This is a genomic window from Pseudomonas lurida (assembly GCF_013522705.1).
GTDB classification, from domain to species: Bacteria; Pseudomonadota; Gammaproteobacteria; order Pseudomonadales; family Pseudomonadaceae; genus Aquipseudomonas; species Aquipseudomonas quebecensis.
The window spans coordinates 1-57,671 of the sequence record NZ_JAAMRE010000014.1 but is presented as its reverse complement, the minus strand read 5'-3'; the positions used below and the strand labels follow the sequence as shown (position 1 = coordinate 57,671).

The window sequence follows — 57,671 nt, the reverse complement described above, 5'->3', positions numbered from 1 at the left end:
CTTTGTCCAACCCAACGCCTCAACCCGCCTCGCCCCCCCGCGCCCTGCGCTGGGCGGTGGCCGGCTCGGTGGTCGTGATGATCGCCGCCGGCGGCCTGTTTTACTACGCCTCCCAACTGGCCGCCGCCAAGCGCCAGACCCACAGCAATGAAATCGCGGTGACCATTCATGCCCACGCCTGCGAACCCAACGCGCTGACCGTGCCCGCCGGGCCGGCGAGTTTTCGCATCATCAACCGCTCCGACCGTGCGGTGGAGTGGGAAATCCTTGACGGCGTGCTGGTGGTGGAAGAGCGCGAAAACATTGCCCCCGGTCTAAGCCAGGTGATCAATGCCAACCTGCAGCCCGGCGACTATGCGATTACCTGCGGACTGCTGAGCAACCCGCGCGGCACCCTGCATGTGACGCCGACCGCTGAATCCGAGGCCCAGGCCAAAGCCAAGCCGTCGATGGTGGCGTTCATCGGCCCATTGTCGGAGTTCCGGGTGTACCTGAGCAGCCAGGGCAGCGCCCTGATCAAGGCTGTGACCGCACTGCAACAGGCCATCGATGCCGGCGACCTGGCACAGGCCCAGGCGTTGTATGCCCCCGCGCGCGAGGCCTACCAGCGTTTGGCACCGGCGGCGCAGCGTCTGGCGGAGTTGGACAACGCGATCAACGCGCGGGCCGATTACTTCGAAAAACGCGAGCAGGACCCGGCTTTCAGCGGTTTCCACCGCATCGAGTACAGCCTGTTCCAGCAGCACAGCATCGAGGGCCTGGCTCCGGTAGCGCAACGCCTGGTCAGCGACGTCAACACCCTCAAACAGCAACTGCTGGCTCAATCGCTGCCGCCCGAGCAACTGGTCAGCATCGTGGTGCGCAACCTCAACAGCCTGGCCGACGTACGCGCCCTCAGCGGTGAGGAGGAGCGCTACAGCCACCTCGACCTGAACGGGTTTGCCGCCAACCTGGCCGCCGCCCACAAAGTGGTCGAACTGATACGCCCGCTGCTGGAAAAGTCCGCCGCCGAACTGCTGCCCAAGGTCGACAGCGCCCTCGCCGCATTTGGCAGCGAACTCGACGCATTGAAAGTCGACGGCCAGTACCGTCGCTACGACAGCGTCACCGACGGTCAGCGCAAACAGCTCGCTGACAAGGCCAAGGCTCTGGCCGCCGTACTCGATGGAATCGATCCCGCCCTTGGCCTTTCCGGCCTGCAGTGAAGACGACCGCACACATGAGTGATTCAGAACAGTTTGACCTCCAGCGCCGCCGCGTCCTGCTGGGCATGGCCGCCACCGGCGCAGCGATTGCCGGCAGCAGCCTGGCCTGCCCGGCCATGGCAGCCGCCGCGGAACAAGTCACCACCGCGCCGCGCAGCGACAAGACTCAGGACCACCACGACTTCTATGGCCAGCACCAGACCGGCATCGTCACCCCTCGTCCGGCCTGCGGCATGCTGGTGGCCTTCGACGTATTGGCCAGCGACCGCCAGGACCTGGAGCGCCTGTTCCGCACCCTGAACGAACGCATCCATTTCCTGATGACCGGCGGGCCGGTGCCCCAGGTCGATCCGAAGTTGCCGCCCACCGATTCCGGGATTCTGGGCCCGGTGGTCACCCCGGATAACCTGACCATCACGGTGTCAGTGGGCGAGTCGCTGTTCGACGAACGCTTCGGCCTCGCCGCCGCCAAGCCCAAGCGCCTGATGCGTATGGTCGGGTTCCCCAACGATGCGCTGGAGCCGGCGCAGTGCCATGGCGACCTGAGCCTGCAGTTCAGCTCAAACACCCCGGACACCAACATCCACGCGCTGCGCGACATCGTGAAAAACCTGCCCGACCTGCTGCTGGTGCGCTGGAAACAGGAAGGCAGCGTGCCGCCCCAGGCCCCTGCCCGCCCCGGCGAACCGGCACAGAGCGCACGTAACTTCCTGGGGTTCCGCGACGGCTCGGCCAACCCGAACTCCAACGACGACAAAGCAATGAACCAGGTGGTGTGGGTACAACCAGGCGGCGACGAACCCAGCTGGGCGGCTCATGGCAGTTATCAGGCGGTGCGTATCATCCGCAACTTCGTCGAGCGCTGGGACCGCACGCCCCTGCAGGAACAGGAAAGCATCATCGGCCGCGTCAAAACCACCGGCGCGCCTATGGACGGCGAAAAAGAAAGCCAGGTGCCCGACTACAGCAAGGACCCCGAAGGCAAGTTGACCAAGCTCGATGCCCACATCCGCCTGGCCAACCCACGCACCCCGCAGACCCAGGCCAACCTGATCCTGCGTCGGCCGTTCAACTACTCCAACGGCGTCAACAAAAACGGTCAGTTGGACATGGGGCTGTTGTTCATCTGCTACCAGGCTGACCTGGAGAAAGGCTTCATCACCGTGCAGACCCGGCTCAACGGCGAGCCCCTGGAGGAATACCTCAAGCCGGTCGGCGGCGGGTACTTCTTTACCTTGCCGGGAGTCACGGGCCCCCAGGATTTCATCGGGCGCACGCTGCTCGCTGCCACGCACCCTCAAACCACTGCCAACACCTAAAATAAACCCGAGCGGAAACGTCCCATGAAAAAGTCGACTATCGCGTTGTCGTTGTTAATGACCCTTTCACCGCTGGCAGCCTTTGCCGCTACCGCGCCGCTGGACCTGGTAGGCCCGGTGTCGGACTACAAGATCTACGTCACCGAAGAAATCGGTGAGCTGGTGACCCAGACCCAAGCCTTCACGGCGGCAATCAACAAGGGCGACCTGGCCACCGCCAGGAAACTCTACGCGCCGACCCGCGTGCACTACGAGTCCATCGAGCCGATCGCCGAGCTGTTCAGCGACCTCGACGCCTCCATCGACTCGCGCGTCGACGACCACGAAAAAGGCGTGACCGCCGAAGATTTCACCGGTTTCCACCGCATCGAATACGCGCTTTTTTCGCAGAACTCGACCCAAGGCCTGGAGGCACTGACCGCCAAGCTCAACACCGACGTCAACGACCTCAAGACCCGCGTCGACGGCCTGACCTTCCCGCCGGAAAAAGTCGTAGGCGGTGCTGCAGCGCTGCTCGAAGAAGTCGCCGCCACCAAGATTTCCGGCGAAGAAGATCGCTACAGCCACACCGACCTGTATGACTTCCAGGGCAACATTGACGGTGCGAAGAAAATCGTCGACCTGTTCCGCAGCCAGATCGAAAAACAGGACAAGGCGTTCCTGGCCAAGGTCGACAAAAACTTTGCCAGCGTCGATAAGATCCTGGCCAAGTACAAGACCCCCGATGGCGGTTTCCAGACCTACGACAAGGTCAAGGAAAACGACCGAAAAGCGCTGGTGGGGCCGGTCAACACCCTGGCCGAAGACCTGTCCATGCTGCGGGGCAAGCTGGGCTTGAACTGACAGCCTCACTCGGCAGCGTTCGGTCCAGGAACCTGGCTAGGAACAGCGCCAGTGGCCACCAACAGATAGCAGCACATTTTCTGCTCCACTGCTATCAGGTGGGGCATCGCCTTCCCCAAGGCGGTACTGGTTGTAGCCAGCGCGGTCGGCAGTTTCGCCAGCCCTCTGGATGCGGCAGTCAGCAGGCGCGGATAGCCATCCAGCGGATTGAACACCGCGTTGAAAAACCCCGTCGATTGTTTGGAAAAATCAAACGCGGCATCGCTGAATCGCACCTTCGGCTCGGTCCAGGACCAGGCCACCTTCGGCGTCATCGGTGCAACGCGCGCGCCCAGCCTGCCCAGGGTGGGGCGCGCCGTATTTTTCGCCAGCACCCGCGCCGAGCGTATCAGCGCGCGTGCCTGGCCACCGGCGCCAATCGCCACGCCTGCCACGTCCAATGCCAGGCTCTGCATGCCTTTGGCAAAATTACCGTCGCTGAACTCTTGGTACGCGCCCACGAACGGTACCAGGGATACCAGCAGGTTGACGTCCCGCGCGTGGGCCTGGCGATTTTTTTCCAGGCTTAGTTGGCCTTTGGCGCGCGTGAGCATATCGTCGGCGGTTTCATAGAAGTTGTGCTCAGCGATCTCACAGGCAATGAACTCAACCCGCTCGGACTGGTAACTGTCGGGGACGAAGGTGGGCGGCGTCACATCGTCCGGCAGCGCAGCTGCGGGCAGCCGCCTTCCGAGTCGATCAATAATGATGTCGGCGGAGGTGGTCTGCGGGTCCGGCGCGGCGCCACTGGCATACGCGTTGAAATCCAGCGGCACCTCATGCCCGCGACGGATGTAGTTCTGGGCCTGCAATTTATATTGCGCGATATGGCTTTTATCCAGAATCACGCGGTCCAGGGCCAAGGTTACTTGCGGGTCGTCATGCTTGACGATGCTGCCGCTGTACAACACCTCGTAGTACGTCACCGCTGCGTCATGCAGCACACGCATCAGTGCGCCCTGATGTCCAGTGACGGCCGCCCGGTCTTCGCGCTCTTCATTTACCTGCGGTTTTCCGGTTTTCTTGCGCAACGTGAACAGGTCCACTTCGCCCAGCTCCAGCCGCTGGCGGTCGGCCAGCGGCAGCCCGGCGAACATCAGTTTGAGCTTGGTGACAAAGCCACGCTGCTGAAAGTTGTGATAGGTGTCGATGTCTTTTTTCAGCATGTCATCCATTACCGGCAAGCGCCGGATCAGGCTGTCAAGCCTCTCGCGCGCCGCAACGGGAAGCGTAGCCTCGTTCTGGAATTGAAAGGGTGTAGTGGAAGGCTTGCGCGTCTCTTGCGGGGGGATATCGCGCGTCAGGATCCACTTGCCAGGCACCAGGTCACCGGTCATATAGGTCTCGATCAGCGAGCGTGTGCGCGGTTCGGACAGACGCATGTTTCTACGCTCGCCGGCATCGGCAATAAAGACCGTCATCGCCTCCAACTGACTGGTGCTGGTGCCGGGGAAGACCTTCAGCAGTTCCCGCACGGCGAGCGCCCGACGCGTCGGCAACGGTGTGCTGGCGATCCTGAACGAGCGTGCCGCGTGCCGACGTTGCCGACCGAACAGCTCCGACGCCTTTTTAATCTCCTGCTCCGAGTGTTCGCCCTGGGGCCTTTCGGGGATCACCCCATTGAGTACCGCCCAGTCCAGCAGCACGCTGAGGCCCCGCCCCTGCATCAGCGTGCGTTGCTCATCGGACAGGGGTGTGAGCGTTGTCAGCGCGCTGACCTGCTGTTCATCCATCGCCCTGGATGTGCCCGGTGCCACCGCTTCGGCCATGGCGCAACCCAAGCGCAATTCCATCCAGGCAGGTGTGCCGATTCTGATCGCGTCAGGCACCTCACGCACCAGGAATTCGGGGGCGCTACGCGCCAGCCCCACGTGAGCCACCAGCACCGCAACCTTGGGATCAAGATGTTTGATGTCGCGCAGGTACGCTTCCAGATCGCTGCGCACTTCATTCAGGGTGCGCCCGGCGTTGGCGGGCTGGTAGAGCGCGTAACCGGCGACTGTGCCAGCAGGCCCCTGCAGCGCGGCCGCCAGTTGCGCGCCGAACGCCATGGCGTCAGGACTTTTAGCGAGGTTGTCCAGATGGAGCTCGGTGTTGTGACGCAGCGTCTCGGGCGTGTGCGTGGCCAGCGTCGTGAGAGGTTGGCCTGCGAGCTCGCCGGGCGCGCCTGGGATCATGGCCGCGTAGTCTCCCAGGGCCGGCGCCGGCGGCAATGCCGTGCGCAACCATTGAATGGCATGGCGCGTCTGCGCGACTGTGCCTGGAGTGCCGAGCCCCTTGAGTTGCAACAATTGGGCGACGTTGTGTCTCGGATGCTCCCCTATGCCTTGGGCTGACGCCGGCGATACCTGGATCGCCAGCGTTGACCAGTCGCAGCGGCTGTTCTGCGACAAGCCCTGCACCTGTTGCTCCAGCAGGGTTGCCAGGTAGGCGCGTTCATCCAGGTCACTGACCAGCTGTTTGACCGCCAGGACCGCTGCGGGCACGTGCGGCGATAACGTCAGGCCGTCCTTGAGCACGCGTGCCGTGAGCGCCTGCGCATTCTCGGCGGGATTGAGCCCGTAGGCCTGTAAAACCACGTGCAGCGGTACGCGCAGTTCACCGGACGCGAGATGGGGCAGGCCCTGGTCTGCCGGGTCGAGAAGATCACGCATCGCCCGCAGATGGCGGGAGGCCTGCCACCAACCGCTGTCGTCGGTGGTGCTGAACGTTGCCCGCGTGCGTGCGCCCTCATGGGTGGTAAAGCCCTCAACGCTATGCCTGCGCAACGTCAGCGTCTCGGTTGGCAGCCCTTTGTTCAAGAACCATTGCTGAGTCTGCGGCTGGTCGAGCAACCGGCGATAGATCGTCAATAGGCCCGCCACGCTGCTGCTTTCGGGAATGGTCAGGCTGGTCTGGCCGCTGCTTAGGGCCGTCGCCAGCCGCGCCGCCAGGTCGGCATCACCGGCGCGGGTATCGGTGTGTTCGCCTGACGATACCGGCAGGGTCCAGGCAGGCCCGGGAATCGCCGGCGGTTCGGCGGGGGTCGAGCGCCGCGTACGAAAATGTACGGGTGCCGTCGGCACCGGCACAGGTGAAGCGGGAATAAAAGGAATGTCTGTCAGGCGGGAGTGGTTGGATATCGGTAGCACGCAGTCGTCCTCTTTCTGGCTGATTCCATGAAGGGAAAAGCCGTGCCTCCTTGAACGGTCGGGAGGCACTGTAGAGAGACGACAGACAGAGCGACTGTAAGGCGGGTCTTAAACACCCGCTGATTTCGACAGCGAAGCAGCCGGGATTTAGAGAATCCGGTACAGCAACCGCTCGATCCGCACCCGGCTGACTCGGCGCAGAAATTTGCCGACCGCCTCGGGGTAGTCCGGCAGTGTCTGCAACTGCTGGTAACCCTCGATCCGCGTGGTGTGCTCGAAGATCTGCGCCAGCTCGGACGCACGCGGCGCCAGCCACTGGCCTTGAGGATCGTCGATCAGCAACGCGTTCTCCAGGTCGAGGCGGAATGCGCGGGGGTTGAGGTTGTTGCCGGTGAGCAAGGTGTAGCGCTCATCGACCCACATGCCCTTGAGGTGGTAAGTGTTGTCGCCATCGCGCCACAAGTGCAGGTTCAGTTGGCCGCTGTCGATCATCGGCTGATGACGCTTGGCGAAGCGGCGCAGGCTGATTTCGTACAGATAAGGCAACGCAGCGATCACCTTGAACGGCTCGCTGGGCGGGATGTAGAAGTCGTTGGCGGTCTTGTCGCCGACAATGATGTCGATCTTCACGCCACGGGCCAGGGCGCGGTTGATTTCGCGGGTCACCGGCAGCGGCAGATTGAAATAGGGCGTGCAGATGGTCAGTTGCCGTTGGGCGCCGGCGATCAGTTCCAGGATCACCCGGCTCAACGGGTTGTTCTTGCCCACGCCCAGCAGCGGGCTGACCGACAACTGCCCATTGGATAGCTGCCCCGTCGTGGTGTCATAGGCTGCGTGTTTGAGGCGACTGCGCAGGTCGCCGATGTCGTTGCGCAGGCTGCGGGTCGTCGGCGGGTTCGGCAGGTCGAGGCGATGCACCGCCTTGGACGCCACCAGCCCGTGTTCCACCAGGTGCTGCATGGAGTCGGCCAGCGGCTTGCTGTGGATCAGGTGGTAACGGTCAAACCGGTACTTATCGAATTTGTGCAGGTAGACGTTGTTCAGGCTGGCACCGCTGTACAGCACCGTGTCATCGATCACAAAGCCCTTGAGGTGCAGCACGCCGAATAGCTCACGGGTTTGCACCGGCACGCCATATACCGGCACTTCACTGTCGTGGGCCTGCGTCATGGCCTGGTACCAGGCGCTGTTGCCCGGCTGCTTGCCGGCGCCGATCAGCCCGCGCTGGGCGCGCAGCCAATCGACCACCACCACGACCTCCAGCTCCGGCCGTGCGGCTTTGGCGGCATGCAAGGCGTCGTAGATCTCCTGCCCCGCTTCGTCGTGCTGCAAGTACAGCGCAACGACGTAAATACGCCGTGTGGCCTGGGCAATGTTCTCCAGCAGGCATCGGCGAAATTCGGCAGCGCCGGACAGCACGTCAATCGCGTCGGGCGTGAGTGGGAAACCGCGCAGTTTGGGCAACAGGGAGCGTTTGAAGAACGACGGCATAAGGCTCGCAAAGGGTCGAATCCGAAGAGGCCCCGAGCTTACACCATGACGATGCTCAGGTCTCGCTGTCCCAGATGGAAAAAACAATTGACCAAGAAGAACGATCGTTCTACTGTTCGCGGCATGAATGAAATCAATAGCAGTGAAACCCGCGACATTATTCTCGACGTCACCGAAAAGTTGATCTATCGCCACGGCATCGCCGCCACCGGTATGGATTTCCTGGTGAAAACCGCCGGTGTCTCGCGAAAAAGTATCTATCGCTACTTTGCCAACAAGGACGAACTGGTGATGGCCGCGCTGCAACGCCGCGACGCGCGCTGGCTGCAGTGGCTGCGCACGGAAGTGGAACGCCGGCCCGACAGTGGCGAGCGCCTGCTCGCCGTGTTCAGCGCGCTCAAGGCCTGGTTCGGCTCGGCCGACTTTCGCGGCTGCGCCTTTATTAATACCAGCGGCGAAACCGGCGACCCGCAAAACCCGGTCCGCCTGCTGGCCAAGGCCCACAAACAGAAACTGTTCGAGTACTTGCTTGAACTGTGTAAAGCACATGGCACCCCCGACCCCGAGCGGCAGGCCGCGCACCTGCTGATCCTGATCGATGGCGCCATTACCGTTGCCCTGGTGATGGGCGATTCAACAGCGGCCGATAATGCGCAATGCATGGCGCGAACGTTATTGGGACTGTGAACCCGCAGGCTGAGCAACTTTCGTTATAACTAATGTAGAAGGAGTCGCAGCATGTCATCCATTGAACAACCGCGTCCGCCCCTGCCGCCGTTTACCCGCGAGTCGGCGATCGAAAAAGTACGCCTGGCCGAAGACGGCTGGAACTCACGGGATCCGCAGCGCGTATCCCTGGCCTACACCCTCGATACCCAGTGGCGCAACCGCGCCGAATTTGCCCACAACCGCGAAGAAGCCAAGGGCTTTCTGACGCGCAAATGGGCCAAGGAACTGGAGTATCGCCTGATCAAGGAATTGTGGGCGTTTACCGATAATCGCATCGCCGTGCGTTATGCCTATGAATGGCATGACGACTCCGGCAACTGGTTCCGCTCCTACGGCAACGAGAACTGGGAGTTCGACGAACACGGCCTGATGGCCAATCGATTTGCGTGCATCAACGACATGCCGATCAAGGAAAGTGACCGCAAGTTCCACTGGCCGCTGGGCCGTCGGCCGGACGATCATCCGGGCTTGTCGGCGCTGGGCCTGTAAGCCCGCCGCGCGCAAACAGGTGGGAGTGGGCCTGGCCCGCTCCCACGTGTGGGTGGCTCATCCTTGTCAGTCCTGATTCAAACCCACCCGGTACAACACGCCGTCATCCTCATCGGTCAGTACATACAGGTAGCCATCCGGCCCTTGTCGCACATCACGGATTCGCGCCTTCAGGCCGCCGAGCAGGCGCTCCTCGTGTACCACCTTATCGCCCTCGAACTGCAAGCGAATCAACGCCTGGCTCGCCAGGGCGCCGATAAATACGTTGTGTTGCCAAGGCTTGAAGCGATCAGCGTCATAAAACGCCATGCCACTGATACCCGGTGATTGTTCCCACACATGGTGCGGCGCCACCGTGCCCTCCACGGTCTTGCCCTTGGCCTCAGGAATCGGCGTCAGCGAATAGTTGATACCGTGGGTCGCCAGCGGCCAGCCATAGTTCTTGCCGCGCTCGATGATATTGATTTCATCGCCGCCCCGTGGACCATGTTCGTTTTCCCACAGCGTACCGCTCCATGGGTTCAATGCCAGACCTTGCGGGTTGCGCTGACCATAGGACCAGATCTCGGGGCGTACGCCTTCCTGACCCACGAAGGGATTGTCATCCGGCACGCGTCCGTCGGGGTAGATACGCACGATTTTGCCCTGCAGTTTGTCCAGGTCCTGGGCGGTAGGCCTGTCATTATTCTCGCCGAGGGTCACGAACAGGTAACCGTCACGATCGAACGCCAGGCGCGAGCCGAAATGATTTCCGGTGGAAAGCTTGGGCTCCTGGCGCAGGATCACGGTGAAATCGGTCAGGCCACTGAGATCGGCCGCCAGGCGCCCGCGCCCCACTGCGGTGCCCGCCTTGCCGCCCTTGCCGCCGCCCTCGGCGTAAGACAGATACACCAGGCGGTCGTGTTTGAAGTCCGGTGACAACACCACATCCAACAACCCACCCTGCCCTTTGGCCCACACTTGCGGCACGCCGCTCAAGGGCGCCGACAGCTTGCCATCGGCACTGACGACGCGCAGGTGGCCTGGGCGCTCGGTGACCAGAAAGCCTTGGCTGTCGGGCAGGAACGCCACTGCCCACGGATGATCCAGGCCTCTGGCGATCGGCGTGGCGGTGATGCTGCCTTGCTCGCTGGGGAACTGTTGCGGATCGGCGGCCTGCACCGCCGCCAACGGCATCAGGGATGTGGCGCACAACGCGGCCAGCAGGGTTTTGCGTAGCAACATAAGACGAGTCCTTACCGGCGATTGCCGTTGGCATCATAAGTGGGGGCTTTGGGTTCGGTGGCCGGGCGAGTGGGCGCGGCCTGGCGCTGGGGGTAGCGGTTGCCGATGCCGCCGTTTTCCAGGGTCGGTGTGCGTTGCGTCGGCACGGTCTGGATACCGCGGGTAACCGGCGCATTGGGCTGGGTGCCCTGCATGCTGTTGGGGTTGGCACGGTGAATCGGCCCGGTGTTGGCATCGCTGCGGCCAGGCAGGTTTTGGGCGTGGGCCAATGGCATCAGCGCCAGGCCCAAAACCAGCGTTGCAACGTGACGCATGCACCTGTTCATGAGCAAACCTCTTTGAGACGAGTCGTTCGTGCTTTCGATAGCACGCTACGCCCTGGGTTCGTCTTTGGTAATTAAATTGTTTCCGCAGAGGTGTAACACGATCTGTCCGCATATCCGCCCGGCGAAACTTTTCGCGCCGCCATCGAGTCACCCGAACACAGTTTCTTCTCAAGGAATCGCACACATGCCAAGGGCAATCTGGAAAGGCGCCATCAGTTTCGGCCTGGTTCATATCCCCGTCTCACTGGTCTCGGCCACCTCCCACCAAGGCGTCGACTTCGACTGGCTGGACAAGCGCAGCATGGACCCGGTGGGTTACAAGCGCATCAACAAGACCACCGGCAAAGAAGTGACCAAGGAGAACATCGTCAAGGGCGTGGCTTACGAAAAGGGGCGTTACGTGGTGCTCAGCGAGGATGAAATCCGCTCGGCCCACCCCAAGTCGACGCAGACCATCGAGATCATCGCATTTGTCGCCAGTGACCAGATCCCCTTGCAGAACATCGACACACCGTACTTTCTGGCCCCCGACAAACGCGGCGGCAAGGTGTACGCACTGTTGCGCGAAACCCTGAAAAAAACCGGCAAGGTGGCCCTGGCCAATGTGGTGCTGCACACCAAGCAGCACTTGGCGGCGCTGATGCCGCTGGAGTCGGCGCTGGTGCTGGTACTGCTGCGCTGGCCCGCCGAAGTGCGCGGGTTGGATGAGCTGGAGTTGGGCAGCGACGTCACCAAGCCCAGCCTGGCCAAAGGTGAACTGGACATGGCCAAACGCTTGGTGGAAGACATGACAGCCGAGTGGCAACCCGAGGAGTACCGCGACAGCTTCCAGGAAAAAATCATGGCGCTGGTGGAGAAGAAAGCCAAGGCCGGCAAGATCGAAGACGTGGAGTCCCAGGAAGGCGAAGAGGAGCGCAAGTCGGCCGATGTGATCGATCTGACCGAACTGCTCAAGCGCAGCCTGGCCGGCAAGCCGTCGGCGAAGAAACCGGCGGCGAAGAAATCCTCGAAAAAAGCCTCTTGAACCTGCCATCGCCAGGAGATCCATATGGCAAAGCCGTTGAGTGAGTACAACCGCAAACGCGACTTCCAGATCACTGCCGAACCGTCGGGCACCGAGTCAGCCGCCAAGAAACGCAAGGCGTCAGCGCTGTCGTTTGTGATCCAGAAACATGACGCCCGCCACCTCCACTATGATTTTCGCCTGGAGCTGGACGGCGTTCTCAAGAGCTGGGCCGTCCCCAAGGGCCCCAGCCTGGATCCGAGCCAGAAGCGCCTGGCGGTGCACGTCGAAGATCATCCTCTGAGCTATGGCGACTTCGAAGGCAGCATCCCCGCCGGCCAGTACGGCGCCGGGGACGTCATCGTGTGGGACCGCGGTGTCTGGCAACCCCACGACGACCCGCAACAGGCGTACGCGGGCGGCAAGCTCAAATTCACCCTGGTCGGGGAAAAACTCAGCGGCGATTGGACGCTGGTGCGTACTCGCCTCAAGGGCAGCGGCGACAAGGAACAATGGTTGCTGATCAAGGAAAAAGACCCCCAGGCGCGCCCGGCCACGGAGTACGACATTGTGCAGGCCGAACCTGACAGCGTACTCAGCACCGCCTCGATCAAACCGCCGGCGAGCGCGAAACCCAAATCCAAATCGCCCGCCAAACCCAAGGCTGGGGCGAAAAAAACGACCGCCACCCATGCCATCCCCGATCAATTCACACCTCAGTTGGCCACCCTGGTTGAGCGCGCGCCCGAAGGCGATTGGCAGTACGAAATCAAGTTCGATGGCTATCGTATCCTGGCGCGTATCCGCGATGGCGAGGTACGCCTGTTTACACGCAACGGGCATGACTGGACCGAACGGTTACCACGCCAGGCCAAGGCGCTTCAGGCGCTCAAGCTCAAGGACAGCTGGCTCGACGGTGAAGTCGTCAGCCTCAACAGCGACGGGCTGCCGGATTTCCAGGCCCTGCAGAACGCCTTTGATATCGGCCGAAGCCTGGACATCATCTATTACCTGTTCGATGCGCCATTCCTGGACGGCCAGGATCAACGCGAGGCCCCGGTAGAACAAAGGCGCGCCGCGCTCAAGGCTGCGCTGGCCGGTAGCCGAAGCAAATTGCTGCGTTTTTCCGACGCCTTCGCCGCCAACCACCGGGATATTTTCGAAAGCGCCTGCGATCTGTCGCTGGAGGGGGTCATCGGCAAACGCCTGGGCAGCCCCTACGTGTCGCGACGCAGCAACGACTGGGTCAAGCTCAAATGCCGTTTGCGCCAGGAGTTTGTGATTGTCGGTTATACCCGGCCCCAAGGTTCGCGCAGCGGCTTCGGTGCGCTGTTGCTGGCGGTCAATGACGATACCGGGCTGGTGTATGCCGGGCGTGTCGGCACCGGCTTCGACCAGGCCGCGTTGAAAAACATCTACGCGCAGTTAAAAACACTGGAGCGCGACAGTTCACCGCTGCGCAAGCCTTTGACCAGCGCCCAGGCCCGTGGGGTGCACTGGGTGGAACCGAGCCTCGTCGGTGAAGTGCAGTTTGCCGAATGGACCCGTGAGGGTGTGGTACGCCAGGCAGCGTTTGTTGGAATGCGCACCGACAAACCGGCCGCTCAGATCGTGCACGAAGTGCCGCGCAAGGCCCAGTCTTCGACTGCGCCAAGCGCCGACCACGGGGTGAAGATCAGTCACCCCGACCGCGTGATAGACCCACAAAGCGGCACGCAGAAACAGCAACTGGCGCAGTTCTACAGCAGCATCAGCCAGTGGCTGATGCCGTTCCTGCATCAGCGCCCGGTGTCACTGCTGCGCGCCCCGGAAGGTATCGAAGGCGAGCAGTTCTTTCAAAAGCATTCCGAGCGCCTGGCGATTCCACATATCAAACAGCTGGACCCGGCGCTGGACCCCGGTCACGCGCGGCTGATGGAAATCGACACGGTTCAGGCCCTGATCGGTGCCGTACAGATGGGCACCATCGAACTGCATACGTGGGGCGCGACGTGGGACAAAATCGAAACCCCGGACCTGTTCGTGCTTGACCTCGACCCGGACCCGGCGTTGCCATGGAAAGCCATGCTGGAAGCGGCTCAACTGACGTTATCGGTGCTGGATGAGCTGGGGCTCGAGGCCTTCGTCAAGACCAGCGGCGGCAAGGGCCTGCACCTGGTGGTGCCGCTGGCGCGACGCGACGGTTGGGATACGGTCAAGGCGTTCGCCAAGGCCGTGGCGCAGTTCATGACCCAGCAATTGCCCGAGCGATTCACTGCCACTTCCGGGCCGAAGAACCGTGTGGGCAAGATATTTATCGATTATCTGCGCAACGCCCGCGGGGCCAGCACCGTGGCGGCCTACTCCGTGCGTGCGCGGCCAGGGCTGCCGGTGTCGGTGCCCGTCAGTCGCCAGGAGCTGAAAAATCTGCGCGGGGCACAGCAATGGACCGTCGCCAATCTGTTGCAACGCCTGCAGGGATTGAAGGCCGATCCATGGCAAGGCTATGCCAACCGACAGAAGATCACCCGCAAGATGTGGGACAAGCTAGGCGCCCGCCCACCGCAGTGAGGGGCGCCGCCGGGCGGGTCAGATCCATATGAAAATCAGCGCGAGCGCGGCGAAGATGGCCCATTTTTCCAGGTAATAACGCGTGCGGTTGCGCTTCTTCAGTTCTTTGCCGCGCAGTCGAATCTTGTACAGCCGCGCAAAGGCGCGGTTCAACCCGCCGGTCTTGTCGCCCGCGTCATTGGGCGAGCCGGCGGCGGACATGACGGTGCGGCTGAACCAGCGGTTGAACGCGGCCGCCCAGCGATACTTCATCGGCCGCTCGATATCGCAGAACAGGATGATACGGTTGTGCGCCGTGGTGTTTTCGGCGTAGTGGATGTAAGTCTCGTCGAACATGACCGGCTCGCCATCGCGCCAATAGTAGGTTTCGCCGTCCACATTGATGTAGCAACCTGGGTCGTTGGGGGTGTCCAGACCCAGGTGATAGCGGTAGGAACCGGCATACGGATCACGATGACGCACCAGCTTGGCGCCCGGCGGCAGCTCGGCGAACATCGCCGCCTTGATCGAGCCGATACCTTGCACCAGCTCGGTGGTGCGCGGGCACAACTTCATGGCCGAAGGGTGGCTGTCGCCGTACCACTTGAGGTAGAAACGCTTCCAGCCGGACTTGAAGAACGAGTTGAAACCCACGTCATCGTGCTGCTCGGAGCGCTTGATCTCACCGGCGCGCAGCAGGTTCTGGGCCTCCTCGCGGATTTCCCGCCAGTGTTCCTGCAAAGGGCTCAGGTCGGGAAAATCGCCGGGCGCGAGATAAGGCCGACTGGGTAATTTGGAGAACAGATAAAGAAAACAGTTGATTGGCGCCAGGAAGGTCGAGTGATCGCTGAGCTGGCGACCCAGCTTGTGTCGCACACGGCCACGCAGGTGTACATACGCGATGGAGGCAACGTAAAGAGCAACAATGATGAGTTTCAAGGGATTTCGTCACACGTCAGAAGAGAACAGGCTGCTCCTGCGTGCCCACGACGGCCGAGGATTAAATAGCAGCACCTGAAATCACAATTCACATAGTCGGCACGAGCGGATGGCTGAGCAACCGGTTCGTGACCATTGGCCGTTATTTAGCCACATTTTGTAACCAAAGGTTAACTAAGAATTGTGAAAAGCTGTCAACTGGCGGTGTTGCAAGTGCGGGCTTGCCATAGGACAAGCCCTTGCGGGAGGGGCGTTACAGCGGCAGCTCGTCGTCCTTGCGCTCACGGCGGGCGAACCGGCCGTCATCAACTTGCGCATACGGCACGGCTGACCGATGAGACTGCATGAAGTGGCGAATCAGTGCGATCAGCAAGCCCAGTACCAGGCCGCCGACCAAACTCAACGCAATGACCAGGCCCTTCTTAGGCTTGATCGGAGACAGAGGCTCCTGGGCACGGCGGTCGACGGTCACCAGCTTGAGATTGCTCATGTCGATGTTCAGGTTGCGCAAGCGGGCAACCTCGGCGCGCAGCGGTTCGACGTCCTGCAGAAAGATGTCCTCATTCCCACGCTTGCGCAGCACCTCGACCTCACGGTTTGTCTCCAGCATCTGAAGTTCTTTGCCGATCTCGGCGATGCGGGGGTTGGTGAAGTCATCGCTGGTGCGTTGCTGCAAGGCCACACGCTCTGCCTCAAGGGCTTCGGTGCCAAGGAAATACAGCGGAATCTTCTGGTTGTTGACCTCGGTGCGCATGACCTGGCCGGAACCACTTCGACCGGCATCAGCCATGGAAGAAGGCGTGGTCGGCGTCCGGATACCCATGGACTTGGCGATCGCGATCGCTTCCGCCAGTTCGGCCAGGCGGTTGGTGCGCTCCATTTTCATCTGCAGACGCAAGGCGCTGAGTTCATCCTGCAACTGCGCGCGCTTGAGTCGATCGGCCTCCAGCAGCTTGGCGATCTTGGACTCTTTATCGGTTTCGTAATTGGCGCGCGCGGCGTCGATCTTACCCTTGAGCTCATTGAGACGGTTGTTGACGATCACCTTGAGGTCAGCGCCCACCTGCTCGCGCTCGGCGGCGATGGCATAGTCGACGAAACCATTGAGGATCGCCACGCCGTCGATATCCGCCGGGTACTGAAGCTCCAGACGGATATAGGTGCTCAGCGAATCGGACTTTTTCGGGTCCGGCAGGATCAGGTTGACTGAGTTACGGTTGAAGTCTTCGAAACTCTGCTCAAGGCTTTGGCCCGGTTTCTGGAACGCGGCAAACAACTGTTCATGGGATTTGAAAAACCCCAGCCGTGCGTCATAGGAATCCAGCTGAGCGCCAACCTTCGACAGCGCATCGGCCGGGGGCAGCTTGTAGACTTCGGAACGGTTCAGTGCGTCCAGTTCGTTGATCGCCGCCGGGCGCAACACACTGCTGACTTCATAGGTCTTCGGCGCGAGGAACGCATAGCCCGCTCCCAGTACGCCTGCAAGAATCGTACAACCTACTACCAGCTTTTTTTGCCGCCAAATCGAGTGAAACAGTTCAAACAGGTCAATTTCGTCTGACGAGGAAGACGTGTTAAGCGGGGAAGTTCGATTCAAAATGCAAGCCACCTTAAAATTGACACTAAAAAGCCATCTCGAAGACTCGGCCAACTCGCCGAAACACAGGGACAACGCCCTGAATCCCGCCGAACGGGCCCACCAATGGCGATCTGACCACTCAGTCCGAGGAAAAATCCCACGCAGTTTGATTTCATTTCTGTTTCAGTTAAGCGAGCCATCTTTCAGAATAAACAGACGACTGCCTTATTGTTGTCACAAGAATAGTCAAAAGATCGTTAAATAGCTGCTACTGCAAGGAAATTTCTTTCGGCGTGGCTTGCGTCGAGAATCATCCTACAGACTCTCACCACTACACTTGCCAGGCATTTATTAAAAAACCCCTGTTGATGACACTCACTGCACCAAAAAGGACTTGATATGCATCCTGATCCAGACCCGGACTTTCTTGCGCTGCAAGGCGCGTGGGAGCAAACCTCCCTTGAGGACAATGGCGTACTCAACCCTGCGGATGCCCACACTGCGCCCGGTGCGATCACGACCATCAGCGGGGATTGCTTCGAAGTGAAAACCCTCGCCGGCGATGTTTTGCTGGCCGGCCGGTTCAGCCTGAACAGCCTCACCCAGCCCAAGAGCATTACCTGGGTTGACGCCATCGGCGACGACGCCGGTAAGGCGTTACCGGCCAGCTACCGCTTGGAGGGCGATGAATTCGTATTTATAGCCGCCGACGAAAACATGCCCCGCCCGACCGTGTTCAAGACCGGCCCAGGCCAGACCATGCGCACCTTCGTACGGCGACGCTGACGCGGCAGCCACGAAACTAAAGGCAGGGGCCGCGGGTCATTAACGCAATGCGCGCTCAACCGTTGAACGCCTCCTCCCGCAGACCTTGCCGTGGCCAACCCTTCCGACTTGCGCAATACCCTGAGCCTGGACAGCCTGAATTTCTTTCTGGCGGACGTACGCGACGGCCTGGGCCCGTACCTGGCGATCTACCTGCTGGCGGTGCACAAGTGGGACCCGGCCAGCATTGGCGTAGTCATGACCCTCGCCGGGATCGCCGCCCTGCTCACCCAGGGCCCGGCAGGCGCGCTGATCGATCGCACCCGCAGCAAGCGGGCGGTGATCGCGGTGGCAGCGCTGCTGGTGACCGGCAGTTGCCTGATGCTGCCCTTCGTCAGTTCGTTCAGCCTGGTGGCCCTGACCCAGGCCGCCAGCGCAGTCGCGGCCTCGGTGTTTGCGCCGGCGATCTCGGCGATTTCCCTGGGGATCACGGGGCCGCGCGCATTTACCCGGCGCACGGGGCGCAATGAAACCTTCAATCACGCCGGCAATGCCGTGGCCGCGCTGCTGGCCGGTGGCCTGGCCTACCTGTTCGGGCCCGTGGTGGTGTTCTACCTGATGGCGTTCATGGCGGTGGCCAGCATCGTCGCGGTCAGCTGCGTCTCGGCTACCGCCATCGATCACGAAGTCGCCCGTGGCTTTGATCCGGCCCATCACAGTGACCACGAACAGCCGTCCGGCATCAGCGTGTTGCTGGCGAACCGGCCGCTGCTGCTGTTCGCCGTGTGCTGCGCCCTCTTCCATCTGGCCAATGCGGCGATGCTGCCTCTGGTCAGCCAGAAGCTGTCGCAGATCAACCTGCACATGGCTACACCGTTGACGTCGGCATGCATCGTGGCCGCGCAGTTGGTCATGGTGCCGATGGCCTGGCTGGTGGGCAGCAAAGCCGATGTATGGGGGCGTAAACCGTTATTGCTGATGGGTTTCCTGATCCTGCCGCTGCGCGGTGTGTTGTACACGTTGTCCAACGACCCTTATTGGCTGGTGGCGGTGCAGATGCTCGACGGCGTCGGCGCGGGAATCTTCGGCGCGTTGTTCCCGGTGATCGTCAAAGACCTCACCCAGGGGACCGGGCGCTTTAACGTGAGCCTTGGCGCATTGTCCACGGTATTCGGCCTGGGCGCGGCATTGAGCAACAGCCTGGCGGGCTTCGTCGTACAGCAAGCCGGCTACAACGCCGCGTTCCTGACCCTGGCCGGGGTAGCGGCCGCGGCGTTGGCGCTGCTATGGCTGGCAATGCCCGAGACGCTGGAGAAACCATCTGTAGCGCGCCATACAACTGTCGCCTGACATATGCGACAATGCGCGCCAAATTCCAACACACATCCCCCATTTTCTGCTCAGCGACCGGGTTTCGCGCCTTGATGTCGCTGTTGACGCATGCCTGGCGGCACCCGCTGCCACGCGCGCAACCCATTGATAGGTAAAGTAATTGATCTCCACAGCTAACATCACCATGCAGTTCGGCGCCAAGCCGCTTTTCGAGAACGTCTCGGTCAAGTTCGGCGCCGGCAACCGTTATGGTCTGATCGGTGCCAACGGTTGCGGCAAGTCGACCTTCATGAAAATCCTCGGTGGCGATCTCGATCCGTCCGGTGGCCAGGTCATGCTCGAGCCGAACGTGCGCCTGGGTAAATTGCGCCAGGACCAGTTCGCCTACGAAGAATTCACCGTGCTGGACACCGTGATCATGGGCCACGAGGAGCTGTGGAAGGTCAAGGCCGAACGCGACCGCATCTACTCGCTGCCGGAAATGAGCGAAGAAGACGGCATGGCCGTGGCCGAGCTGGAAACCGAATTCGCCGAGATGGACGGCTACACCGCCGAATCCCGCGCCGGTGAACTGCTGCTGGGCCTGGGTATTCCCCTGGAGCAGCACTTCGGCCCGATGAGTGAAGTGTCCCCTGGCTGGAAGCTGCGCGTGCTGCTGGCCCAGGCATTGTTCTCCGATCCTGAAGTGCTGTTGCTCGACGAACCGACCAACCACCTGGATATCAACACCATCCGCTGGCTGGAAAACATCCTGACCCAGCGCTCCAGCCTGATGATCATCATCTCTCACGACCGTCACTTCCTGAACAGCGTGTGCACCCACATGGCTGACCTGGACTACGGCGAGCTGCGCCTGTTCCCGGGCAACTACGACGAATACATGACCGTGGCGACCCAGTCCCGCGAGCAACTGCTGTCGGACAACGCCAAGAAGAAAGCGCAGATCTCCGAACTGCAATCGTTCGTCAGCCGCTTTTCGGCCAACGCCTCGAAAGCCAAGCAGGCCACCTCCCGTGCCAAGGCGATCGACAAGATCCAGCTGGCCGAGGTCAAGCCGTCGAGCCGTGTGAGCCCGTTCATTCGTTTCGAACAGAACAAGAAGCTGCATCGCCAGGCGGTCATCGTCGAGCGCATGGCCAAGGGCTTCGACGGCAAGCCGCTGTTCAAGGACTTCAGCTTCCAGATCGAAGCCGGCGAGCGTGTGGCGATCATCGGCCCGAACGGTATCGGCAAGACGACCCTGCTGCGCACCCTGGTCAATGAACTGACGCCGGACGCGGGCAGCATCAAGTGGACCGACGCCGCAGAGCTGGGCTACTACGCCCAGGACCACGCTCACGACTTCGAAGACGATGTCACGCTGTTCGATTGGATGGGCCAATGGACCCAAGGCGAGCAGATGATCCGTGGCACTCTGGGTCGCATGCTGTTCTCCAACGATGAAATCCAAAAGTCCGTGAAGGTGATCTCCGGTGGCGAGCAAGGCCGCATGCTGTTCGGCAAGCTGATCCTGCAAAAGCCGAACGTGCTGATCATGGACGAACCGACCAACCACTTGGACATGGAATCCATCGAAGCGCTGAACCTGGCGCTGGAGAACTACCCGGGCACGCTGATTTTCGTCAGCCACGACCGTGAGTTCGTATCGTCCCTGGCCACTCGCATCATCGAGTTGAGCGCCAACGGTGTGATCGACTTCAGCGGCACCTATGACGACTACCTGCGCAGCCAGGGTGTGGTGTTTTAAGGGCAGCGATCAGCGGTTAGCGACAAGATAGAGCCCTGTCCACTGTGACGGGGCTTTTTGCATCTGATTGAGCACTATCATTAATCGTTAGGCTGCTTCCTTTTCCCCCAGGCCCTTGCCATGATGCCCTCACCGCCCGCCAGCGAACGAGTGCCCATGCCCAACACCGCCCCCTCCTCCCTGTCGATCACCTTGCAGATCGTCTCCATCGTGTTCTACACCTTTATCGCCTTTATCTGCATCGGCCTGCCGATCGCAGTCATCCCGGGCTATGTGCACGAGCAACTGGGTTTCAGCGCAGTGGTCGCCGGGTTGACCATCGGCTCGCAGTACTTGGCGACCTTGCTCAGCCGTCCCATGGCCGGGCGCATGTCGGACAACGTCGGCACCAAGCGCGCGATTGTGATGGGGCTGTCCGGCATTCTGGTCAGTGGCGTGCTGACATTTTTCGCGACGCTGCTGGAAAGCCTGCCCAGCTGGAGCCTGGGCATTCTGATCATCGCACGGCTGTTGCTGGGCGTGGCCCAGGGGCTGATCGGCGTGGGCACCATCAGTTGGTGCATGGGCCAGGTTGGCGTCGAGCATACGGCGCGTTCGATCTCCTGGAACGGCATCGCCTCATATGGCGCCATCGCCGTTGGCGCACCGCTGGGCGTGGTGATGGTCGCCGAGTACAGCTACAACAGCTTGGGGTTGGCACTCACGGTGCTGGCGGCGTTGGGCCTGGTGCTGATCCGCAACAAGCCATCGGTGCCGGTGGTACGCGGCGAACGTCTGCCGTTCTGGGCGGTGTTCGGGCGTATCGCCCCGTTCGGCACCAGCTTGTGCCTGGCCTCCATCGGCTACGGCACCCTCACCACCTTTATCACCTTGTACTACCTCAATCGCGGCTGGGTCGGCGCGGCGTATTGCCTGACGGTGTTCGGGGTGTGCTTTATTCTCGCGCGGCTGCTGTTTATCTCAGCCATCAGCCGTTTCGGCGGCTTTCGCGCGGCGATTGCGTGCATGAGCATCGAGACCCTCGGGCTGACCCTGCTGTGGTTGGCGCCCAGCACCGGCGTGGCGCTGATCGGCGCCGGGCTGACCGGGCTGGGCTTGTCGCTGGTGTACCCGGCGCTGGGTGTGGAGGCGATCAAACAAGTGCCCAACAGCAGTCGCGGCGCCGGCTTGAGTGCCTATGCGGTGTTCTTCGACCTGGCCCTGGCGATTGCCGGGCCACTGATGGGCTTTGTCGCGCTGAACCTGGGCTACGGCTGGATCTTCTTCTGCGCGGCGCTGCTGTCGGTGGCGGCGCTGGGCCTGAGCGTGCTGCTCAAGCGACGCGCTTACTGATCCGCGGTCTGCAAGCCCGCACGGCTGGGCTCGCTGAGGGTATGACTGAAAAACCGCCCGGCCTCGGAAATCAGGTCGCGATGAATGCCTTCACGGTCAACCCCGTCGGCATCGGTGCACACCGCAGGCATGGCCGCCAACTGATCGCTGTCGCACGGGGCCATGAAGACGAAGTGCCCGGCCCCGGCCAGCAATTTGAAATCCGGCGGTTCCGGCAGCTTGCGTGCCAGCGCCGCGGCATTCTTGTCCACCGCCACCAGTTTGTCGCCGTCGCCACTGTAGAGCAGCACCGGCACATGCACGTCCGCCAGGGTATGACGACCGAACATCAGGCTCAGGGGCGCCATCAGCATTAATGCGTGGATGCGAGGGTCGGCCTGGGGCTGCAGATCGTCGCGGTCCACCACCAGCTCGCCCTTGGTGGTGCAGGCGTCGCGGTCTTCGGGGCGCTCCTGGCAATAGCGGCGCAGGCGGTCGAAATCCGGCTTGGCCCCGGCCAGGATCAATGCGGTCTCGCCGCCGGCCGAGTAACCGATCACACCGACCTGGTCGACATCCACGAACGGTGACAGCATCGGGTCGCTCAATGTGGCGGTGATCGCTTCGGAAATCTGAATCGGACGCCCATACAGGTTGCTCACGGTGCCCAGGCGGCTGTGATCCTTATAGTTGTCGCCGGGGTGCAAAACCGCCACCACCACAAAGCCTTTGCGTGCCAGGGACGTCGCCAGGTCATGCAGCGCCAGCGGCGTACCGGTATTGCCGTGGGACAGCATCAGCATCGGGAAACGTCCGATGGCGATTTTGGAGTCTTCGGTAGCGGCGACATGGTACGCACCGACCTGGGTACTGTGCTCCAGACCGGTGGAGGGGTAGAACGCGATGGCCTTCATCGGCTGCAGGTCGAGCGGGTCGAGAAAACTCATGCGATGAAAACCCACACTCCAATGGGGGTGCGGTGCGGGCGCGGCCTGCACTGAAACCAGGCCGCCGAGCAGGGAAAGAACCATAACAGCACAAAGACGCATCATGGGGATGTCCACCTTTGCTGCGTGAGAACCGACATGTCGAATAAAAGTCCAGGCATTGAACCCACGCTTGCACAAGCCGGGCCACATTTTAATGACAGCGGGCAAACGAAAAAACTCCGTACTCCGGTCGCGTTCAGGCGAGCAGAATACAGAGTTTAGGCGCCCGGTTTCGGATTGAAACCGAGGCGAGGCGAAATTTACACAAGCCTTACGCGGCGGCGAACAATTGTTCGTTGATGAGTACGTTGGCGTCGCTCAGGGCTTTGCTGCGCACTTCGTCACCGTAGGCCAGGCCTTCGGCGCGTACGAACTCGATGTCGGTGATGCCAAGGAAGCCCAGTACCAGCCGCAGGTAGCCTTCATGGGCTGCGCCAGAGGTTTGTCCGGCGTGCAGGCCACCGGCCGTGGAGACGATGATGACTTTCTTGTCGCCGCACAGGCCTTCAGGGCCGGCTTCGGTGTAGCGGAAGGTCTGACCGGCCACCGCGATGCGGTCGATCCAGGCCTTGAGCTGGCTCGGGATGGTGAAGTTGTACATCGGCGCGCCGATCACCAGCGCGTCGGCGGCGAGGAATTCAGCCAGCGACGAAGCGCTCAGCTCGGCCTCGTGCTTTTGCGCGGCGTCGCGCAGTTCCTCGGCGGTGCCCAAGGCACCCAGGGTGGCGCCGGAAAAATGGTTGATGCCCTCGCTGGCCAGGTCGCGGTAAGTCACCTGCACGCCTGGCTCGGCGGCTTGCCACGCACGCACCACGGCGGCGCTGAGCGCACGGGAAGCCGAGTTGTCACCCAGAATGCTGGAATCGATATGCAACAGTTTCATGGCCATGCTCCAAATGAGATCAGGAATGTCGATCAGATGGTGCTAAGGCTACGCATCAAACCAATAGCCGATAAGACGCCTGAAATGCGATAGTTTGTCCCACTGACAGGACAATAGGCCACGCATGCAAGACCTGAACGATCTTTACTACTTCGCCAAAGTCGTCGAAGCCGGCGGCTTTGCCGCAGCCGGGCGGTTGCTGGGCATTCCCAAGTCGCGCCTGTCGCGGCGCATCGCCGAGCTGGAAGAGCGCCTCGGCGCACGCCTGCTGCAACGCACTACGCGGCAACTGACCCTCACCGCCGTCGGCGAACGTTACCTGCGCCACTGCCAGGCGATGCTGCTGGAAGCGGAGGCGGCCGACGAGGCCGTGGCCAGCATGTCCAGCCAGCCTCGGGGGCGCCTGCGCGTCAGTTGCCCGGTGGGGTTGGCGCAGCACATCCTGCCGGACCTGGTGGCGGGCTTTCTCGCCGCTCACCCCCAGGTGCAACTGGAGATGACCCTGGTTAACCGCCGCGTCGACCTGGTCGCCGAAGGCATTGATGTGGCCCTGCGTGTGCGCGAACTGGGCGATGAAGACCCACTGCTGGTGACCAAGCGCCTGCGCGCCGCACAGACAGCGCTGGTGGCCAGCCCGAGCTTCCTGCACGGTCGGTCGATCACCACCCTTGACGACCTCAAGCAACTGCCGATCCTCGGCGCGCTGGAGGCCGACCGCATGGTGCATCAACGCCTGCTTGACCCCCAGGGCAACGCTCACGACCTGGTGATGGAGGCGCGCCTGGGCATTGATGATTTTGTCGTGCGCAAGGCCAGCGCGATTATGGGCGTGGGCTTTACTGTGTTGCCCATGATGTACTGCGAAGAGGAGCTGGCCAGTGGCCGGCTGGTGCAATTGCTGCCGGAGTGGTCACTGCCGGGGGGCTGGCTGCAGGCGGTGTACCCGCACCGACGTGGCGTGCTGCCGGCGATTCGCGCGTGGATCGACTACCTGGAAGAAGGTTTCAAAAGCTGTGGAGATCGCCTGTTATGAGCCTGACTGAAACACAAGTCGCACATTTCTGCCTGGGCCTGCCCGGCGCGCGGGAAGATTACAAATGGGGTGGCGTGCGGGTGTTTTCGATTGCCGGCAACAAGATGTTCGCCCTGCAGAACCTGCGCGGCGACTCGCTGGCATTCAAGGTGGACCAGGACCTGTTTCTCGGCCATGTCGACCGTCCGGGTATTCATCCCGCGCCGTACCTGGCGCGCGCCCACTGGATCATCATGAATACGCCCTACCCGCTGGGCGACGATGAACTGCGCGGCCTGTTGCAACGCTCTCACCAACTGGTGGTCAGCAGGTTGCCCAAGCGCACGCAGATCGGGTTGAAGCTAGAGGATTGAGCCCAGGGTACCGCCCAGGAACAGCTGATCGAGCCAGAACACCTGGTGCAGCAGCACAATCACCCAGAACAGCACCTGGTAAGACACCTTACGCGTCTTGTGCCGGAACACTTGCTGAGCGATTAACGCGCCAGGCCAGCCGCCCGCCAGCTCGACGGCGTGCAGGACGTTTTCGGGGGTGCGCCAGCTGTCGGTGCGGGCTTTGAGTTTATCGCTCCAGTACAAGAAAAACGCCACCACGCTGACCACGCCATACGCCACCAGCGGCAACACGGTCTCGCCGCGATACCACAGCAGGCCCGCGCCCAGCAGCGGCGCCGCGCACAGCAGTACAAAGACCAGCGCCTTGAGGCGGGGATGCTGGATCGTCATGCCTTGGCGGCCGCCCAGTCGATCCAGCCGAACTGCCAGGTCGCCAGGATCAGCAGGCCGAACGCGATCCGGTACCAGGCGAACACCGCGTAGCTATGGCTGGCAATGAACTTGAGCAGGCCCTTGACCGCGATCATCGCGAAAATGAATGAGGTGACGAAGCCGATGGCGAACACCGGCAGGTCAGCCGGCTGGAACAGGTCGCGGTACTTGTAGCCCGAGTACACCGCCGCGCCCACCATGGTCGGCATGGCCAGGAAGAACGAAAACTCGGTGGCGGTCTTGCGCGACAGGCCGAACAACAGGCCGCCGATAATGGTTGCGCCGGAGCGCGAGGTGCCGGGAATCATCGCCAGGCACTGGGCAAACCCCACCTTCAGTGCATCCTTCCAGGTGATGTCATCCACTGTTTCGGCGTGCACTTCATGCTGGCGGCGCTCGGCCCACAGCATGATCAAACCACCCACTACCAACGCGGCGGCGACAGTGATCGGGTTGAACAGGTAATGGTGAATGGCATCGGCGAAAATCACCCCCAGCACCACCGCCGGCAAAAACGCGATCAGCAGGTTGGCGGTGAAACGCCGGGCCTTGGGTTGGGTTGGAAGGCCGGTAACCACATCGAAAATCTTGCCGCGAAACTCCCACACCACCGCGAGAATGGCGCCCAGCTGGATGATGATATTGAAAGCGTTGAAACGGTCGCCGGTGAAATCCAGCAAATCGGCCACGATGATCTGGTGGCCGGTGCTGGAGATCGGCAGGAACTCGGTGAGCCCCTCGACGACGCCCAGAATAAGTGCCTGTATGGCGGTCCAAAAATCCATGCTTCCCCCAAAGGTCATGCTTGGCGCATGCCCGGTTAGTCTTTTAATGGTTCACTGACGACGAGCGCGCTGAAGGCCCGGCGTTGACCATGGTCAATGCCGGTCTGCAAAAATTCTGTGAAAAATCAGGCAGTACTCAGGTTTTTCGATTTCAGGCCGAAAGCCTATCAGACAAGGCGTAAAAGTCGATGAAACGCCACAATTATAAAAAAGCCGGAGTGACAGGACGATGAACAGTTTGCGCAATATGTCGATCAGCCGGCGGCTTTGGCTGATCCTGATAGTCGCCGTGCTGATGCTGTTGGCTTTGGGTTTGCTGATGCTCAAGCAGATTCATGACGACCTTTACCAGGCCAAGCGCCTGCAGACCCAGCACGTGGTACAGACCGCCAGTGGGATCCTGGCGTTTTATCACGGCCTGGAAACCACCGGCGCGATGACCCGCGAAGCCGCGCAGAAACAGGCCCTCAGCGCCGTGCGGGGGCTGCGCTACGACCACGACGACTATTTCTGGATCAACGACCTCACGCCCGTGATGGTGATGCACCCGGCCAACCCCAAGCTCGACGGCCAGAACCTCTCGGCCATCCGCGACCCCGACGGTTTTGCCGTGTTCAACGAATTCGTGGCCCTGGCCAAGGCCAAGGGCGCCGGTATCGTCAACTATCGTTGGCCCAAGCCTGGGGCCGAAGCGCCGGTGGCCAAGACTTCGTATATCCAATTGTTCGAACCCTGGGGCTGGATTATCGGCTCCGGTGTGTATGTGGACGACGTGCAGGCCGAGTTCAACGGGCAGGTGTGGAAAGCCTCGATGATCGGCCTGGTGATCGCGCTGGTCATGGCCCTGCTGGTGACACTGATCGCCCGCAGCATCGTGCAGCCGTTGCAGGCTGCGGTGAACGCCATGGGCAATATCGCCAGCGGCGAAAGCGACCTGACCCGCAGCCTCGACACCCACGGGCGCGACGAAGTCACTCAACTGTCCCAGCACTTCAACAGCTTTACCGCCAAGCTGCGCCAGGTGGTCAGCCAGTTGCAGGCGTGCGCCAATGCCTTGGGCCAGTCGTCCCAGGAGTTGGGCAATAACGCCAGCCAGGCCCATGACCGCAGCCAGCAGCAGTCCCAGCAGATGGAACTGGTGGCCACCGCCATCAATGAAGTCACCTATGGCGTGCAGGACGTGGCCAAGAATGCCGAACACGCCGCCAGCGAAATGCGCGACGCCCAGGCCCAGGCGCAGCAGGGCCAGGTCAATATCGATGGCAGCCTGCAACGCATCGATCAGCTCTCCACCACCATCAGCCAGGCCGTGGACGTGATCCGCACCTTGTCCAGTGAAAGCACGCAGATCGGCGGCGTATTGGAAGTGATCCGCTCCATTGCCGACCAGACTAACCTGCTGGCGCTCAACGCCGCGATTGAAGCCGCGCGCGCCGGCGAGCAAGGCCGTGGCTTCGCCGTGGTGGCCGATGAAGTGCGCCTGCTGGCCCAGCGCACACAAAAATCCACCGCCGAGATCCAGGTGATGATCGAACGCCTGCAAGGTCATTCCGAAGCGGCGGTGAAGGTCATCAGCGACAGCCACAGCGCCTCGCAACTGACCATCGAACAGGCCGGTCTGGCGGGTGAAAGCCTGAACGCGATCGGCCAGGCGCTGCGCAACCTCAATGGTCTTAATGCATCTATCGCCAGTGCGACCTTGCAACAATCCCATGTCGTGGAGGACATCAACCAGAACGTCACCCAGGCAGCCAGTCTGTCCCATAGCACCGCCCTGGCGGCGGAACAGTCGAGTGTGGCCAGTGCGCAATTGCGCGGTCTGAGTGAACAACTCGACGGGCTGCTGCGTCAGTTCAAGGTCTAGCGCTACCCGCTGCGGGAGGGACGCGCGCCCTCCCCGGCGGCCTCTGAGTGTTTTGTAGATTCCCTCCCTCTGGTTACAATCCCCGCCTCTTTTACTCTCCCAAGGAACCGCCATGTCCGGGCTTGAACTATTCGCCTTTGCGCTGGGGGTGATCGCCGTCTGGCTGACGGTCAAGCAGAACCCCTGGTGCTGGCCCATCGGGCTGGTGATGGTGCTGCTCTCCACCTGGCTGTTCTACGAGGTGAAGCTGTATTCCGACATGCTGCTGCAGGTGGTCTACGCCGCGCTGCAAGTGTATGGCTGGTGGCAATGGACCCGCGCCGGCGAAGTCAAGCAAGGCCGCCTGGTGACTCGCCTGGGCGTGCCGGCCGTCCTGGCCAGCCTGGCGCTGGGCGCAGTCGGCAGCCTGTTGCTCGGCGCGGCAATGGCGCACTGGACCGACGCCGCGCAACCCTGGCTCGACGCCGCGCTCACCGGTTTCAGCCTGGTGGCGCAGGTATGGATGGCGCAGAAACGCGTGCAATGCTGGCCGTTGTGGATTTGCGTGGATGTGATCTTTGTCGGGCTGTTCCTCTACAAAGGCATGCACCTCATTGCCGCGCTGTATGCGCTGTTCACCGTGATCGCCGTGCAAGGCTGGCGCGAGTGGCGCGCCGACCCGGCGTTGCGCACATGAAAGTGGTGGTATTGGCCGGCCCGGAATCCAGCGGCAAAAGCTGGCTGGCGGCCCAATTGCAGGCGCAGTTCGGCGGGTTGATGGTCGGCGAGTACGTGCGGTATTTCATTGACCATCACCAACGCGATACCTGCCTGGCAGACATCCCGGCCATTGCCCGCGGCCAATTGGCCTGGGAAGACGCCGCCCGCGCCGAGCGCCCGGACCTGCTGATCCTCGACACCCACCTGCTGACCAACCGGCTATGGAGCCAGACCTTGTTCGGCGACTGTCCCGCCTGGCTTGAAGATGAGCTGCTGGCCCGTCACTACGACCTGCATCTGTTGCTGTCGCCCGACGATGTGGAATGGACCGCCGACGGCCAGCGCTGCCAGCCTTGCCTGGCGGACCGCCAGGCGTTTTTCCAGGCGGGCCTGGACTGGCTGCACCAGCATCAACAGCCCACCGTGGTGATCGGCGGCGATTGGGAGGAACGCCGGCAAGCGGCGTTCGCGGCGGTGGGAAAACTGCTCAACCAGCCTCTGTAACAGCGAACACGCCGACAGAGGCTGGGCGTGGATCAGTAGCCCAAGGACAAACCGGTATTACGACGCGGGTCATTGGCCCCATAGAACCGGTTGTTGCCCACCGGCTTGCCGCCCAGCGAAGGCGCGCCCACCAGGATCGCCGCCAAGTGGTTGGCGTCCTGCGGACCTGCGAACTTATGGCCCCAGCTCTCGAGGATTTTCTGGGTATCCGGGCTCACCGCAAACGTCTCCAGGTTGGTCGTCTCGGGCATCCACTGTTGGTGGAAGCGCGGCGCGTCCACCGCTTCCTGGATATTCATTTTGTAGTCGATCACGTTGAGGATCGTCAGCAACGTCGCGGTGATGATGCGGCTGCCGCCCGGCGTGCCCACCACCATCACGGCCTTGCCATCCTTGGTCACGATGGTCGGGCTCATGGATGACAGCGGCGCCTTGCCCGGTGCGATCGCATTGGCTTCGCCCTGCACCAGACCGTACATGTTCGGCACGCCGACCTTGACGGTGAAATCGTCCATTTCGTCATTGAGAATGACACCGGTCTTGCTTGCCATCACGCCGGCACCGAACCAGTCGTTAAGGGTGTAAGTGACCGAAACCGCATTGCCCCACTTGTCGACGATGGAATAGTGGGTGGTGTTATTGCCTTCATGGGGCGCCACACCGGGCTTGATCGCCTGGGAGTCGCCAGCCTTTTGCGGCTCGATGGCGGCGCGCAGCTTGGCGGCGTAGTCCTTGTCCAGCAGATGGTCGATGGGGTTTTGTACAAAATCCGGATCGCCCAGGTAGCTGTTGCGGTCCACGTAGGCGTGACGCATCGCTTCGATCTGGTAGTGCAGGCCCTGGGCCGAGTGGTAGCCCAGGTCGGCCATCGGGTAGCCTTCGAGGATGTTCATGATCTGGCAGATCACCACCCCACCGGAGCTGGGTGGCGGCGCCGAGACCACGTGGTAGCCGCGATAGTCGCATTCGATGGGCGCCAGTTCGCGGGTCTTGTACTTGTCCAGGTCGGCCTGGGTAATGATGCCCTTGCCGGCCTGGCTGGAATCCACCAATGCCTTGGCGACCCAGCCTTTATAGAAACCGTCGTTGCCTTTGGCGGAGATTTCCTTGAGGGTCCTGGCCAGGTCTTTCTGCACCAGTTTCTGGCCGACCTGCAGCGGCTGGCCGTTATGCAGGAAGATCCCGCGCAGGTCTTTGTCTTTTGCGAACTCTCCGGTGGCGGTGTGCAGCAGGTCGATATCGCCTTGCTCCAGGGCGAAGCCGTTTTCCGCCAGTTTGATCGCCGGGGCAATGACCTGGGCACGCTTGAGGGTGCCATATTTGCTCAAGGCCAACTCCATGCCGGAGACCGTACCAGGCACGCCGACCGCCAAATGGCCTTTGGCGCTCAGGCCCTCCACGACATTGCCGTCCTTGTCCAGGTACATATCGGCGGTGGCCGCCAGCGGCGCTTTCTCGCGGAAATCGAGGAAGGTCTTGCGGCCGTCGGCCAGTTGCACGGTCATGAAACCGCCGCCGCCCAGGTTGCCGGCGGCCGGGTACACCACCGCCAGCGCATAGCCCACGGCCACCGCCGCATCCACTGCGTTACCGCCGGCTTTAAGCACATCCACGCCCACGTGGGTGGCCAGATGCTGGGCCGTGACCACCATGCCGTTTTCACCGGCCACCGGGGCCTGGGACGCGGCGTGCACGCCGCTGACCGTCAACACCAGTGCAGTGGCAATCAATGTGCGGCTGAAGGGTTGGTATTTCATCCATGGCTACTCGGGTGATTGAGATGCACCAAAATAGCCCGACTCAGATCCCAGCCCCAGCGCAATGGCGTTTTTATTACAGAACTTGTCGGTCACGGGACGAAGCCATCAATATGCCTGCATCTTGCAAAGCGCGGCCCCGCTGCTGGCATCTGGCGGTTATCCCGTTAGAATCAGCTCCCCTGCCCTTTGAGACGAGCCGCCCATGAGCTTTGATTTCGACACGATCCACTCCCGCCTCGGCACCGGCAGCACCAAGTGGAGCCGTTACCCGGAAGACGTGTTGCCGATGTGGATCGCCGACATGGACATCGCCGCGCCGCCGGCGGTGCTGCAAGCCCTGCGCGAGCGTCTCGACCAGCAGATCCTCGGCTACAGCGTGGCCGGCCCGCAGGTGCGCCAGGCCATCGTCGACGACTTGTGGGCCAAGTACGCCTGGCGCGTGCTGCCCGAAGAACTGCTGTTCCTGCCCGGCGTCGAACCTGGCTTCAATATGGCGCTGCACGCCTTTGTGCAGCCCGGCCAACCGGTGGTGTTGCAAACCCCCAACTACCGGCCGATTCGTCTGGCGCCGGGCCACTGGAACCTGCCACGCATCGAAGTGCCGTTTGCATTCGAAAACGGTGAATACCTGACCCCGTTGCCCGCGATGCGTCAGGCACTGAATGGCGCGGGAGCGCTGCTGCTGAGCAACCCGCACAACCCCATCGGCAAAGTATTCCCACGCGAAGAACTGCTGGCCGTGGCGAACGCCTGCCTGGACAACGGTGCATTGATCATCAGCGACGAAATCCACGCCGAACTGTGCTTCGATGGCCGCCGCCACATCCCTACCGCCAGCTTGAGCCCGGCCATCGCACAGCGCACGATTACGCTGATGTCGGCGAGCAAGGCCTATAACGTCGCGGGCCTGAAAACCTGCTTTGCGGTGATCCAGAACGCCGAGATCCGCGAGCGTTTCAACAACGCGCGCTGCGGCATGGTCGACAGCGTCAGCCCCTTGGGCCTGGAAGCGACCCGCGCCGCTTACAGCCAATGCGGCGAGTGGCTCGACGCGCTGCTCGCGTACCTGCAGGCCAACCGCGACTATCTGATGACGGCGGTGCGCAGCCGCTTACCCGGCGTGGTGATGCATGCGCCGCAAGGTACCTTCCTGGCCTGGCTGGATTGCAGCGCTCTGGGCCTGGAAGATCCGCAGCAATTCTTCCTGGAACAGGCCAAGGTCGGTTTGAGCGCAGGCATTGAGTTTGGTGATGACAGCCAACAATTCGTGCGCCTGAATTTCGGCTGCCCACGGGCGATGCTGGAAGAAGGCCTGCAACGCATGGAGCGGGCGCTGCGCGAACGCTGAGAAACGAACCGTGGGGAGCGCCGCTCCCACGGTCGGGCCGTCTAGAGTTTGGCGATGGACACTTCGGTGGACTTCACAAAGGCAATCACTTCACTGCCCACTTTCAATTCCAGGTCGCGCACCGAGCGGGTGGTGATGACCGAGGTGACAATACCGGACGCGGTCTGCACGTCGATTTCCGACACCACCTCCCCTAGCAGGATTTCCTTGATCACACCCTTGAACTGGTTGCGCACGTTGATCGCTTTGATGGTCATGTCGGCTTTCCTGATGGCTGTTGGGTAATCCGCACGAATGCGCAGGGCCCCAACATGCGCCACGCCTTGATATATTAAAAGGAATAAATAACTATTTATTTATTCCTTTAGGAAATATACGCCTTCCAGGTATCAAGGCTTACGCGTTTGCCCCGGCAGCTGTCAGCGTTACCCAATAGCGCGTGCGCGCGTGGACCTCAAAACCCAAGGTCGAGGCCAGCAAACCCAGGACGCTGTCAGTGTCGTCCAACCGAAAACTCCCGGTAACGCGCAGCGTTTCAAGGCTGGGGTCCCAGCGCAGCACGCCGGGACGGTAGCGTTCAAGTTCGCGTAAAAAATCTCCCAGGGCTTGGTTCTGCGCGGTCAGCACGCCGTCGCGCCAGCCCAGTTGCAATACGTCGAACGGCAGCGATGCGCCCAGACCGGTGGCATTCAATGGCGCTTGCTGGCCACCCCGCAGCGTGGACACCTGCCCGTTCGCATCACGCACCTGCACCGCGCCTTTGAGCACCGAGACGCGGCAGCCGGCGGCCAGTTGCCGCACGCAGACGTCGGCCTGGCTGACCCGCAGTTGCCCGTAACGGGTGTAAACCGTCATTGCAGCCGCACCAGGCACGTTCAGCGCCAGCTCGCCGTCAACCAGGGTGACGTGTCGCTGTGCCAGGTCTACATCCACTGCCGTGGCGGTATTGAGTTGCAGGCTGGCGCCATCAGCCAATGGCAGGCGTTGGCGTTCGCCGGTGGCGGTGCGCACATCGGCGCGCCAGGCTTCGAGAGGCAACTGACGGCTGATCAGCCACGCCGTGGGCACCAGGGCGGCCACTCCCAACGCACGCTTGAGCACCGCGCGCCGCCCTGGCTGCGGGCGGTCAAGGCTGGCCATCGCCAGGGCCGGGGGCAAGTTACTGAAGCGCTGGCGCAAGGTCTGGGCTTTTTGCCAGGTCTGCTCGTGCTGGGGATGGCTGTCGCGCCAATGTTGCAGCGCGGCATGATCGCGCTCGGTGGCCGCGCCGGACTCCAGCAACGCCAGCCACTGCGCCGCCGCGCGCGCTACGTCTCGGCTCACAGCGCCACCAGCAGACAATGTTCGTAGGCCTGGGCCATGTAGCGTTTGACGGTGCGCTCGGACACATCAAGGCGTTCGGCGATCTCGCGATAACCCAGGCCTTCCAATTGACTCCACAGAAAGGCACGGCGCACGAGCACCGGCAAACCGTCGAGCAGTTCATCCAGCGCCTGCAGGGTTTCCAGCAGCAGCCAGCGCTGTTCGGGCGACGGCACGCTGGCTTCGGGCAAGGTGGACAGGGCATTCAGGTAGGCCTGTTCGAGGCTGCGCCGCTGATGGAAATTGACCAGCAAACGCTTGCCTACCGTTACCAGGTACGCGCGTGGTTCGTGCACCTGCGCAATCGGCTGGGCACTGGCCAACACCCGCAGAAATGTATCCTGGCTCAGGTCCGCCGCATCCCAGGCGTTGCCCAGCCGCCGGCGCAGCCAGTTTTCCAGCCAACTGCGGTGGTCACGGTACAAGCTCGACAGCGTCGGTTCGGGGGCGTGCGTAGGGACAACGGCATCATTCATGGCAAGCAACCTGCGCGGCGCGAGTGAGTCTCAAATGAGATTCATTCTATTTAATATCGCGCCGCTATACCACGAACTTTTCCTACATGCTTCTGTAAAAGCTTGCCACGGGTTTTACGTGCGAGATAACCGGTCCGGTTTTGCGCATTCAGGCAACTCGCTGCGGTTTCATTAGAAGCCGCGCTTGCGCAACCACTGCAAAAAGCCTTTTTTTACCGGCACCACCGGCGCTTCCTGGGTCAGGGCCTGGGCGGCGTGTACGCGGAAATCCAGCAGGGTTTTCATCGCGTCGCCGATATCGTGTCGGGCATCCAGACATGGGGTCAGGTATTCCTTCTCGATGCGGTACAGGGTGCAGAAGGTTTTGGCGGTGAAATCCGCCAGGGTTGCCTCGTCGGACAGGATGCCCGCCTCGCCGATCACCTCGCCCGGACCCATGCGCCCGGCCTCGAACTTGTGCCCGCCCTTGGTGAGCATCACCGACACCACGCCGGACTCGACAATAAACAAATGGTCGCTGACCTCGCCCGCCGGCAGGATCATCTCGCCGGCGCGGTAGGTGCTCAGGGTCATGTTCTGGCTGAAGGTTTCCTTTTCTTCCTGGCGCAGGGTGGAAAAAATCGTCGAGCTGTCCAACAGCGCCCGTGCGCGGGAAGTCACCACCGGGGCCGCGCTTTCGGAGGCCGACAACAGACTCACGCCCGCCGCCTGCAGGTGGCGGAAAGCCAGGTCATACAGCTGATTGCGCACCTCACGTTTGAGCGGCATCGCCGGCACGAACCCGCTGATCTCGTATTCCACCCCGCCACTGGCGGACGTTTTGAACGCCACGCTGGGCGCCGGCTTGGCCAGCAGCGGACGACAGCCCTGCATGGCGCGCTCCAACGCTTCGATCACCGTTTGCGGGCGCGCATGGGGGCTGACCTGCAGGCTGACCGCCAGCCCGAACATATCCGCCGGGCGCGAGAAATTGATGATCTTGGCCTTGGCCGCCAGGGAATTGGGGATCACCGCCATGCTGCCCTGGGAAGTTTGCAGCCGAGTGGCGCGCCAGTCGATATCGGTGACGCGACCTTCGGTGCCGTCGATGGAGATCCAGTCATCCAGCTGGTAGGGCTTGGTGGTGTTGAGCACGATCCCGGAAAACACGTCGCTCAAAGTGCTTTGCAGCGCCAGGCCGACAATGATCGCCACCGCGCCGGACGTGGCGAGCACGCCTTTGACCGGCAGATCGAGCACATAGGCCATGGCGGCGATAATTGCGATGAGGAAAATCACCGCCCCCATCAAATCCTGCAACAACCGCCCGGTATGACCGACCCGCTGCATCATCAACGCGCCCAGCAGCACGGTGAGCGTGCGCGCCGCGAACAGCCACCAGCCGATCTGCAACGCCGTGGCAGCCAGATGCAGCGCCGTGTCATCGGCATAGGGGGCCAACTGCATAGGGTTCATGCCGTCGTTGAACAGCACGGCGCTGAACACCGCAAAAATGACCAAGCGCGCCGCCAACTTCCAGTTGGCCAGGTTGGGAGAAATAAGGCGCCACACGGCGATGTCAATCAGGATCAGCGCCAAAGCGCACAGCATCGGGTGGTCAGCGATAAACGAGGGCATCCAGGCGACTCCAGGGCGAATGACGGGAAGATCGCATGAAATGAGCCTATCGGAAACAAATTGTGTCGTGACGCCCCCTCGGTGTTCTGCGCAAAAAAACCGCATCGGTGGTGAACGAGCTTGCCTCGCACAAGGCCGGTTCATTCACCACAAAAAAGGGGCCGCTCACATCCGCCCGAACTTGCCGGATTGAAAATCCGCAAAGGCCTGATGAATCTCCTGCTCGGTGTTCATCACAAACGGTCCATGCCCCACGATGGGCTCATCGATCGGCTCGCCGCTGAGCAGCAATACCTTGGCGTCGTCATTGGACTCCAAGGTTAATTGGTGCCCATCACGCTCGAACAACGCCAATTGCCCTTGGCGCGCGACTTCCTCGCCATTGATCAACAGTGTTCCGCGCAGGATCACCAGGGCAGTGTTACGCCCGGCATGCAGGTCCAGGGTCACCGGTTTGCCGGGATTGAGCCGCAGATCCCACACATCAATGGCTGTAAACGTGCGTGCAGGCCCCTTGGCACCGGCGAACTCACCGGCGATCAAACGCAGTTGCCCGGCGTCGTTGGCCAGAGGCAGCACCGGGATATCGGCGTCGACGATGGTTTGGTAACCCGCCTCGGCCATTTTGTCCTTGGCCGGCAGGTTGACCCACAGCTGCACCATCTCCAGCGCACCGCCGCGGCGAGCAAACGCTGGGGAATGAAACTCCTCATGCAGGATGCCCTTGGCCGCCGTCATCCATTGCACATCACCTGGGCCGATAGTGCCGCCGGCTCCGGTGGAATCGCGGTGCTCGACTTCACCGTCGTAAACAATGGTCACGGTTTCAAAGCCGCGATGGGGGTGCTGGCCGACACCGCGACGCTGTTCGGTCGGGGTGAATTGCGCCGGGCCGGCGTGGTCCAGCAGCAGGAATGGGCTGATGTGCTTGCCCATCGAGTCGTAGGAAAACAGCGTACGCACCGGAAAGCCATCGCCCACCCAGTGGCCGCGAGGGCTGGTGTAGATGCCGATTAATTTTTTCATGATGTACCTCCAAAGTGGGTACACCATACGGCCGACGGCACATTAGCACTAGACGGCAAACCTGGCCTGGATTGTCCTATGTATAGGACAGTTCCGCCGGCAGACGCGCGCGCAGCAGGTAAAACCCCAACCCCGCCAGGATCGCAGAACCGGCCTGGATCATGATCATCGGCGTCGCGCTGCCGTCGTGCAGGTGGCTCAACAACAGGCCGCTGCAGGTCGCTCCGAACATCTGCGCAAACCCCATCAGCCCTGCTGCCAGGCCGGCGCGGTGAGCATTGGGCATCACCGCGCCGGTGACCGCGCCCGGCAGCACCAGACCGCCGCCGAGGGTGGCGAGGGCTATCGGAATATCCAGTCCCAGCACCGACAAGCCGAACACTTGATAGATCACCAGCGCCGACACCCCACCCAGCGCCACCAGCGTCACGCCCCTGGTCACAATGCGCTGGGGCCCCAGGCGCATGATATTGCGTCGGGTATAGGTGGAGCCGACGATCAACATCGACACGATCAGGCCGAAATTGATGCCGTACGCCAGACTGCTGAAACCCAGCAGATTGATAAACACCGCCGACGAACCGGCGATTACCGCAAACATCGCGCCGTAGGTGCACGCCAGTGCCACCGCGTAGGCCCGGTAGGGTCGGTCTTTGAGCAGATTCAGGTATTGCCCGCCAAGGGTGCGCCAGTGGCCGGCCCTGGGGTCCAGGGCGTGATTGCTCTCGCGGAAAAACAGCAGCGCCAGCAGCCACACGACGCTGCCCATCACCGCCGCGAACAGGATCGGTGCGCGCCAGCCCACATAGTTGATCAGCAGCCCACCGACCATCGGCGCCACCACGATCGCGTAGAGCATGCCGATCATGGTCAGCGCCAGTGTCGGCCCCGCCTCGGCCTTCCACACGTCCCGCACCACCGTGCGCGCCAGCACCAACGCCGCGCAGGCACCCAGGCCTTGCATGACGCGGGCGGCAATGAACTGCTGGATGTCGTTGACCAGCAACATCGACAGGGTCGCCAACCCATACAGCGCCAGGCCGCCAAGCAAAACCGGACGCCGGCCGACACGGTCCGACAACGGCCCGAATATCAACTGCCCCAGGCCAAACGCCGCGACAAACGCCGACAGTGCCATCAACGCCGAGCCCGGCGGCGCCACCAGCGCATGCTCGATCGCGCCCAATCCGGGAATGATCAATTGGGTCGAGACTTCCCCCAACGCCGTGAGGGCCACCAGTAAAAACAGCAGGCTGCGCGATGGGACCGGGGCGTCTGTCATAGGAGGTATCCGGGGCTGGATTAATTTATATTTCGACCATAATATGAGCAAAAAATTATGTCCATAATTTTTTGCCCATTGGTTACTCCGGAGCCCGCCATGCCCCTTCTCCCCATGCGTCTGCTGACACCCCTGGCGCTGCTGACCGTTCTCAGCGGCTGCAACAGCCAGGCCGACACCCCCACCGCCGCGCCTGTGCGCCCGGTGCTCGCCGCCAAGGTCGAAGCCGCCGGCACCCAGCAAAGCGCCTACACCGGCGTGGTCGCCGCTCGCACCGAGAGCGACCTGGGCTTTCGCGTTGGCGGCAAGGTGATCGAGCGCAAGGTCGATCCAGGCCAGCACGTGTCCCGTGGCGATACCTTGCTGGTACTGGATGTGGGCGACTTCGAACTGGCCCTGCGTTCGGCAAAAAACCGTGTCAACGCCGCCCAGGCCCAATTGCGCCAGCGCCGTGACGATGCCAACCGCTACCAGCGCCTGGCCAGCACCGGGGCCGTGTCGCGGCAGATCTTCGATCAGTCGGCGACCAACCTGCGCGTTGCCGAAGCCGAACTGGCAGCGGCGCAATCCGACGCCAGCCAGATCGAAAACCGTCGCGCCTACTCGGTGCTCAAGGCCGACGGCGACGGCATCATCACCGACGTGCGTGCAGACCGCGGCCAGGTCGTCGCCGAAGGCCAGATCGTGGTGCGGCTGGCCCATGACGGCGCGCGTGAAGCCGTTGTCAACCTGCCGGAAAACAACCGCGAGCTGGCCGCGCAGAAAGCCCTGGCCTTCCCGTTCGGCGCACCGGACCAGACCGTGACCGCTACCCTGCGTGAGCTGTCCGCCAGTGCCGATCCCACCACCCGCACCTACCGCGCCCGCTATGTGCTGCAGAGCGCCGTCGAGCGCTTCGCCCTCGGCTCGACCATCACCGTGCGCCTGCAAGGTAACGGTCAGACCCAGCAGACCCGCGTCCCCATCGGCGCGCTGTACGACGCCGGGCATGGCACCGGCGTGTGGGTGATCGGTGCCGACAACCGCCTCAGCTTCGCCCCGGTCACCGTGGCCAGCCTCGGCCAGGAAGACGCTTTGCTCGCCGGCGGCGTCAGTCCGGGCCAGGTGGTCGTTGCGTTAGGCGCGCACTTATTGCACAGCGGCGACACCGTGCGCCTGCTGCCCGCCCAGGCGCTGGCTCTCAACCGTAAACAGGACAACTGAACATGCGCGGCATCAACCTCTCCGAACTGGCGGTCAAGCACCGCGCCGTCACGCTGTTTCTTATCCTGGCGATCCTCGCGGCAGGCGTCTTCTCCTTCGGCAAACTGGGGCGCGCCGAAGACCCGTCATTCACCGTGAAGGTGATGACCATCACCGCCGCCTGGCCCGGCGCCACCGCCCGGGAAATGCAGGAACAAGTCGCTGATCGTCTGGAAAAACGCCTGCAGGAACTGGACTACTACGACCGCGTCGAGACCATCGCTCAGCCGGGTTTCGTGTCGATGCGCATGACATTCCTGGAATCCACACGGCCCGGTGAAATCCAGGATTTGTTTTACCAGACGCGCAAAAAGCTCAGCGACGAAGCCACTCGCCTGCCCAATGGCGTGATCGGGCCGTTCTTCAATGACGAATATTCAGACGTGTACTTTGCGCTGTACGCCCTGGAAGCCGAGCACCTGCCCCACCGCCAGCAGGTACAGATGGCCGAGGACCTGCGCCAGAATCTGCTTACCGTGCCGGGGGTGAAGAAGGTCAATATCCTCGGTGAACAGGCGCAGCGGATCTTTGTGGAGTTTTCCTACGAGCGCTTGGCAACCCTGGGTATCACGCCGGCGCAGATCTTTGCCGCCCTCGCCGCGCAGAACGCGGTGGCGCCGTCGGGTTTTGTCGAGACCGCCGGCGCCCGTGCGTATATCCGCATCGACGGCGCCTTCGACAGCCTTTCGCTGATCGAAAACGTGCCGCTGGTCGCCAATGGCCGCGTGCTGCGCATCGCCGACGTGGCCAGCGTCAGCCGTGGCTACGAAGACCCACCCAGCTACCGCATCCGTCATCAGGGCGACCCGGCGCTGATGCTGGGCGTCATCATGCAGAAAAAATGGAACGGCCTGGAGTTGGATAAAAGCCTGCAGGCCGAGGAAGCGCGGATCCAGGCCGACCTGCCCCAGGGCGTGAATTTTGCCAAGGTGTCCGACCAGGCAAAAAACATCAGCCTGGCGGTGAACGAGTTCATGCTCAAATTCTTCGTCGCGCTGGCGGTGGTGATGGTCATCAGCCTGCTGGCCCTGGGTTTTCGCGTCGGGCTGGTGGTGGCGGCGGCGGTACCGCTGACACTGTCGATTGTTTTCGTGATCATGCTGGTCACCGGGCGCGAATTCGACCGCATTACCCTCGGCGCACTGATTATCTCCCTGGGTTTGCTGGTGGACGACGCAATCATTGCCATCGAGATGATGGTGGTCAAACTTGAAGAAGGCTTTGACCGCATCCACGCCGCCACCTTCGCCTGGAGCTCCACGGCGGCGCCGATGCTGACCGGCACGCTGGTGACCATCATCGGTTTCCTGCCGGTGGGGTTTGCGCGTTCCGGCGCCGGGGAATATGCCGGCAATATCTTCTGGATCGTCGGCTTCGCCCTGATCGCTTCATGGCTGGTGGCAGTGGTGTTCACGCCCTATCTGGGGGTGAAACTGCTGCCGGCGATCAAACCGGTGCCCGGCGGCCATGACGCCATCTACGCCGGCCGCTATTACCAGAGGCTGCGCAGTCTGGTCGAGACCTGCGTGCGCCGGCGCTGGCTGGTCACCGGGCTGGTGGTCGCGGCCTTTGTACTGTGCGTGCTGGGCATGGCCGTGGTGAAAAAACAATTTTTCCCCAACTCCGACCGTTCCGAGTTGATCCTGGAGGTGTACATGCCGCCGGGCAGCGCCTTTAAAAGCACCGAGGCGGTCGCCGCGCAATTGGAAAAAGCGTTGTTGCAGGAGCCGCAGACCCGCATGGTCGACACTTATGTGGGCGGCGGCGCGCCTCGGTTCTTTCTGTCATTGAACCCGGAAATGCCCGACCCGGCGTTCGCCAAACTGATCGTGCAAACCCCCGACTCCCACGCACGCGACGCGTTGAAACTGCGCATGCGCGAGCGTATTGCCGCCGGCGAATTCCCGGCGGCGCGGGTGCGCGTCACCCAATTGCTGTTCGGCCCTCCCGTACCGTTCCCGGTGGTGTTTCGCGTGTCCGGCCCGGATGCGGATGTGCTGCGCGGCGTAGCCGAAGATGTGCGCAACGTCGTCGCCGCCAACCGGCTGACCCACGACGCGTTCCTTGATTGGGGCGAGCGCACCAGCGGTTATCGCCTGGTCCTGGACCAGGATCGCCTGCGCCTGCTGGGCTTTACGCCTGACGAGGTCAAGTCCCAGCTCAACGCGCTGCTCAGCGGTAACCCGATCACCGAAGTGCGCGAGGGCAACCGCACCGTGTCGGTGGTGGCCCGTGCCCAGGGCAGCCAGCGAGAAAACCTCGGCAACCTCAACAATATGACCCTGACCAACAGCGCCGGCACGGCGGTGCCGCTGGCCCAGGTGGGGCACTTGCAGGCAGTGATGGAGGACCCGATCCTCAAGCGCCGCAACCGCGCCAATACCGTGGAAGTGCGCGCCGACATCGTCGACGGCGTCCAACCGCCGGACGTGGAAATGGCCGTGTACAAAGACCTGCAACCGCTGATCGCCCAGTTGCCCACGGGCTATCGCATCGAAATCGGCGGCCCGGTGGAAGAAAGCGCCAAGGCCAACGTAGCCCTGGCCGCGCTCTTCCCGATCATGATCCTGCTGACGCTCACGGTGATCATGTTTCAGGTCCGCTCGTTCGGCGTGATGCTCATGGTTTTCGCCACCGCGCCGCTGGGCTTGATTGGCGCGGTGCCGACTTTGCTGCTGTTCAACCAGCCGTTTGGGTTCAACGCCATCCTCGGGCTGATCGGCATCGGCGGGATACTGATGCGCAACACCCTGATCTTCACCGACCAGATCCGCCAGAACCAGGACCACGGCATGGCCATCCGCGAGGCGATCATCGAAGCCACCGTACGCCGCGCCCGGCCGGTGGTGCTGACCGCGCTTGCAGCGGCGCTGGCGTTTATCCCGCTGACGCTCTCGGTGTTCTGGTCTTCCCTGGCCTACGTGCTGATCGGCGGGGTGCTGGTGGGCACCGTGTTGACGCTGCTGTTTCTGCCGGCGCTGTGCAGCCTGGTGCTGGGGCGGGAGAAGACCAAGGTTGTCGAAACGTCCCACATAACCGCCGGATAAGCTCTACTCCTCTGCACTAAGAACCGCTGCAAAGTCCCTCGCCTGATCACACAGTGCGAGGGATTGCAGATGGTATGTTTCGTGATGGCCCTGGTTGTTGGGGCCGTGTCTTGATTCCGGTCATTGCCAGCGTTGTCCTGGCACCCATGGATGCCAAAGCACCGGACATCGAACGCGTTTTGCGTGATTTTCGCGATTGCCTGAACACCTTTGATAAATGGGCCGACAGCTTCTGGAGCGTTTCGGCGCTTGAGGTCGAGCAGATCTTTAAAGTGGGGGAAGACGTTGCGCTGATCGCACCGGCTTCGTCCAGAAAACCCAACGCGGTTGTTGCCCGGTGTGATGCCCAGGGCTCGTTGACCCTGTTGCACCTGTTTGAAAGCACCCGCTTCGTGCCTATCGGTAACACCCCGGTGATGCTGCAAGCCTTGGCCGCGGATGGCAGCGCGATGGGCACGCCCATTCATCACACCATCGGCCCCAGCGGCATTCTGGAACTCAAGGACTGCACCCGCGACCAGACTTACCAGATCACTTTTTATCCCAACGTTTCCACAGATCATCTCAAGGCGCTGTACGCGTCTTATCAATCGGTGATCTCAGGGCTGGAAACGGACCTGCGCGATGAGTGGGCGAAGACCTTCAAACCCCAATGGGACGATTTTGCCAACGCCACTTCGCTCGAACGCAGCGCCATGCAAGGCGGGGCGTTTTCAAGTGGCTTGGCCAAGGCGCTATACAACCTGTGGGACAACGTTACGCAGCTGTATGACCTGCTATCGGATCTCAAGGCCAACAGCGAAAAGCTGTTGGCGTACATCTCCCAAGCCGAACTCGATGAGCTGCTGGCGCTGGGCAGCGACGCGATTGCCAACGGGTTGCTGCTGCTCAGTGATGAACCGCTGCTGTTTATCTACTTGTCGGCGATGGTCAGTTGGATGCGCCTGCTGCCGCCGCCCGAGATGTACGAACTGGCAGGCGAGATTACCGGTGAGGTGCTGATCAATCTGCTGTTGATCTGGGCGACGGCAGGCACAGGCGTGGTACTGCGCCTGGGGGCTCAGACGCTGAGCACCATCAAGTCCGCACGGGCAAGGGGCTTGTTGGAATTGCTTGCCAGTCACCTTAAGGGGCCGGGGCTGGAACCCCATGTCACAGCGGCCCGGCCATTGCTGCTGGGCAGCGCGGCGACGCCGATCAAGGCGGTGCCGGTTGCGCCGTTGAAGGCTGGGGAACAGGTGGTTACGAACGCGGTGCCGGCCGTTCGCAGCAAGACTCAGCAGACGGTGTTGGTGCGGCAGGAGCCTGTGGACGATGTGCCTGTTTCGGGGAAAAACCCGAACGGGGATGCGGCGGTTTCTTCGGATAAGACCGTTACTAACGGCTGCCCGGTGTCGATGGTTACCGGGGAGGAACTGTTGACGCTGACCGATGGCACGTTGGATGGGATTTTGCCGTTTGAATGGACGCGACTGTATCGCACCAGTGCGGTGGAAGTGGATGTCGGGTTGGGGGTTGGGTGGAGTCATTCGCTGGCGCAGCGGCTGGTGGTCGACGGCGACTCAGTGGTGTGGACGGATCATGAGAACCGGTCGATCACTCTGCCCTTGCCCACCTCTGTGCGACCGGCGATCACTAATAGCTTGGCCGAAGCGGCGATCTATCTGGGGGCTTCGCCGGATGAGCTGGTGCTGGCGCAGGCCTCGCGGTTCTACCACTTTCGCGATGGCGCATTGGTCTCGATCAGCGATGCGTATGACAACCGCCTGCGTATTGCTCGGGATTTTTCCGGGCGTATCGAGCGAGTGGATAACGGTGTCGGGCGTTCGCTGTTCCTGCGCTATGCATTTGGCCGCATCGTCGCGGTGGACTATCAGGTCCAGCGCGCCAAGGGGCATGAACCCTTCGAGTGGGTGACCGAGCAGACCGTTGTTTCCTACGCCTATGACGACCTGGGCCGACTGGTCTCGGCGACCAATGCCGTCGGTGAAAGCGAGGTATACCGCTACGACGATCAGCACGTCATTGTTGAGCGCGGCCTGGCTGGTGGGGCGAGTTTCTTCTGGGCGTGGGAACGGGCCGGCAAGGCGGCGAGATGCATCCGGCATTGGGCCAGCTTCTCGCAGATGGACACGCGGTATGTGTGGGGCGATGACGGCCAGGTCACGGTGCATAACGCCGATGGCAGCCAGGAAATGTATGCCCACGATGACCGCGCACGCCTGGTGCAACGTATCGATCCCGATGGCGCGCAGCACTTCAAATCCTACGACGAAAAAGGCCGGCTGACAGTCGAGCAGGACCCGCTGGGGGCGGTGACGGCGTATCAGTACGACGAAGCCGGACGCTTGGTGGCGTTGTTTCCTGGGGATGATGAGCCAACAACCTACGAGCATGACAACGGTTTCGTACGCGTGGTGCGCCGGGGTGAGGCGGTTTGGAAGTACGAGCGCAATGACCAGGGCGATGTCACCCGTAGGATTGATCCCGATGGGCATGTCACGGATTACAGCTACAACAAATACGGACAACTGACCGGGGTTTGGTACCCGGATCACAGCTTCCATCGGCTGGTGTGGAATGAGCGCGGGCAACTGGTTGAAGAGCAGTTGCCGAACGGTGGCAGTAAGCGCTATCGCTATGACGACCTGGGCCGCGAGGTGGCGCGCGAGGATGAATTCGGCGCGCTGACCCAATATCAGTGGGACGGTGTCGGTCGGTTAGTCCGCATCGTTTTGCCGGGCGGTGCCACACGCGAATACAGCTACAACCCCTACGGAAAAATCACCGCCGAACGCAACGAACTCGGCCACGTCACCCGCTACGACTACGCCGACGGCCTGCACCTGATCAGCCGTCGTCTGAATGCCGATGGCACTCAGGTCAACTACCGCTACGACAACGTGCGGTTATTGCTGACCGAAATCGAAAACGAAGTCGGCGAAACCTACCAACTCGACTACCACCCCAACGGCCTGATCCGGCAGGAAACCGGCTTCGACGGCCAACGCACCGCGTACACCTACGACCTCAACGGCCACCTGCAGGAAAAGACCGAACACGGCGACGACGGCAGTCGGCGCATTACCCGTTATGCGCGCGACCACGCCGGTCGCCTCGTACGAAAAACCCTGCCCGATGGCAGCGTCGTTGAATATGCCTACGACCGCCAGGGCAATCTCCTCAGCGTCAACGACGGTCACTGGGCGTTGGCCTACGAGTACGACCGCCAAAACCGCCTCACCGCCGAACACCAGGGCTGGGGCACCCTGCGCTACGGCTACGACGCCTGTGGCCAGCTCAAACATTTGCGCCTGCCGGACAACAACCGCGTGGCGTTCAACCACGACAAGGGCGGCCATCTCGCCACCGTCGAACTCAACGGCAAACCGCTGACCTCACACCTGTTCAAATCCGGTCGGGAGCATCAGCGCCAACAAGGCCAACTGCTCAGCCACTACCACTACGACGACCAGCAGCGCCTGCACGCCCACGCTGTCACCCACCAGACCCACCCGCTCTACCAGCGCCAATACGACTACGACCAAGCCGGCAACCTCACCCGCCTGCTCGACACCCGCAAAGGCGAACACCACTACCGCTACGACCCGCTCCAGCGCCTGACCCGCGCCGATCATTCCCACGACGTACAGGAACGTTTCGCCCACAACCCGGCCGGCAACCTGCTGATGCAAAACCGCCCCGGCCCCGACATCGTCGCCGGCAACCGCCTGATGATCCAGGGCGACCGCTACTACACCTACGACGCCTTCGGGAACCTGATCCAGGAACGGCGTGGCAAGGCCCATCAACTCGTCACCGAATACCGCTACGACTTTCAGCATCGGCTGATCGGTATCACCCAACCCAACGGCCAAACCGCCAGCTACCGCTACGACCCGTTTGGGCGGCGCATCAGCAAAACCGTCGATGGCACCACCACCGAATTTTTCTGGCAAGGCGACACACTGATTGCCGAACACCAGGCCGACCGCCACCGCAGTTACCTCTACGAACCCGACAGCTTTCGGCCGTTGGCACTTTTAGAAGGCTTCGGTCCAAAAGAGACAAAACCCTACCACTTCCAACTCGACCACCTCGGCACACCCCAGGAACTCACCACCCCCGAGGGCGATATCGCCTGGTCCGCCCACTACCGCGCCTACGGCGAAATCGCCCGCCTCGACGTAGGCAAACTCGACAACCCCCTGCGCTTCCAGGGCCAATACTTCGACAAAGAAAGCGGTCTGCATTACAACCGCCATCGCTACTACAATCCGGATATCGGCCGCTACCTGACGCCGGACCCGGTGAAGTTGGCGGGTGGGATTAATGGGTATCGGTATGTGCCTAATCCGACGGGATGGGTGGATCCGCTGGGGTTGAACTCTTGTCCCGGTGCGCAAGGTTGCAATCCAACCTCTGCAGCTCAAAACTCTGCGGAAAGAGTCAATCACAGAGAACCAGACTTACCGAAACTGACACGCCTGGAGCGACAGGCGAGGATTGATGAGCTTGCAGAGTCAAACATGCACCGACATTTATCGAAACTGGAGACTTCAATTCCCGGAGCACACTTCTTAGAAAAACACGGAGCTCAGACATCATTAGAATCCCAGCTTGATCGTGTAGAAACAGCTAGGAACCCCAGCACCGGCGAAATCGAGATCTTCGAAAGAGGTAGAAGAGCGGGACAGCCTAGACTTCCAAGCGCAGCTACGCACTTCCTTAGCCATAGAGATCAATTCAATGCAATAGAACGAGCAATTTTAATATTCAACCTAAATGGCAGAGCGACATCCCCAAGACCGATGGACATGGGAAAAATTGTCGGCGAGGGCTATAAGAGAGAGGGTCTTGAATATGGAGAGCAGTCAAAAGCCATTGTACATTTAAACAGAGAAGGAAAACCAATCACTGCTTATACGGAGTTTGAACAATGAAAAACAAACCAGATCTACAGATACTACAAGGACTGTTATTTACTTACTGCATAGAAAACACAACAAATTTAGAGCGAGAAAAAATCATTGCATCAAAAAACGTAAACGACGAAACGGAACTTTCAGAACTTTTTAATACTTTAACCAAGCCAGAATTCTTATCATACAAAGAAGATGAGCAGCTTTGGTTCATAGAAACTATCAAGCATTATTTATCAACAGATCAAGACTTTGAATCTGTTTTCCACTTGTTCGACACTTACTTCAACGACGACATAATCGACAAGAGGAGCTTCATGAAAACATTACTTAACTGCCTTATTAGTTACCAAAAAGAAGCTGCGCTAAAAGTTTGAAAACGGCGTTGAAGTTGATCTTATAAACCAACACCGCCCTTGCTGATAAGCCGCATTCACCGGTAGCGAGCTTGCTCGCTACGCAGGGCAAGCCTGTTCCACAGCGCCTACGGCGAAATCGTCCGCCTCGACGTAGGCAAACTCGACAACCCCCTGCGCTTCCAGGGCCAATACTTCGACAAAGAAAGCGGTCTGCATTACAACCGCCATCGCTACTACAATCCGGATATTGGTCGCTACCTCACGCCGGACCCGGTGAAGTTGGCGGGTGGGATTAACGCCTACCAATACGTGCCTAACCCTACCGGGTGGGTGGATCCGCTGGGGCTAAGCCCATGCCCTGGTGAAGATAAATGCAAGCCGAACAGCAATGCTGACAACTATTTTATAAAAACTACTGTCGACAAAATAACACCGCTAAGCCAAATCAGCACAAACAATGCGCCTGTAATGGGCTACCACAAGGAAATTTATGCTAACAAACCTATTAAGCCGGAAGAAACCACTCAAAAATGGGAAAAGTTTCTAGGGCCTGGGCCACATTCAAACATCCACCCAAGAACGGGCACCCCTGATAGTGACAGAATAGTTTCTAGCGACGCGGAAAGAAGTATTCGCTACGGCGCTCATGAGATGAACAGTAAGCCGAGCAAACATCACTATCATGAGGAAGCGTGGACGCTAGAGCTTAAAAGCAACACAATGAACGTGGATAACACAGTTGTCAGAGTCCCACTATCGAAGAAGTGAAATGAAAATACATATTACCGAAGCATTTTCTGTGAAAGGCACTTTATATGTGAAATTCCAATCGCCATCTGGAAATGCCACTGCGCTATGGAGCGGAAACGCTCCAGAGAACAATGAAATTCTGGATGTGGAATTCGATCTGGATGATGTTTTTTCCTGGGGGAAGAACATCAAGCTTTCGAACAAGAAAACACCACATATCACCACTCTAAATGGCGTCACCCAAATAACGGCTGAGATGATTAAAAATCAGGGTGAAGAATGTGCAGCATTAAAAATCAACGACTCAATCATCCTTATTGACCTTGAGAAACCGATAGCTGAAAAAACAGGTTGGGTTCAAGTGAGCACAGCAAGAATCCGGCTCTACCCCACGAGTATCTGAACGATACTTGAGTTCACACCACCACTATCTATCTCCAAACATAGGCGACAGCGCTTAAAACCACGTTTAGGGCTGCTACGCAGCCCAACGCAGGGCAAGCCTGCTCACCACAAAAAAGCTCAACCGTAGGTGTCAGCGGGCCTAACGTCCGGTCACCGCTTCGCCAGCTCCATAATCATTCGACTCAACAAATAAACGCGCGGCACCACGCTTTCCACCTCCGCATATTCCTCCGGGGTATGGATATTGCCGCCGACAATACCAAACCCATCCAGCGTCGGCGTTCCCACCCCGGCGGACAGGCTGGCGTCCGCCGCGCCGCCACTGCCTTCAATGGTCAACTTTTTACCCAACTCCCCATAAATCCCCTGGGCTATCGCCACTAATTTGTCCGACTCCGGCGTCTGCGGCATAGGCGGCAGGCCGCGTTTGAGAGTGGTGGTGACTTCGGTTTCCGGGATCAGTTTGTCGGCCGATACTCGCGCGAGGTCTTTTTCAATACGGTCGAATTCCTCCGGCAGCGCCGCGCGTACATCCGCCTTGGCCATGGCGTGATCGGGGATGACGTTGGTGCGGTCGCCGGCCTGGAGCACGGTAAAGTTGATGGTGGTTTTCTTTTCGGCATCCCCAAGTTTGCCCAGTTGCAGGACCTGGTGCGCGGCTTCCATGGCGGCGTTGCGGCCCAATTCCGGGGCGACGCCGGCATGGGCGGCCTTGCCCTTGACGTCGACCAGCGCCGTGGCGCTGCCCTTGCGCCATACCACCAGGCCATCGGCCGGGCGGCCGGGTTCGAGGTTCAAGGTGACGTCGTGGGTCTTGGCGGTGGTGCGGATCAGTTCCGACGCTATGTCCGAGCCGGTCTCTTCGCTGGCGTCGAGCAGGAAAGTGATCTGCGCATAGTCCTTGAAGCCCTGGTTTTTCAGGACTTTGAGCGCATAGATACCGGCGACAATACCGCCCTTATCATCCATCACCCCAGGGCCATAGGCGCGACCGTCCTTGATATGGAACGGGCGCTCGGCCGCCGAGCCCTCCTTGAACACCGTGTCCATGTGCGCCATCAGCAGGATTTTGGCCTTGCCAGTCCCCTTGAGAGTCGCAATCACATGGCTGCTGTTGGCGGCGGCATCCGGCACCCGCTCAATGTTGAAGCCCAGTTGCTTGAGCTCATCGACCGCAATGTCGCTGACGTGGGTCAGGCCCGGACCATAGCCTGAACCGGAATCGATATTGACCAGGCGCTCCAGCAGTCGCAGGGCCTCGGCCTTGTATTGTTCGGCGTCCGCCTGAATCGGCTTATAAAGTTCGGCGCTGTAGGCAGGTACGGCGAAGGACATAGCCAGGGTGGCCGCCAGGAGGGTGCGCGGGAAGTTGAAATGCATGAACCGATCCTTGTTTGTTGTTGAAGGGTGCACGCCACACCCTACCCCACTAGACCGACCGCAACCAACTCCCCTGCGCCGCGCTGACTCGGTTACGCCCGGTGTTCTTGGCCTGGTACAACGCCAGGTCAGCGTCGTTGAGCCAACTGATGGAGTCGGCATGCCCTGGCTGATACGGCGCCAGGCCGATACTCAGGCTCGCGCGCAATGTAGGGTCCTGGGCGTAGGCCAATGCGTTGAAGCGGTCGCGCAAGGCATCCATGACCTCGGTGGCGCGGTTGAGCGGCATGTCCGGCAGGATCACGCAGAACTCGTCGCCGCCATAGCGCCCGGCCTGGTCGGTGATGCGCAGGTTCTGGCGCAGCACTTTGCTGAGCTGGCGCAACACGATATCACCGGTGACGTGGCCGTAGGTGTCATTGATAAGCTTGAAGTGATCGATGTCGATCAGGGCAATCGCCGCCCCTCGCTGCTCGGCACGGCAGCGCTGGAACTCGATCTCCAACTGATCTTTCCACGCCCCGTGGTTGAGCAGCCCGGAGAGGCTGTCGGTGCGGCTCAAGGCCAGCAACTCGCGCTTGTGTCGGGACAGGCTCTGGGCCTGGCGATAGCAGATCCAGCCAAGTACCAGCGGGTACACCATCAGAATCGGCAGGCAGGCATACAACTGCGCCTGGGTGGTAACAGCAATGAACGCCGGCGCAATCAACCACCACGCCGCAGCGACGCCCAAGGCCTGTGCGCACCAGCCGGCAAATACGAAACGCGGCCCGCCGATGGACACGTTATTCATCGACATCATCGACAGCACGGTGACACTGGGCAGCGGATTGAAGTGCATGGCGCCGACCCAGAAACCGCCGCAGAACGAATCGAACAGCAGGTGACGACGCTCACTGCGCAGGGTCTGGCTGGCGCGAAGGGTCAATTGGAAGGACAAATGGGGCCAGACAAATGCATTGATCAGCATCCAGGCCCACACCCACGCAGGCGGGTTAAGGGGGTACATGGCGAACACCACGCACACAACGCCCAAGGCCATTCCGAAGGCGCGAGTCTTGTGAAGGCGAATGGCGAGCGGAAGTCCTTTTCCTCCGATGGCGGGCATGATGAGGACAATCCTGGAGGAATGCCTGGAGTCTATCAGGGCACCGGCAAATTGCCACTACTGCTGACAGGGACGTTGCTCAGTGGGAAAAACCCCGCGCCAACATCAGCGCCACCCCCAGCAGCAGCACGGCCGTGGCACGCTGCAACAGCACGCGGCGCTTGGGGTTTTCCAGCACGTGTTTGATGCGCTGACCAAAGTAGCAATACAAGCAGCCGCTGGCGAACTGCAACAGCAGGAACGTCAGCCCCAGTATGGCGATATCCGCCGCCGAACTGTGCTCCCCTGCCCCGGCGAACTGCGGGAACACCGCGCTGAACATGATGATGGTCTTGGGGTTGGAAAACCCCGTGAGCAACCCTTTGCCGAACAGGCTGCGCGAGCCTTCCACGGCGCCGGCCTTGTCGATGGACACGCCGCTGCTGGTCCACTGTTTATAAGCCAGGTACAGAATGTAGGCCACGCCGACGAACTGGATGGTCTGGGTGATGGCGAGGTTGCCCTTGATCAGTTCCGAGAAGCCCACGGCAAAGATCAGTATCGAAATCAGGTAAGACACGCTGGCGCCGATCTGCGCCGGGATCGAGCTGCGCAGGCCGTCCTTCAAGCCCAGGCTCAACAGCAGCAGGGTCATGGGGCCGGGGCTGAACGTCATGGTGGCGCAAAACAGCAGAAAGTAGAGAAACGAAGAGAGCGTTAACGCGCTTGTCATGGTCCTGGACCTTGGCTAGGGAGAAGCAACAGCAAAGGGGCGGACCGTTCAGCGCCCGCCCCTAGCCTTATCAAGCCACCGCGATTTCGGTGGTCAGGGACTCGCGGTACATCACCGCCAGTTCAGCCAGGGCCGCCTTGGCGCTCTGGTTGCGGGTTTCGAAGGCCACCAGGCCCTTCCAGTTGGTTTCGACGACGGCTTGCATCACGTCGGCGTAATCACAGTTGCCGTCATGAATACCGAAATGCTGGTCTTGCACGCCGTTGTTGTTGCTGAAGGAAATCCCCTTGATCAAGTGGTGATATTTGCGCACCACCTCGGCCGGCAGACCGTTCTCGATGTTGGCGTGGCCGGCATCGAGAAAGAAGAACACGTTGGGATGAGCCTGCAGACGTTCGAACACGAACGCGTATTCCGCTTCATGGGTAAAGATGTAGTGGAATGGCCGGTAGTTGACATAGTTGGACAGGTTTTCCAGGTAGATATCCACGCCCTTGGCCTCGCCATATCGCGCCAACTCCTGCACCGACTGCAGGTAGTGCTCCAGCGCAACCTTTTTGGCCTTGAGCACCATCTTCGGCTCGACGATACAGCCACCGTGGATAATCAGCGGCGCGCCGAGGCGGCTGGCGATGTCGATCTCCTGCTTGACGTACGCCACCGCCGCCACGCGGAACGCCTGCACATCGCTGCCTAGCGGAGCTTTGAAGTTACCGTGGAACACCGGTTTTACCCCGCTGGCCTGGATCTGTTCCTGCAGGCTGACAATGCGCGCCTCGGTCCAGTCGTCGACCATTTCGCCGAACAGGCTGCCGTCGATGTACCAGTGGGTGCAGCCGCCTTCAACGGCGGTCTGCAGGCCTTGCTCGGCGCTCAGGTATTTCTGGTGGGCGACGCCGGTGCAGAACGGTACGGCACCCGTGATCAGTTTACTTTCCATGGAGCGATTCCTTTCGTTGATGGAGGGTCAGGCGTGAGCGGGGAGTTCGATGGCCATGAAATCGGCCTTGGTCACGCCGCAGTCCGGGCATGTCCAGTCTTCGGGCACCTCTTCCCAAGGGGTGCCCGCCGGGATTCCGTCCTCCGGAATGCCCAATGCTTCTACGTACATGAAGCCACAGGGTGCGCACATATAAGTCGTCATAAGAAATGCAGAATCCATTGCTCACTTGTAGGGAAAATCGCCATATCCGGGCGAGATGGCGCGCAGTCTAGGGGAGTGGCGTTGCACAAGGCAGGTAAAGTGATGCCTAATCCGGCCTAACTTCACCGGTAAAACCACCGGCAAAGACAAGGAAGGTTTATGTTCGTATCCGCCATCGCCTTTGTGGAAGGCACGCCGAAGGTGCAGCAGATTGTCGAGGCGTTCAGCCAGGCCATCGAAAACGGCGAGTGGGCACCGGGCAGCAAACTGCCCTCTGTGCGCGAGTTGACCCATATCCTGGGCGTGAGCAAATTCACCCTCAACGAAGCCCTCGACCGCCTGCGCGGGCGCAACCTGCTGACCTCCAGCCAGGGCCGCGGCTACTTCGTGGCGATGGACAGTGCGCGACCGGCGTCGGCCACCTGGGTCGACCTGCTGCCTCAAGACCTGCTCAGCGTACTGCGCCGCCCCTTGGTCACCGCCAGCGGCGAACTGCGCCCCGGCGGCGGCCACCTGCCCGAAGCCTGGCTGAACGGCGAGGCCATTCGCCAGGCCATGCGCAGCGTAGTGCGCGCGCCGTCGCTGCGGATTGCCGGGCTGGGCACGCCGGCAGGCCTGCTGCCGCTGCGCCAGGCCCTGCAACACAAGTTGCACGGTGAAGGCCTGTCGGTGCCGGTCGAGCAGATCATCACCACGCCCAACACCGTGCAGGGGCTGGACATGCTCATGCGCCTGCTGGCGCGCCCCGGCGACACGGTATTGCTGGACGCGCCGTGCTACTTCAACTTTCACGCCAACCTGGCGCTGCATGGGGTCAAGGTGGTAACCATCCAGCGTCGCCCGGACGGTTTCGACTTTACCGCCCTCGAACAGTTGCTGGCCGAACACCGCCCCAGCCTGTACCTGACCACCAGCGTGCTGCATAACCCCACCGGTCATTCGTTCAGCCCGAGTCAAGCGTTCCGTCTGCTGCAACTGACCCAGCATTACCACTGCCATATCGTCGAAGACGACCTCTACGGCGACCTGCACCCCAACCCACCGCCCCGCCTGGCGACCCTCGCCGGCCTCGGACAGGTGACTTACCTGTCGGGGTTCTCCAAGATCCTCAGCGCCAACACCCGCGTCAGCTACGTGGTGGCCGCGCCGCAATTGGCGGCCAACCTGACCAATATGAAGCTGATGAGCGGCGGCGTGACCTCGGAGCTGTTCGAGCAGATCGTCTATCGCATGCTCAGTGAAGGCAGCTACGCCAAGCATCGCAAACGCATGGTCCAGCGGCTGATGGAGGCCGGCGGCCGTGTGGAGCAATGGCTCAGGCGCTGCGGCTGCGAACTGCCGATGCCCTACGAGGGCGGCATGTTCATCTGGGCACGCCTGCCGGCGGGCGTAAACGGCGAACTGCTGGCCCAGGAAGCCTTGAAACGCAGCATGGTGCTGGCGCCGGGCGCGCTGTTCGGCTACGACCCCGCCCACCGCGATTCGATGCGTTTCAACGTGGCCCACAGCGACGAACCGCGCGTGCAACGGGTCTTCGAGGCCTTGCTGCGCAGCGGAGCCGGCAAGGCCGGAGATTGATCGCGCCGAGACGGTTTTTTGCTTCACCGTGTATCCATCCGGCGACAGATACACTGCAATACAAAGCGTACAAGGCAACGCGGATGACAGTCGCTAGACTGCGCCCCAACGAGCATTCAACGAGGAAGGCAGCATGGATCATGTCGATCACATCCTGATTGTCGATGACGACCGGGAGATCCGTGAACTGGTGGGCAATTACCTGAAAAAGAACGGCATGCGCACCACCGTGGTCGCCGATGGCCGGCAGATGCGCAGCTTTCTGGAGACCACTCCCGTGGACCTGATCGTGCTGGACATCATGATGCCCGGCGACGATGGCCTGCAGCTGTGCCGCGAATTGCGGGTGGGCAAGCACAAAACTACGCCGGTGCTGATGCTGACCGCGCGCAACGACGAGACCGACCGCATCATCGGCCTGGAAATGGGCGCCGACGACTACCTGGTCAAGCCCTTTGCCGCCCGAGAGCTGCTGGCACGCATTAATGCGGTGCTGCGCCGCACGCGGATGCTGCCGCCCAACCTGGTGGTCAGCGAGACCGGGCGGCTGATCCGCTTCGGCCGCTGGCGCCTGGACACCACCGCGCGCCACCTGCTCGACGATGACGATACGCTGGTGGCCTTGAGTGGCGCCGAGTACCGCCTGCTGCGCGTGTTCCTCGACCATCCCCAACGCGTGCTCAATCGCGACCAGTTGCTCAACCTGACCCAGGGCCGTGACGCCGACCTGTTCGATCGCTCCATCGACCTGCTGGTCAGTCGCCTGCGCCAACGCCTGCTGGATGACGCCCGTGAGCCGGCGTATATCAAGACCGTGCGCAGCGAAGGCTACGTGTTCTCGCTGCCGGTCAAAATCCTCGAGGCCGACCAATGAGCTGGCGGCTGGGCTGGCCCCGCACCCTGGCGTCGCAACTGTCACTGATCTTCCTGATCAGCCTGGTGTGCGCCCATGGATTATCGTTCAGTGCGCAGTTCTACGAGCGCTACATCAGCGCGCGCACGGCGATGCTGGGCAACCTGGAAAACGATGTGGCCACCTCGGTGGCGATTCTGGACCGCTTGCCCGCCGATGAGCGCGCCAGCTGGCTGCCCCGCCTGAACCGGCAGAATTACCGCTACCTGCTCAACGCCGGCGAACCAGGCCAGCCCTTCTCAAGCGATGACATGCCCATGGCCGCCACCTCGATTGCCGAGGCGCTGGGTTCGCATTACACGCTGACGTTTCGAAATATCCCCGGGGCGCGGCCGCACTTCCAGGCGCACCTGACCCTGGCGGACGGCAGCCCGGTCACCGTTGATGTGCGTCCCGCCGCCGTCCCCGTGGCCTATTGGCTGCCGGTGGTGCTGGTACTGCAGCTGGCGCTGTTGTTGGGTTGTACGGGGTTCGCGGTGCGCCTGGCGATCCGCCCGCTCGCGCGCCTGGCCCGCGCAGTGGAAACCCTGGACCCCAACGCCCACCCCACGCCCCTGGACGAAAAAGGCCCCACCGAAGTGGCCCATGCCGCAGCGGCGTTCAACCACATGCAACAACGCATCGCCGACTACCTCAAGGAACGCATGCAGATCCTCGCGGCGATTTCCCACGACCTGCAAACGCCGATCACCCGCATGAAGCTGCGCGCCGAGTTCATGGAAGACTCCACCGACCGCGACAAACTGTGGAACGACCTGGGGGAAATGGAGCACCTGGTGCGCGAAGGCGTGGCCTACGCGCGCAGCGTCCACGGCGCCAGCGAGACCAGCCAGCGCATCGACCTGGACGCCTTTCTCGACAGCCTGGTGTTCGACTACCAGGACATGCACAAACAGGTCGCCCTCAGCGGCAAGAGCGCGGCGGTGCTCGACACCCGCCCCCACGCGCTGCGCCGGATACTGGTGAACCTGGTGGACAACGCCCTCAAATTCGCCGGTTCCGCCCACGTGCAAGTCGCGGCCATGGCTGACGGCGAACTGTCGATCAAGGTGCTGGATGATGGACCGGGCATCGCCGAAGACGAACTGCCGCAGGTGCTGCAGCCCTTCTACCGGGTCGAAAGCTCGCGCAATCGCGGCACCGGCGGCACAGGGCTGGGCCTGGCGATCGCGCAGCAGTTGGCCGTGGCAATCGGTGGCTCGCTGACCTTGAGCAACCGCTCGCAGGGCGGGCTCTGTGCCGAGGTCAGGCTGCACGCGCAGGGTGCGACGACGTAACCGGCCTGCTGCGTTGACCAACCTTGTTACACACCATATAGTGTGCCCACTAACAATGCAGACCACTACATAGTGTGAGACATCGGTGTTTACTGACCACACTCTGCGCACTATTTCAATGCCTTGATGCCTGCAAATCACCTATTTTTTGGACGGGGTTCACACCCCGTCAGAACAGACCTTGAAGGAATATTTCGATGCTGAGTTGGGATGAAGTCGACAACGAAGACACCGGCACAGCGGTGATCAAAGGCGCCAACGCCGGCCACGCCACCGAAGCCAACATGGACCGCCTCGACGGTGCCGGCGCTGCCGCCGCCATCGAAGCCCGCGCCGTCACCGCCAGTGACTCCGCCGCCATCGTGCGCGCCAAGGCCGCCCTGGACAAACTCGACGTCGCCGAAGGCCTCGCCGAACTCGAAGGCGCCTCCGCCCGCG

At 61.5% G+C, this 57,671-nt stretch carries 47 protein-coding genes and 3 pseudogenes; 28 read left to right on the top strand and 22 right to left on the bottom strand.

Translation table 11 applies throughout. From position 1 onward, the window contains the following. Positions 1-2: 2 nt before the first annotated feature. Genes efeO (G7025_RS13565) through efeO (G7025_RS13555) form a run of 3 tightly spaced genes read left to right on the top strand, consistent with a single transcriptional unit; the run spans position 3 to position 3,367 of the window. On the top strand, positions 3-1,205 hold the full coding sequence (gene efeO / locus G7025_RS13565) for an iron uptake system protein EfeO (RefSeq protein ID WP_181079706.1): 1,203 nt from the start codon (positions 3-5) through the stop codon (positions 1,203-1,205). Positions 1,206-1,219: 14 nt separating this feature from the next. After that, positions 1,220-2,524 carry an iron uptake transporter deferrochelatase/peroxidase subunit gene (gene efeB, locus G7025_RS13560; protein ID WP_181079705.1) on the top strand — a complete coding sequence of 435 codons (1,305 nt, stop codon included), beginning with the start codon at positions 1,220-1,222 and terminating at the stop codon, positions 2,522-2,524. Positions 2,525-2,548: 24 nt separating this feature from the next. Next, positions 2,549-3,367, top strand: a complete 819-nt coding sequence (gene efeO, locus G7025_RS13555) for an iron uptake system protein EfeO (RefSeq protein WP_181079704.1) — start codon at positions 2,549-2,551, stop codon at positions 3,365-3,367. Between the two features lie 5 nt (positions 3,368-3,372). On the opposite strand, the gene G7025_RS13550 is transcribed toward efeO (G7025_RS13555), so the two are convergent. Next, positions 3,373-6,537 (bottom strand): hypothetical protein, encoded by a 3,165-nt coding sequence (locus G7025_RS13550; protein ID WP_181079703.1) that lies wholly within the window; start codon positions 6,535-6,537, stop codon positions 3,373-3,375. Between the two features lie 147 nt (positions 6,538-6,684). Continuing rightward, complete coding sequence (pssA, locus tag G7025_RS13545; RefSeq protein ID WP_181079702.1) at positions 6,685-8,028, bottom strand: CDP-diacylglycerol--serine O-phosphatidyltransferase; 1,344 nt, start codon at positions 8,026-8,028, stop codon at positions 6,685-6,687. Between the two features lie 123 nt (positions 8,029-8,151). On the opposite strand from pssA, the gene G7025_RS13540 reads away from it, so the two are divergent. Then, the gene (locus tag G7025_RS13540; protein WP_181079778.1) at positions 8,152-8,715 is read left to right on the top strand and encodes a TetR/AcrR family transcriptional regulator; all 564 of its coding nucleotides are present in this window, start codon (positions 8,152-8,154) and stop codon (positions 8,713-8,715) included. Positions 8,716-8,766: 51 nt separating this feature from the next. Next, the gene (locus G7025_RS13535; protein WP_181079701.1) at positions 8,767-9,246 is read left to right on the top strand and encodes a nuclear transport factor 2 family protein; all 480 of its coding nucleotides are present in this window, start codon (positions 8,767-8,769) and stop codon (positions 9,244-9,246) included. 66 nt (positions 9,247-9,312) lie between these two features. Here the strand turns inward: G7025_RS13535 and G7025_RS13530 are convergent, their stop codons facing one another. Continuing rightward, positions 9,313-10,470 carry a PQQ-dependent sugar dehydrogenase gene (locus G7025_RS13530; protein WP_181079700.1) on the bottom strand — a complete coding sequence of 386 codons (1,158 nt, stop codon included), beginning with the start codon at positions 10,468-10,470 and terminating at the stop codon, positions 9,313-9,315. 11 nt (positions 10,471-10,481) lie between these two features. After that, a complete protein-coding gene (locus tag G7025_RS13525) occupies positions 10,482-10,796 on the bottom strand; it encodes a hypothetical protein (protein WP_181079699.1) in 315 nt (104 codons plus the stop codon). 184 nt (positions 10,797-10,980) lie between these two features. Here G7025_RS13525 and ku point away from each other — a divergent pair, with 184 nt between their 5' ends. Both ku and ligD read left to right on the top strand, forming a co-directional pair. Beyond that, positions 10,981-11,820, top strand: a complete 840-nt coding sequence (gene ku, locus G7025_RS13520; RefSeq protein ID WP_181079698.1) for a non-homologous end joining protein Ku — start codon at positions 10,981-10,983, stop codon at positions 11,818-11,820. Positions 11,821-11,844: 24 nt separating this feature from the next. Next, a complete protein-coding gene (ligD, locus tag G7025_RS13515; RefSeq protein WP_181079697.1) occupies positions 11,845-14,349 on the top strand; it encodes a DNA ligase D in 2,505 nt (834 codons plus the stop codon). Positions 14,350-14,367: 18 nt separating this feature from the next. Here ligD and lpxO read toward each other — a convergent pair whose 3' ends face one another. Both lpxO and G7025_RS13505 read right to left on the bottom strand, forming a co-directional pair. Beyond that, the gene (gene lpxO / locus G7025_RS13510; protein WP_181079696.1) at positions 14,368-15,267 is read right to left on the bottom strand and encodes a lipid A hydroxylase LpxO; all 900 of its coding nucleotides are present in this window, start codon (positions 15,265-15,267) and stop codon (positions 14,368-14,370) included. Between the two features lie 253 nt (positions 15,268-15,520). Continuing rightward, positions 15,521-16,864, bottom strand: a complete 1,344-nt coding sequence (locus G7025_RS13505) for a Wzz/FepE/Etk N-terminal domain-containing protein (protein ID WP_181079695.1) — start codon at positions 16,862-16,864, stop codon at positions 15,521-15,523. A gap of 381 nt (positions 16,865-17,245) precedes the next feature. On the opposite strand from G7025_RS13505, the gene G7025_RS13500 reads away from it, so the two are divergent. From G7025_RS13500 to G7025_RS13485, 4 genes are all read left to right on the top strand, one after another. Continuing rightward, positions 17,246-17,632 (top strand): TIGR03067 domain-containing protein, encoded by a 387-nt coding sequence (locus G7025_RS13500; RefSeq protein WP_181079694.1) that lies wholly within the window; start codon positions 17,246-17,248, stop codon positions 17,630-17,632. 90 nt (positions 17,633-17,722) lie between these two features. Further along, a complete protein-coding gene (locus G7025_RS13495; RefSeq protein WP_181079693.1) occupies positions 17,723-18,961 on the top strand; it encodes an MFS transporter in 1,239 nt (412 codons plus the stop codon). A 142-nt stretch (positions 18,962-19,103) separates the two neighbouring features. Beyond that, positions 19,104-20,690, top strand: a complete 1,587-nt coding sequence (locus G7025_RS13490; RefSeq protein ID WP_181079692.1) for an ABC-F family ATPase — start codon at positions 19,104-19,106, stop codon at positions 20,688-20,690. Positions 20,691-20,846: 156 nt separating this feature from the next. Further along, on the top strand, positions 20,847-22,022 hold the full coding sequence (locus G7025_RS13485; protein ID WP_181079691.1) for an MFS transporter: 1,176 nt from the start codon (positions 20,847-20,849) through the stop codon (positions 22,020-22,022). On the opposite strand, the gene G7025_RS13480 is transcribed toward G7025_RS13485, so the two are convergent. Together G7025_RS13480 and G7025_RS13475 are read right to left on the bottom strand one after the other, a co-directional pair. Beyond that, the gene (locus G7025_RS13480) at positions 22,016-23,053 is read right to left on the bottom strand and encodes an alpha/beta hydrolase family protein (protein ID WP_181079690.1); all 1,038 of its coding nucleotides are present in this window, start codon (positions 23,051-23,053) and stop codon (positions 22,016-22,018) included. The genes G7025_RS13485 and G7025_RS13480 overlap by 7 nt on opposite strands. Positions 23,054-23,261: 208 nt before the next feature. Next, the gene (locus G7025_RS13475) at positions 23,262-23,873 is read right to left on the bottom strand and encodes an FMN-dependent NADH-azoreductase (protein WP_181079689.1); all 612 of its coding nucleotides are present in this window, start codon (positions 23,871-23,873) and stop codon (positions 23,262-23,264) included. Between the two features lie 124 nt (positions 23,874-23,997). On the opposite strand from G7025_RS13475, the gene G7025_RS13470 reads away from it, so the two are divergent. Together G7025_RS13470 and G7025_RS13465 are read left to right on the top strand one after the other, a co-directional pair. Further along, positions 23,998-24,906: a LysR substrate-binding domain-containing protein gene (locus G7025_RS13470; RefSeq protein ID WP_181079688.1), complete on the top strand. Its 909-nt coding sequence runs from the start codon at positions 23,998-24,000 to the stop codon at positions 24,904-24,906. Then, entirely contained in the window at positions 24,903-25,259 is a 357-nt protein-coding gene (locus tag G7025_RS13465) for an MmcQ/YjbR family DNA-binding protein (protein ID WP_181079687.1), read from the top strand. Before G7025_RS13470 ends, G7025_RS13465 begins: the two co-directional genes overlap by 4 nt. Here G7025_RS13465 and G7025_RS13460 read toward each other — a convergent pair. Next, the gene (locus tag G7025_RS13460) at positions 25,248-25,631 is read right to left on the bottom strand and encodes a DUF1294 domain-containing protein (protein WP_181079686.1); all 384 of its coding nucleotides are present in this window, start codon (positions 25,629-25,631) and stop codon (positions 25,248-25,250) included. The genes G7025_RS13465 and G7025_RS13460 overlap by 12 nt on opposite strands. Then, positions 25,628-26,458 (bottom strand): undecaprenyl-diphosphate phosphatase, encoded by an 831-nt coding sequence (locus G7025_RS13455; protein WP_181079685.1) that lies wholly within the window; start codon positions 26,456-26,458, stop codon positions 25,628-25,630. The genes G7025_RS13460 and G7025_RS13455 overlap by 4 nt, the downstream gene beginning before the upstream one ends. A 229-nt stretch (positions 26,459-26,687) precedes the next feature. Between G7025_RS13455 and G7025_RS27100 the strand changes: the two are divergent. From G7025_RS27100 to G7025_RS13440, 4 genes and pseudogenes are all read left to right on the top strand, one after another. Beyond that, positions 26,688-27,467, top strand: a pseudogene (locus G7025_RS27100) (cache domain-containing protein); the annotation flags it as partial. Between the two features lie 120 nt (positions 27,468-27,587). Beyond that, the gene (locus G7025_RS27095) at positions 27,588-28,322 is read left to right on the top strand and encodes a methyl-accepting chemotaxis protein (protein ID WP_370694773.1); all 735 of its coding nucleotides are present in this window, start codon (positions 27,588-27,590) and stop codon (positions 28,320-28,322) included. A gap of 112 nt (positions 28,323-28,434) precedes the next feature. Then, positions 28,435-28,998: a nicotinamide riboside transporter PnuC gene (gene pnuC, locus G7025_RS13445; protein WP_181079683.1), complete on the top strand. Its 564-nt coding sequence runs from the start codon at positions 28,435-28,437 to the stop codon at positions 28,996-28,998. Further along, positions 28,995-29,525, top strand: coding sequence for an AAA family ATPase (locus G7025_RS13440; protein WP_181079682.1), 531 nt, complete (start codon positions 28,995-28,997; stop codon positions 29,523-29,525). The genes pnuC and G7025_RS13440 overlap by 4 nt, the downstream gene beginning before the upstream one ends. Before the next feature lie 32 nt (positions 29,526-29,557). Here G7025_RS13440 and ggt read toward each other — a convergent pair whose 3' ends face one another. Next, on the bottom strand, positions 29,558-31,282 hold the full coding sequence (gene ggt / locus G7025_RS13435; protein WP_181079681.1) for a gamma-glutamyltransferase: 1,725 nt from the start codon (positions 31,280-31,282) through the stop codon (positions 29,558-29,560). A gap of 205 nt (positions 31,283-31,487) precedes the next feature. Between ggt and G7025_RS13430 the strand changes: the two genes are divergently transcribed. Continuing rightward, positions 31,488-32,633 (top strand): MalY/PatB family protein, encoded by a 1,146-nt coding sequence (locus G7025_RS13430; RefSeq protein ID WP_181079680.1) that lies wholly within the window; start codon positions 31,488-31,490, stop codon positions 32,631-32,633. A 41-nt stretch (positions 32,634-32,674) separates the two neighbouring features. On the opposite strand, the gene G7025_RS13425 is transcribed toward G7025_RS13430, so the two are convergent. From G7025_RS13425 to G7025_RS13400, 6 genes are all read right to left on the bottom strand, one after another. Continuing rightward, positions 32,675-32,890, bottom strand: coding sequence for a TOBE domain-containing protein (locus tag G7025_RS13425; protein WP_003173733.1), 216 nt, complete (start codon positions 32,888-32,890; stop codon positions 32,675-32,677). A gap of 139 nt (positions 32,891-33,029) precedes the next feature. After that, entirely contained in the window at positions 33,030-33,956 is a 927-nt protein-coding gene (locus tag G7025_RS13420; protein WP_181079679.1) for a FecR domain-containing protein, read from the bottom strand. Then, positions 33,953-34,471, bottom strand: a complete 519-nt coding sequence (locus G7025_RS13415) for a sigma-70 family RNA polymerase sigma factor (RefSeq protein ID WP_181079678.1) — start codon at positions 34,469-34,471, stop codon at positions 33,953-33,955. Before G7025_RS13415 ends, G7025_RS13420 begins: the two co-directional genes overlap by 4 nt. A 171-nt stretch (positions 34,472-34,642) precedes the next feature. Next, entirely contained in the window at positions 34,643-36,088 is a 1,446-nt protein-coding gene (locus tag G7025_RS13410) for a mechanosensitive ion channel family protein (RefSeq protein WP_181079677.1), read from the bottom strand. A 165-nt stretch (positions 36,089-36,253) separates the two neighbouring features. Further along, positions 36,254-37,114: a pirin family protein gene (locus tag G7025_RS13405; RefSeq protein WP_181079676.1), complete on the bottom strand. Its 861-nt coding sequence runs from the start codon at positions 37,112-37,114 to the stop codon at positions 36,254-36,256. Between the two features lie 76 nt (positions 37,115-37,190). Next, entirely contained in the window at positions 37,191-38,396 is a 1,206-nt protein-coding gene (locus G7025_RS13400; protein WP_181079675.1) for a multidrug effflux MFS transporter, read from the bottom strand. A gap of 99 nt (positions 38,397-38,495) precedes the next feature. Here G7025_RS13400 and G7025_RS13395 point away from each other — a divergent pair, with 99 nt between their 5' ends. From G7025_RS13395 to G7025_RS13370, 6 genes and pseudogenes are all read left to right on the top strand, one after another. Continuing rightward, positions 38,496-39,599 (top strand): efflux RND transporter periplasmic adaptor subunit, encoded by a 1,104-nt coding sequence (locus tag G7025_RS13395; protein WP_181079674.1) that lies wholly within the window; start codon positions 38,496-38,498, stop codon positions 39,597-39,599. 2 nt (positions 39,600-39,601) lie between these two features. Then, positions 39,602-42,685 carry an efflux RND transporter permease subunit gene (locus G7025_RS13390; protein WP_181079673.1) on the top strand — a complete coding sequence of 1,028 codons (3,084 nt, stop codon included), beginning with the start codon at positions 39,602-39,604 and terminating at the stop codon, positions 42,683-42,685. 110 nt (positions 42,686-42,795) lie between these two features. Beyond that, a complete protein-coding gene (locus tag G7025_RS13385) occupies positions 42,796-47,628 on the top strand; it encodes an RHS repeat-associated core domain-containing protein (protein ID WP_181079672.1) in 4,833 nt (1,610 codons plus the stop codon). Next, the gene (locus tag G7025_RS13380; protein ID WP_181079671.1) at positions 47,625-47,984 is read left to right on the top strand and encodes a hypothetical protein; all 360 of its coding nucleotides are present in this window, start codon (positions 47,625-47,627) and stop codon (positions 47,982-47,984) included. The genes G7025_RS13385 and G7025_RS13380 overlap by 4 nt, the downstream gene beginning before the upstream one ends. Positions 47,985-48,074: 90 nt before the next feature. Further along, positions 48,075-48,365: pseudogene (locus tag G7025_RS27090) on the top strand (RHS repeat-associated core domain-containing protein); the annotation flags it as partial. Between the two features lie 370 nt (positions 48,366-48,735). After that, entirely contained in the window at positions 48,736-49,119 is a 384-nt protein-coding gene (locus tag G7025_RS13370) for a hypothetical protein (protein ID WP_181079670.1), read from the top strand. Between the two features lie 152 nt (positions 49,120-49,271). On the opposite strand, the gene G7025_RS13365 is transcribed toward G7025_RS13370, so the two are convergent. From G7025_RS13365 to G7025_RS13345, 5 genes are all read right to left on the bottom strand, one after another. Continuing rightward, complete coding sequence (locus G7025_RS13365) at positions 49,272-50,501, bottom strand: M20/M25/M40 family metallo-hydrolase (RefSeq protein ID WP_181079669.1); 1,230 nt, start codon at positions 50,499-50,501, stop codon at positions 49,272-49,274. A gap of 49 nt (positions 50,502-50,550) precedes the next feature. Continuing rightward, positions 50,551-51,609, bottom strand: coding sequence for a diguanylate cyclase (locus G7025_RS13360; RefSeq protein WP_181079668.1), 1,059 nt, complete (start codon positions 51,607-51,609; stop codon positions 50,551-50,553). A gap of 79 nt (positions 51,610-51,688) precedes the next feature. Continuing rightward, positions 51,689-52,321, bottom strand: a complete 633-nt coding sequence (locus G7025_RS13355) for a LysE family translocator (RefSeq protein ID WP_181079667.1) — start codon at positions 52,319-52,321, stop codon at positions 51,689-51,691. Between the two features lie 70 nt (positions 52,322-52,391). Further along, the gene (locus G7025_RS13350; RefSeq protein ID WP_181079666.1) at positions 52,392-53,261 is read right to left on the bottom strand and encodes a sugar phosphate isomerase/epimerase family protein; all 870 of its coding nucleotides are present in this window, start codon (positions 53,259-53,261) and stop codon (positions 52,392-52,394) included. A gap of 27 nt (positions 53,262-53,288) precedes the next feature. Beyond that, complete coding sequence (locus G7025_RS13345) at positions 53,289-53,465, bottom strand: rubredoxin (protein WP_181079665.1); 177 nt, start codon at positions 53,463-53,465, stop codon at positions 53,289-53,291. A 159-nt stretch (positions 53,466-53,624) separates the two neighbouring features. On the opposite strand from G7025_RS13345, the gene G7025_RS13340 reads away from it, so the two are divergent. The 4 genes and pseudogenes from G7025_RS13340 to G7025_RS13325 form a co-directional block, all read left to right on the top strand. Further along, positions 53,625-55,043, top strand: a complete 1,419-nt coding sequence (locus G7025_RS13340; protein WP_181079664.1) for an aminotransferase-like domain-containing protein — start codon at positions 53,625-53,627, stop codon at positions 55,041-55,043. Between the two features lie 133 nt (positions 55,044-55,176). Continuing rightward, the gene (locus G7025_RS13335; RefSeq protein ID WP_181079663.1) at positions 55,177-55,917 is read left to right on the top strand and encodes a response regulator; all 741 of its coding nucleotides are present in this window, start codon (positions 55,177-55,179) and stop codon (positions 55,915-55,917) included. Further along, positions 55,914-57,233, top strand: coding sequence for an ATP-binding protein (locus G7025_RS13330; protein WP_181079662.1), 1,320 nt, complete (start codon positions 55,914-55,916; stop codon positions 57,231-57,233). The genes G7025_RS13335 and G7025_RS13330 overlap by 4 nt, the downstream gene beginning before the upstream one ends. A 197-nt stretch (positions 57,234-57,430) precedes the next feature. Beyond that, positions 57,431-57,671: pseudogene (locus G7025_RS13325) on the top strand (ribonucleotide-diphosphate reductase subunit beta); the annotation flags it as partial.

Excerpts from the sequence above, each read along its gene's own strand:
- efeB (WP_181079705.1), top strand. The coding sequence starts at position 1,220 with ATGAGTGATTCAGAACAGTTTGACCTCCAGCGCCGCCGCGTCCTGCTG.
- efeO (WP_181079704.1), top strand. The coding sequence starts at position 2,549 with ATGAAAAAGTCGACTATCGCGTTGTCGTTGTTAATGACCCTTTCACCG.
- pssA (WP_181079702.1), bottom strand. The coding sequence starts at position 8,028 with ATGCCGTCGTTCTTCAAACGCTCCCTGTTGCCCAAACTGCGCGGTTTC.
- G7025_RS13540 (WP_181079778.1), top strand. The coding sequence starts at position 8,152 with ATGAATGAAATCAATAGCAGTGAAACCCGCGACATTATTCTCGACGTC.
- G7025_RS13535 (WP_181079701.1), top strand. The coding sequence starts at position 8,767 with ATGTCATCCATTGAACAACCGCGTCCGCCCCTGCCGCCGTTTACCCGC.
- G7025_RS13530 (WP_181079700.1), bottom strand. The coding sequence starts at position 10,470 with ATGTTGCTACGCAAAACCCTGCTGGCCGCGTTGTGCGCCACATCCCTG.
- G7025_RS13525 (WP_181079699.1), bottom strand. The coding sequence starts at position 10,796 with ATGAACAGGTGCATGCGTCACGTTGCAACGCTGGTTTTGGGCCTGGCG.
- ku (WP_181079698.1), top strand. The coding sequence starts at position 10,981 with ATGCCAAGGGCAATCTGGAAAGGCGCCATCAGTTTCGGCCTGGTTCAT.
- ligD (WP_181079697.1), top strand. The coding sequence starts at position 11,845 with ATGGCAAAGCCGTTGAGTGAGTACAACCGCAAACGCGACTTCCAGATC.
- G7025_RS13500 (WP_181079694.1), top strand. The coding sequence starts at position 17,246 with ATGCATCCTGATCCAGACCCGGACTTTCTTGCGCTGCAAGGCGCGTGG.
- G7025_RS13485 (WP_181079691.1), top strand. The coding sequence starts at position 20,847 with ATGCCCAACACCGCCCCCTCCTCCCTGTCGATCACCTTGCAGATCGTC.
- G7025_RS13480 (WP_181079690.1), bottom strand. The coding sequence starts at position 23,053 with ATGATGCGTCTTTGTGCTGTTATGGTTCTTTCCCTGCTCGGCGGCCTG.
- G7025_RS13475 (WP_181079689.1), bottom strand. The coding sequence starts at position 23,873 with ATGAAACTGTTGCATATCGATTCCAGCATTCTGGGTGACAACTCGGCT.
- G7025_RS13470 (WP_181079688.1), top strand. The coding sequence starts at position 23,998 with ATGCAAGACCTGAACGATCTTTACTACTTCGCCAAAGTCGTCGAAGCC.
- G7025_RS13465 (WP_181079687.1), top strand. The coding sequence starts at position 24,903 with ATGAGCCTGACTGAAACACAAGTCGCACATTTCTGCCTGGGCCTGCCC.
- G7025_RS13460 (WP_181079686.1), bottom strand. The coding sequence starts at position 25,631 with ATGACGATCCAGCATCCCCGCCTCAAGGCGCTGGTCTTTGTACTGCTG.
- G7025_RS13455 (WP_181079685.1), bottom strand. The coding sequence starts at position 26,458 with ATGGATTTTTGGACCGCCATACAGGCACTTATTCTGGGCGTCGTCGAG.
- G7025_RS27095 (WP_370694773.1), top strand. The coding sequence starts at position 27,588 with ATGGAACTGGTGGCCACCGCCATCAATGAAGTCACCTATGGCGTGCAG.
- pnuC (WP_181079683.1), top strand. The coding sequence starts at position 28,435 with ATGTCCGGGCTTGAACTATTCGCCTTTGCGCTGGGGGTGATCGCCGTC.
- G7025_RS13440 (WP_181079682.1), top strand. The coding sequence starts at position 28,995 with ATGAAAGTGGTGGTATTGGCCGGCCCGGAATCCAGCGGCAAAAGCTGG.
- ggt (WP_181079681.1), bottom strand. The coding sequence starts at position 31,282 with ATGAAATACCAACCCTTCAGCCGCACATTGATTGCCACTGCACTGGTG.
- G7025_RS13430 (WP_181079680.1), top strand. The coding sequence starts at position 31,488 with ATGAGCTTTGATTTCGACACGATCCACTCCCGCCTCGGCACCGGCAGC.
- G7025_RS13425 (WP_003173733.1), bottom strand. The coding sequence starts at position 32,890 with ATGACCATCAAAGCGATCAACGTGCGCAACCAGTTCAAGGGTGTGATC.
- G7025_RS13415 (WP_181079678.1), bottom strand. The coding sequence starts at position 34,471 with ATGAATGATGCCGTTGTCCCTACGCACGCCCCCGAACCGACGCTGTCG.
- G7025_RS13410 (WP_181079677.1), bottom strand. The coding sequence starts at position 36,088 with ATGCCCTCGTTTATCGCTGACCACCCGATGCTGTGCGCTTTGGCGCTG.
- G7025_RS13405 (WP_181079676.1), bottom strand. The coding sequence starts at position 37,114 with ATGAAAAAATTAATCGGCATCTACACCAGCCCTCGCGGCCACTGGGTG.
- G7025_RS13400 (WP_181079675.1), bottom strand. The coding sequence starts at position 38,396 with ATGACAGACGCCCCGGTCCCATCGCGCAGCCTGCTGTTTTTACTGGTG.
- G7025_RS13395 (WP_181079674.1), top strand. The coding sequence starts at position 38,496 with ATGCCCCTTCTCCCCATGCGTCTGCTGACACCCCTGGCGCTGCTGACC.
- G7025_RS13390 (WP_181079673.1), top strand. The coding sequence starts at position 39,602 with ATGCGCGGCATCAACCTCTCCGAACTGGCGGTCAAGCACCGCGCCGTC.
- G7025_RS13380 (WP_181079671.1), top strand. The coding sequence starts at position 47,625 with ATGAAAAACAAACCAGATCTACAGATACTACAAGGACTGTTATTTACT.
- G7025_RS13370 (WP_181079670.1), top strand. The coding sequence starts at position 48,736 with ATGAAAATACATATTACCGAAGCATTTTCTGTGAAAGGCACTTTATAT.
- G7025_RS13365 (WP_181079669.1), bottom strand. The coding sequence starts at position 50,501 with ATGCATTTCAACTTCCCGCGCACCCTCCTGGCGGCCACCCTGGCTATG.
- G7025_RS13360 (WP_181079668.1), bottom strand. The coding sequence starts at position 51,609 with ATGCCCGCCATCGGAGGAAAAGGACTTCCGCTCGCCATTCGCCTTCAC.
- G7025_RS13355 (WP_181079667.1), bottom strand. The coding sequence starts at position 52,321 with ATGACAAGCGCGTTAACGCTCTCTTCGTTTCTCTACTTTCTGCTGTTT.
- G7025_RS13350 (WP_181079666.1), bottom strand. The coding sequence starts at position 53,261 with ATGGAAAGTAAACTGATCACGGGTGCCGTACCGTTCTGCACCGGCGTC.
- G7025_RS13345 (WP_181079665.1), bottom strand. The coding sequence starts at position 53,465 with ATGACGACTTATATGTGCGCACCCTGTGGCTTCATGTACGTAGAAGCA.
- G7025_RS13340 (WP_181079664.1), top strand. The coding sequence starts at position 53,625 with ATGTTCGTATCCGCCATCGCCTTTGTGGAAGGCACGCCGAAGGTGCAG.
- G7025_RS13335 (WP_181079663.1), top strand. The coding sequence starts at position 55,177 with ATGGATCATGTCGATCACATCCTGATTGTCGATGACGACCGGGAGATC.
- G7025_RS13330 (WP_181079662.1), top strand. The coding sequence starts at position 55,914 with ATGAGCTGGCGGCTGGGCTGGCCCCGCACCCTGGCGTCGCAACTGTCA.